This window comes from Streptomyces sp. 147326, from assembly GCF_045000215.1.
GTDB lineage: Bacteria > Actinomycetota > Actinomycetes > Streptomycetales > Streptomycetaceae > Streptomyces.
This window is the reverse complement of record NZ_CP134201.1, coordinates 6827064-6883331: the sequence shown is the minus strand read 5'-3', so window position 1 is coordinate 6883331 and position 56268 is coordinate 6827064. Positions and strand designations below refer to the sequence as shown.

Below are 56268 nucleotides of genomic sequence, written 5' to 3'. Positions count from 1 at the left end.
TCCTCGGGGTCCCCCCGGACGGAGTCCCGGGGATCGGTGTTTCCAGTGTGGTCCGCAGTGCGTAAGCGGGCGGTGATGCTCCGATCATGCAGTGCGAGGGGGTCCGGCGTCGATGGTATGCGCGTGCTGTCGGCGGCGGGTCGTAGGGTTTTGTCCATGACGACGAGCCCCGGTGCTGCGCCAGGCGCAGCCGATGCCGCGACGCCGAGCGCCGTGGCGCCCGCTTCGCTCTCCCCTTCGCGGGCGAGCGATTTCATGCAGTGCCCCCTGTTGTACCGGTTCCGGGTGATCGACAAGCTGCCGGAGAAGCCCAGTGCTGCGGCTACCCGCGGAACGCTGGTGCATGCGGTGCTGGAGCGGCTCTTCGATCATCCGGCGCCGGAGCGGACGGCTCCGCGGGCGAAGGCGTTGGTTCCGGGGCAGTGGGACCGGTTGCTGGAGGCGAAGCCGGAGCTGACGGAGCTGTTCCCGGAGGGTGACGAGGGGGCGGGGCTGGCACGGTGGCTGACGGAGGCGGAGGCGCTGGTCGAGCGGTGGTTCACGCTGGAGGACCCGACGCGGCTGGAGCCGGTGGAGCGGGAGTTCTTCGTGGAGACGGAGCTGGAGTCGGGGCTCCGGTTGCGGGGGATCATCGACCGGGTGGACGTGGCGCCGACGGGTGAGGTGCGGATCGTCGACTACAAGACGGGCAAGGCGCCGCGGCCGGAGTATGCCGAGGGTGCGTTGTTCCAGATGAAGTTCTACGCGCTGGTGGTGTGGCGGCTGAAGCAGGTGGTGCCGCGGCGGCTGCAGCTGGTGTATCTGGGCAGTGGGGACGTGTTGACGTACGACCCGGTGGTGGCGGACCTGGAGCGGGTGGAGCGGAAGCTGCTCGCTTTGTGGGAGGCGATCCGGGAGGCGACGGAGTCGGGTGAGTGGCGGCCGCGGCCGACGAAGCTGTGCGGCTGGTGTGACCATCAGGCGGTGTGTCCGGAGTTCGGGGGGACTCCCCCGCCGTATCCGCTGGTGATCGGCCCGCGGCCGGGGTCGGAGCGCCCGGCGGAATCATGATCGTCGGATCAGGGCAGAATGGACGGGCTCGCCGTAGCCGTCCGACGAATACGAGGTAGACCCCGTGGCCATCCGCGTCCTGCTGGTCGACGACCAGCCACTTCTGCGCACCGGCTTCCGGATGATCCTGGAGGCCGAGGAGGACCTGGCGGTGGTCGGTGAGGCCGGGGACGGTCTGCAGGCGCTGGACCAGGTGCGGGCGTTGCAGCCCGATGTGGTGCTGATGGACATCCGGATGCCGCGGATGGACGGGGTGGAGGCGACCCGGCAGATCACCGGGCCGGGACGGGACGGGCCGGCGAAGGTGCTGGTGCTGACGACGTTCGATCTGGACGAGTACGTGGTGGAGGCGCTGCGGGCGGGGGCGAGCGGGTTCCTGCTGAAGGATGCGCCGGCCGCGGAGCTGGTGCAGGCGATCCGGGTGGTGGCGGGTGGTGAGGCGATGCTCGCGCCGAGCATCACGCGGCGGCTGCTGGACAAGTACGCGGGGCATCTGCCGTCGGGTGAGGAGAGCGTCCCGGACACGCTGGGGACGCTGACCGAGCGTGAGGTCGAGGTGTTGAAGCTGGTGGCCCGGGGGCTGTCGAACGCGGAGATCGCGGCGGACCTGTTCGTGAGCGAGACGACGGTCAAGACGCATGTGGGGCACGTGCTGACGAAGCTGGGGCTGCGCGACCGGGTCCAGGCGGCCGTGTACGCGTACGAGAGCGGTCTGGTGCGTCCCGGCGCCCAGTAGCGGCGGTCGGGGACGCGAACGGGCCGGCAGCCGCGTGGTGCGGCTGCCGGCCCGTTGTGCGTGGCCCGGTCGGGGGTCAGCCCTTGCTGATCTCCCAGAAGCGGAAGACGGTCGAGGCGTCGAGGGACCACTGGAGGCCGCTCACGTTCTGGCGGGTGACGGCGTACTGCTTGCCCTGCCAGAGGGGGAGGATCGGGAGCTCGTCGGCGACGATGTCCTGGAGCCGGTTGTAGTCCGTGTTGGCCGCGGTGCGGTCGGACTTGGCGGAGGTCGACGGGATGATCGTCCCGGTGATCTCCTTGTTCTCGTAGTTGTTGTGCAGGACGTTGTCCGGGCCGAAGAACGGCTGCGTGAAGTTGTCGGCGTCCGGGTAGTCGGGGACCCAGCCCTTCACGTAGATGCCGTACTTGCCGTCCTGGATGTCCTTCTCGTACTGCTCGAACTCGACGGACTTGACGTCGGCGTCGAAGAGGCCGCTCTCGTTGAGCTGCTTGGCGATGACCTCGAACTGCTGGTCGGTGGAGGGGCCGTAGCGGGACGGGGTGGAGTACAGGGTCAGCTTGACCTTGCCGTTGATGCCGGCGGCCTTGAGGGCGGCCTTGGCCTTCTCGGGCTGGGGGGAGCCGCCGTAGCGGTCGAAGAACGGGGTGGTGTGGCCGGCGATGCCGGTCGGCACGATGGAGTAGAGCGCGGTGGCGGTGCCCGCGTACACGTCACGGACGAGCGCCTCGCGGTCCACGAGGTAGGCGATGGCCTTGCGGACGGGCAGCTTGCCGACGACGGGGTCGTTGACGTTGAAGACCATGTGCTCGACCTCGGCGCCGGTGCCCTGGACGACGTCGACCTTGTTGTCGCCGGTCTTGGTCGAGGCGAGGGCGGCGATGTCCTTGGCGGCGAGGCCGCGGAACGCGAAGTCCACGTCGCCGCTCTCCAGGACCTTCTTGAGGCCGCTCTGGTCGCCGTTGAAGAACTTCAGCGTGACGCCGGTGTTCTTGGCCTTGGCCTTGCCGGTGTAGGAGTCGTTGACCGAGAAGGTGGCGCTCTTGTCGCTGAACGAGTCGAGCTTGTAGACGCCGGAGCCGATCGTCTTGTTGTCCGTACGCAGCTTGTCCGCCGGGTACTCGCTGTGGTCGACGATGGAGCCCGCACCGGATGCGATCTTGCTGGGGAAGGTCGCGTCGGAGGTCTTGAGGCGGAAGATGACGGTCTTGTCGTCGGGGGCGTCGATGCCGGCGATCGACGAGAGCATCACGGCCGGGCCGTTCTCGTCGTTGATCTTCAGCGTGCGCTCGAAGGAGAACTTGACGTCCTTCGAGGTGAGGCTGTGGCCGTTGCTGAACTTCAGGCCGGCGCGCAGGGTGCACTTGTAGAGCTTGCTGTCCGCGCCCTCGAAGCCGCAGGACTGCGCGGCGTCGGGCTCGGGGGTGGTACCGCCCTTGGGGAAGCTCAGCAGCGACTGGAAGACGTTGTTGAAGAGCAGCCAGGAGCCCGGGTCGTAGCCCGAGGCCGGGTCGGTGGACTTCACCTTGTCGGATATGCCCATGACCACGCCCTTGCCGCTGCCGGCATTGGAGCCATCGGTCGAACCGCAACCGCTGAGCAGCGCGGCGGCGGTGGCTGCGCCGAGCGGAGCCGCCAGCCACTGGTTACGTCGATTCACGCGAACGTCCTTCACAGTCGAACTGTTTCGTTGCCCGGCTCGCGACACCCGCTGCCGGTCGTTGCCTTGCTCAGCCGCTTACGCCGCGGCCGAGCTCCCACAGCTGGAGGTCGGAGATGGCGTTGACCGACCACTCCACTCCGGTGATCCCGTCGCGTGCGGCGACGTACTGCTTGCCCTGCCACAGGGGCAGGACGGGTACGTCCTCGGCGACGATGTCCTGTATCTCCGTGATCGCGGGGACGGCGACGCCTCGGTCGGCGGCGCGCCGCGATTCGGGGATGAGCCTGGTGCGCACCGTGTTGTTGGCGTACGGCGTGCCCAGGAAGTTGTCCTGCTCCAGGAACGGAGCGAGGAAGTTGTCGGCGTCCGCGTAGTCGGGGAACCAGCCGAGCCCGTAGGCGGCGTGGTCGCCCTTCTTCTGCGCGGGACGGAATTCGGCCCACTCGCTGCCCTGGACGGTGATGTCGAAGAGCTGGGTGGAGTTGAGCTGGGCCTTGAGGGCCTCGAACTCGGCGGCCGTGCCGTCGCCGTAGTGGTCGTTGGTGTAGTGCAGGGTCAGCTTGACCGGGGTCTTGATCCCGGCTTCCTTCAGCAGCGCGGCGGCCTTGGCCGTGTTGGCCTCGCCGTACTTGTTGTAGAAGGAGTTGACGTGGCCGGTCACGGTGGTGGGGACCAGCGAGTAGAGCGGCTGCGCGGACTTGCCGTAGACCTTGGAGATCAGTGCGCCGCGGTCGACGGCGGCGGCGAGGGCCTGGCGCACGGCCTTGTCCTTGACGACCGGGGCCTCGGTGTTGAAGCCGAGGTAGCGGATCTCCAGGCCGGGCATCGGGACGAGCTTGACGCCCTTGGGCGGCTGGGCGGAGTACTCGGTGATCTGGGCGGGCGACAGGGTGCGGGAGACCATGTGGATCTTCCCGTCGGTGAGCGCCTTGCCCATGGCCGGGGAGTCGGGGAAGGTGCGCAGTTCGACCTTGTCGTTCTGCAGCTTGATGTCGCCCTTGTAGTTCGGGTTCTTGCTGAAGACGGCGCGGACGAGCCGGTTGTCCTTGACTTCGGCCTTCATCGTGTACGGGCCGGAGCCGTCCACGGAGAAGCCCTCGCGGAGCTTCTTGGCGTCGTAGTTCTTCTCGCTGACGATGCCGGCGGCGGGGGTGGAGAGCTTGTACGGGAAGGTCGCGTCCGGGGTCTTCAGGTGGAAGACGACGGTGTCGGCGCCCTTGACCTCGACGTTGTCGAGGGTGGAGAGCAGCGAAGAGGGGCCGTTCTCGTCCTTGATGGCGAGGACGCGGTCGATGGAGAACTTGACGTCCTTGGCGGTGAGCGGGTCACCGCCGGCGAACTTGAGGCCGGGGCGCAGGGTGCAGCGGTAGCTCTCGTTGCCGGCGTCGGTGAAGCGGCAGGCGGAGGCGGCTTCGGGGACGGGCTGGCCGCCGCCGCGCGGGGTGTGCATCAGCGTCTGGACGGTCTGGCGCAGGACGTTCCAGGCGCCGGCGTCGTAGGCGTAGGCCGGGTCGAAGGGGGCGGGAGCGAAGTCTGCGGCTTCGAACCGGTCGGTGGTCCCGACGACGATCGCTCCGGATCCTGCTCCTCCGCCGCTCGCGCTGCCGCATGCGGCGAGCACGGGGGTGAGCAGTCCGGCCGCGGCCGTCAGCACCATGGTCTTGCGGTTCATGCTGGAAGTACTCCCTGTAACCGGCACTTGCTCAAAGCGGCGTAAAGGGCACTTCGCGGCGGTCGCCCGTTCAGGGCGGAACGATCGGGCCGGTGAGTGACGATCGGTCCACGCGGTCCCGGCACAGGGGTGTGCGTCCGGGACGGCAGAGGTTGCGGCTTGGTGCCCGCGTTGACACTAGTGGCCCGGGACGGGATGGCTGGAACTGGCCGGACTTGGGGTGTAATCGCACCGTGATGGGAGCGAACTGGCTGTTCATGCGCAGGGGTGCGCAGATTCGGTCAGCAACTGATCAATCCGGACACAAGGGAAGGCGTAGGAGCCCCTGGACAGGCCCATGGGGGGTTTGGCGCGTGACCAAGGTCACTCTGAGCAACCGCCCCGGAGGGGGATGGAATTTCAGCCTCCGGGGCCCGTGACGGAAGATCCTTCCGCTGGACCTCCATCCAGCAGGCGTTCCGTTCGGTACGGAGCGTGCTCAGGGTGTGTCGTTCCGTGTCGGCGCCTGCGCATGCGTGCCGAGGTTGCCGTGGGTAACCGGGGGGGGTGCCGCGGCGGGGCGGGGGCCCGCTCAGTTCATCGGGGCGATGAGGGAGCGCAGGAACGCCAGGTCCACGTCCTCCAGCGAGCGCACGACCGTACGTCCCGGAGCCGGTTCGATCACGCCCACCGAGGGGATCGCCACGACCCGGCAGCCGGCGGCCTCGGCGGCCGCCACCCCGGTGCTGGTGTCCTCGATGACCGCGCAGCGCGAGGGGTGGGCGCCCAGCGTCCGCGCCGCGAGCAGGTACGGGTCCGGGTGCGGCTTGGTCCGGGCGACCTCGTCACCGGCGACCGTCATCGTGAAGCGGTCCCGGCCGAGGGTGAGCAGGACCTGGTCGATGACCCGGCGGTGCGATGCGGAGACGAGGGCGGTGGGCACGTTGTGCCGGGCCAGCTCGGCCAGCAGCCGCTCGGCGCCCGGCATCAGCGGCACCTGGTCGGCGATGCGGGCCTCGAAGCGCTCGTTGAGCAGGACGCTCAGCTCGGCGAGGCCGATGGCCGCGCCGGTGGCCTCGATCAGGAAGGTCGCGCTGCGGCTCATCGGGCCGCCGACGACCACGTCGCGCCAGGCCTCGTCGAGCCGGTGGCCCAGCTCCTGGAAGATCTCCGCCTCGATCTCCCACCAGAAGCCCTCGGTGTCGACCAGGGTGCCGTCCATGTCGAGGAGCACCGCCTGCAGGGCCGAGCCGTCGGCCGTACGGGCGACGGGGGCGGGAATGGTGCTCGTCATGCGCGGACCTCTCAGAAGGGACGAGAAGGCCGGTCACCTCTTCCCGCGGGGCATACCCCTGGGAACAGGCGACCGGCCTGTATGGGACCGACAAGTGTACGTCGGTTGACCTCAGCGTGCGTTGAAATACTTCGCTTCGGGGTGGTGGATCACGATCGCGTCGGTGGACTGCTCCGGGTGGAGCTGGAACTCCTCCGACAGGTGGACGCCGATCCGCTCCGGCTGGAGGAGGTCGGCGATCTTCGCGCGGTCCTCCAGGTCGGGGCAGGCCCCGTAGCCGAGGGAGAACCGGGCGCCGCGGTACTTGAGGTCGAACATGTCCTCGACCTGGGCCGGGTCCTCGCCGCCGAAGCCGAGCTCGGCGCGGACGCGGGCGTGCCAGTACTCGGCCATGGCCTCGGCGAGCTGGACGGAGAGGCCGTGCAGCTCCAGGTACTCGCGGTACGAGTCGGACTCGAAGAGCTTGGCCGTGGCCTCGCCGATCCTCGAACCGACGGTGACCACCTGAAGGCCGACCACGTCGGTCTCACCGGACTCCTCCGGGCGGAAGAAGTCCGCCAGGCACAGGCGCCGGCCGCGGCGCTGGCGCGGGAACGTGAAGCGGGTGCGCTCGTTGCCCGCCTCGTCCAGGATGATCAGGTCCTCGCCCTTGGACACGCAGGGGAAGTACCCGTAGACGACCGCGGCCTCGAGCAGGTTCTCGGTGTGCAGCTTGTCCAGGAGGCCGCGCAGGCGCGGACGGCCCTCGCTCTCGACGAGCTCCTCGTACGTGGCCCCGCCCGCGCGGGCCTGCTTGAGGCCCCACTGGCCCTTGAAGAGGGCGCCTTCGTCGAGCCAGGAGGCGTAGTCCTTGAGGGGGATGCCCTTGACGACGCGGGTGCCCCAGAACGGCGGGGTGGGGACCGGGTTGTCGGCGGACACGTCGGAGCGGCCGCCCTGCTCCTCGGGCTCCTCCACCTGCGGGAGCGGGGTGTCGCGCTTGGCGACACGGCGCTGCTTGAGCTCGGGGAGGGAGGCGCCGGGAACACCGCGCTTGACGGCGATCAGGGCGTCCATGAGGCGCAGGCCTTCGAAGGCGTCGCGGGCGTAGCGGACTTCGCCTTCGTAGATTTCGTGGAGGTCTTGTTCGACGTAGGCGCGGGTGAGGGCGGCGCCGCCGAGGATGACGGGGTAGTCGGCGGCCAGCTTGCGCTGGTTGAGCTCCTGAAGGTTCTCCTTCATGATCACGGTCGACTTGACGAGGAGGCCCGACATGCCGATCACGTCGGCCTTGTGTTCCTGCGCGGCTTCCAGGATCGCCGAGACCGGCTGCTTGATACCGATGTTGACGACGTTGTAGCCGTTGTTGGTGAGGATGATGTCGACGAGGTTCTTCCCGATGTCATGGACGTCACCGCGGACGGTGGCCAGCACGATGGTGCCCTTGCCCTCGTCGTCGGTCTTCTCCATGTGCGGCTCCAGGAACGCCACCGCCGTCTTCATGACCTCCGCGGACTGCAGGACGAAGGGGAGCTGCATCTGCCCGGAGCCGAACAGCTCACCGACGACCTTCATGCCCTCCAGCAGCGTGTCGTTGACGATGCCGAGGGCGGGGCGGGTCTGCAGGGCCTCCTCGAGGTCCGCTTCCAGGCCGTTCTTCTCCCCGTCGATGATCCGCCGCTGCAGCCGCTCGTCCAGCGGCAGCGCGAGGAGCTCCTCGGCGCGGCCGGCCTTCAGCGACTTGGTGTTGACGCCCTCGAAGAGGGCCATCAGCTTCTGCAGCGGATCGTAGTCACCCGCCCGCCGGTCGTAGATCAGATCCAGGGCGGTGGTGACCTGCTCCTCGTCGAACCGGGCGATCGGCAGGATCTTCGAGGCGTGGACGATCGCCGAGTCCAGGCCGGCCTTCACACACTCGTCGAGGAAGACGGAGTTCAGCAGGACACGCGCGGCCGGGTTGAGGCCGAAGGAGATGTTCGACAGGCCCAGGGTGGTCTGGACGTCCGGGTGGCGGCGCTTGAGCTCACGGATCGCCTCGATCGTGGCGATGCCGTCCTTGCGGGACTCCTCCTGCCCGGTGCAGATCGTGAAGGTGAGGGTGTCGATGAGGATGTCCGACTCCCGGATCCCCCAGTTCCCCGTCAGATCACCGATGAGGCGTTCGGCGATGGCGACCTTGTGCCCGACGGTGCGGGCCTGCCCCTCCTCGTCGATGGTCAGCGCGATCAAAGCCGCACCGTGCTCCTGCGCCAACCGGGTCACCAGCGCGAAACGGGACTCGGGGCCGTCACCGTCCTCGTAGTTGACCGAGTTGATGACCGCACGCCCGCCGAGCTTCTCCAGACCCGCCCGGATGACGGGAACCTCGGTCGAGTCCAGCACGATCGGCAGCGTGGACGCGGTCGCGAAACGGCCCGCCAGCTCCTCCATGTCGGCGACACCGTCACGGCCCACGTAGTCCACGCACAGGTCGAGCATGTGCGCGCCCTCACGGATCTGATCGCGGGCCATCTCCACACAGTCGTCCCAGCGGGCCTCCAGCATCGCCTCACGGAACTTCTTCGACCCGTTCGCGTTGGTGCGCTCACCGATCGCCATGTACGAGGTGTCCTGACGGAAGGGAACCGTCTGGTAGAGCGAGGCCGCACCCGGCTCGGGCTGCGGGGCGCGCTCGGTGACCGCCGCACCGCGGACCCGCTCCACCACCTGCCGCAGATGCTCCGGCGTGGTACCGCAGCAGCCGCCCACCAGGGACAGCCCGTACTCGCGGACGAAGGTCTCCTGGGCGTCCGCCAGCTCGGCGGCGCTCAGCGGATAGTGCGCACCCTCCTTCGTCAACACCGGAAGACCCGCGTTGGGCATGCAGGACAGCGGGATACGGGCATTGCGCGCCAGATACCGCAGGTGCTCGCTCATCTCCGCAGGACCCGTCGCACAGTTCAGACCGATCATGTCGATCCCCAGCGGCTCCAGCGCCGTCAGAGCCGCGCCGATCTCCGAGCCCAGCAGCATGGTGCCGGTGGTCTCGACGGTGACGGAGCAGATCAGCGGGACGGTGACGCCCAGCGCCTCCATCGCCCGCCGGGCACCGATGATCGAGGACTTCGTCTGCAGCAGGTCCTGCGTCGTCTCCACCAGCAGCGCATCCGCGCCGCCGGTGATCAGGCCCTCGGCGTTGATCTGGTAGGCGTCACGGATCTGCCCGTAGGTGATGTGCCCCAGCGTCGGCAGCTTCGTACCCGGCCCCATCGAGCCCAGCACCCAGCGCTGCTGTCCGGTGTTCGCGGTGAACTCGTCGGCGACCTCCCGGGCGATCCGCGCACCCGACTCCGACAGCTCGAAGTTGCGCTCCGCGATGTCGTACTCCGCCAGCGCCGCGTAGTTCGTACCGAAGGTGTTCGTCTCGACGCAGTCCACACCCACCGCGAAATACGCCTCATGCACCGTCCGCACGATGTCCGGACGGGTGACGTTCAGAACCTCGTTGCAGCCCTCCAGCTGCTGGAAGTCCTCCATCGAGGGATCCTGCGCTTGGAGCATCGTTCCCATGGCTCCGTCGGCGACGACCACGCGGGTCGCGAGCGCCTCTCGGAGGGCATCGGCCCGGGTCTGGGTGTCAGCGGGCGGGTTGGGCAACGAAGCCATGGTTGTGCTCCCTGGAATGCGACGGCTGTCGGCTTTGCACCCCCTTCTGTGTCAAGGGTGCACGTCGCCAGCGTAACCGCGAGGCACCGGCCCCGGTGCGGGTGTCCCACGTGGCGGACTGCATTCTGTGGCAGGGGTTGCCGAGGGTGTCCCGGCGACGGTACGTCGAACGGTTCCCCCTCGCTGCGCGAGGTCGGCATCGGCCGATACTGTTCAGCATTGTCGAACCGCATCAAGATGGTCAGTAATGACAGCAAGGTCAGCAGGAGGCTGCGCGATGGCACGGAACATCCAGTCGCTCGAACGAGCCGCTGCGATGCTGCGGCTCCTGGCGGGCGGCGAGCGCCGGCTGGGGCTCTCCGACGTGGCCTCCTCGCTGGGTCTGGCCAAGGGGACGGCCCACGGCATCCTGCGCACCCTGCAGGCCGAGGGCTTCGTGGAGCAGGACCCCGCCTCCGGCCGCTACCAGCTGGGCGCGGAGCTGCTGCGCCTGGGCAACAGCTATCTCGACGTGCACGAGCTGCGCGCCCGCGCCTTGGTGTGGACGGACGACCTGGCCCGGGCGAGCGGCGAGAGCACGTACGTGGGCGTGCTGCACAAGAGCGGGGTGCTGATCATGCACCACGTGTTCCGGCCCGACGACAGCCGTCAGGTACTGGAGGTCGGGGCCATGCAGCCGCTGCACTCGACCGCGCTGGGCAAGGTGCTGTCCGCGTACGACCCGGTCGCGCACACCCAGGCGCTGGAGGTGGAGCGCGAGGCGTTCACCCCCCGTACGGTCACGGACGCCGCGGGTTTCGAGGAGGTCCTGGACCTGACCCGGGCACGCGGCTGGGCCGCCGACGTCGAGGAGACCTGGGAGGGCATCGCCTCGGTGGCGGCGCCGATCCACGACCGGCGCCGGATGCCGGTCGGCGCGGTGGCGGTGGCGGGTGCCGTGGAGCGGGTCTGCGGGGCGTCCGGGGAGCCCCATGCGGCCCTCGTGGCATCCGTACGGGACTGTGCACGATCGGTTTCACGCGACCTCGGCGCGGGCCGGTTCTGACCTTGCTTTAGCACCCCGGAGCGGCCATGTGGCTGCTTTCTGCCCACTTTTCGCCACATCCCGACCGCAGGATGGCTAGATTTGGGCGATCGTACCTAGTGGTAACGATCCGACACCTTGGCCTGGCGGGCTCTTGACGCATTCTTCACTTGGGCGGAAAACTGCCGTTCACCGGTCGGCATTGCCGAACACCTGACGGCAATACGCGCTAGGATGCGACAAGGCCAAGGACCGGTGCAGCACTCACCGAGTGCGCGGAACCACCGGAGGGACCCGGTGTCCGCCCACCCCTGGACGTACGTAAGGAGTCGCGGGTGTCCAGCTCCGACATCTTCATCGGCGAGACCATCGGTACCGCCCTGCTCACACTGCTCGGCGGTGGCGTCTGCGCCGCAGTGACACTCAAGAGCTCCAAGGCCCGCAACGCGGGCTGGCTCGCCATCACGTTCGGCTGGGGATTCGCCGTACTGATCGCCGCCTACGTCTCCGCGCCGCTCTCGGGTGCGCACCTCAACCCGGCGGTCACCGTCGGCCTCGCCGTCAAGACCGGCGAGTGGGGCGACACCCCGGTCTACTTCGCCGGCCAGCTGCTGGGCGCGATGCTCGGCGCGGTCCTGATGTGGATCACCTACTACGGCCAGTTCCGCGTACACCTGGCGGACCCGGAGCACATCCGCGACGCCAAGCTCGGTCCCGAGGACCCGCACCCGCACGATGTGGCCGGTCCCGTGCTCGGCATCTTCTCCACGGGCCCCGAGATCCGTAATGTCGTCCAGAACCTCGCGACCGAGATCATCGGCACCGCCGTACTGATCCTGGCGATCCTGACCCAGGGCCTCCAGGACGACGGCAAGGGCCTCGGTGTCATAGGCGTCCTGATCACCTCGTTCGTGGTCGTCGGCATCGGCCTCTCGCTGGGTGGCCCGACCGGCTACGCCATCAACCCGGTGCGCGACCTCGGTCCGCGCATCGTGCACGCCCTGCTCCCGCTGCCCAACAAGGGCGGCTCCGACTGGGGATACTCCTGGATCCCGGTGGTCGGCCCGCTCGTCGGTGCCGTCCTCGCCGGTGGTCTGTACAACATCGCGTTCGCCTGATCAGCACGGCCGCGTTCGTAAGATCCGCACCGCCCTCCTGATTCCGCCTACTCACCAGACCTGCCAGGAGCAGCCACATGACCAGCAGCACCGGCCCCTTCATCGCCGCGATCGACCAGGGCACCACCTCCTCCCGCTGCATCGTCTTCGACCGTGACGGCCGCATCGTCGCCGTCGACCAGAAGGAGCACGAGCAGATCTTCCCGAAGCCGGGCTGGGTCGAGCACGACGCCTCCGAGATCTGGACCAACGTCCAGGAGGTCGTCGCCGGGGCCATCGCCAAGGCCGAGATCACCGCCGCCGACGTCAAGGCCGTCGGCATCACCAACCAGCGCGAGACCACCCTGCTGTGGGACCGCCACACCGGCGAGCCCGTGCACAACGCGCTGGTGTGGCAGGACACCCGTACCGACACCCTGTGCAAGGAGCTCGGCCGCAACGTCGGCCAGGACCGCTTCCGCCGCGAGACCGGCCTGCCGCTGGCGAGCTACTTCGCCGGCCCGAAGGTCCGCTGGCTGCTCGACAACGTCGAGGGCCTGCGCGAGCGCGCCGAGGCCGGCGACATCCTCTTCGGCACCATGGACTCGTGGGTCATCTGGAACCTCACGGGCGGCGCCCAGGGCGGCGTGCACGTCACCGACGTCACCAACGCCTCGCGCACCATGCTGATGAACCTGCACACGCTGGCCTGGGACGAGAAGATCGCGGAGTCGATGGGCGTCCCGCTCAACGTCCTCCCCGAGATCAAGTCCTCCGCCGAGGTCTACGGCCACGTCAAGGACGGCGTCCTCGCCGGTGTCCCCGTCGCCTCGGCGCTCGGTGACCAGCAGGCCGCCCTCTTCGGCCAGACCTGTTTCGCCGAGGGCGAGGCGAAGTCCACGTACGGCACCGGCACGTTCATGCTGATGAACACCGGCGACAAGATCATCAACTCCTACAGCGGCCTGCTGACCACGGTCGGCTACCAGATCGGCGACCAGAAGCCGGTCTACGCCCTGGAGGGCTCCATCGCCGTCACCGGCTCGCTCGTCCAGTGGATGCGCGACCAGATGGGCCTGATCAAGTCCGCGGCCGAGATCGAGACCCTGGCCTCGTCGGTCGAGGACAACGGCGGCGCCTACTTCGTGCCGGCCTTCTCCGGTCTGTTCGCCCCGTACTGGCGCTCCGACGCCCGCGGTGTGATCGCCGGCCTCACCCGGTACGTCACCAAGGCGCACATCGCCCGTGCCGTCCTGGAGGCCACCGCCTGGCAGACCCGCGAGATCACCGACGCCATGACCAAGGACTCGGGCGTCGAGCTCGCCGCCCTCAAGGTCGACGGCGGCATGACCTCCAACAACCTGCTGATGCAGACGCTCTCGGACTTCCTGGACGCCCCCGTGGTGCGCCCGATGGTCGCCGAGACCACCTGCCTCGGCGCCGCCTACGCCGCCGGCCTGGCCGTCGGCTTCTGGCCCGACACCGACGCCCTGCGCGCCAACTGGCGCCGCGCGGCGGAGTGGACCCCGCGGATGCCCGCCGAGCAGCGGGACCGCGAGTACAAGAGCTGGCTCAAGGCCGTGGAGCGGTCCATGGGCTGGGTCGACGACGAAGACGCCAGCTGACCGCACTCAGCTGAGTCAATCGACGAGGAGCTAAGAGAGATATGAGCAGCCTGCAGAGCGTTCCCGCACTGGGCACGCACCCGACCGCCGGTGCCAACGTCAGCCGCGCCCAGACCCGTGAGCAGCTGTCGAAGGCCACGTACGACCTGCTGGTCATCGGCGGTGGAATCCTGGGTACCTCCGTGGCGTGGCACGCCGCGCAGTCGGGCCTGCGGGTTGCCATGGTGGACGCCGGCGACTTCGCCGGCGCCACCTCCTCGGCCTCCTCCAAGCTCGTCCACGGCGGTCTGCGCTACCTGCAGACCGGCGCGGTCAAGCTGGTCGCGGAGAACCACCACGAGCGGCGGGTGCTGGCCAAGGACGTGGCCCCGCACCTGGTCAACCCGCTCACCTTCTACCTGCCGGTCTACAAGGGCGGACCGGTCGGTGCGGCCAAGCTGGGCGCGGGCGTCTTCGCCTACTCCGCCCTCTCGGCCTTCGGCGACGGCATCGGCAAGGTCATATCCCCGGCCCGTGCCGTCGCCGACAACCCCGGCCTGAAGACGGACAACCTCAAGGCCGTCGCGGTCTACTACGACCACCAGATGAACGACTCCCGCGTCGCCGTCATGACGGTCCGCGCGGCCGTCGAGTCGGGCGCGGTCGTCCTCAACCACGCCGAGGTCACCGGACTGCGCAAGACGCGCGGCCGGGTCACCGGCGCCGAGCTCAAGGACCGTCTCGACGGCACCGAGTTCGGGGTCGACGCGCGCGTCGTGCTCAACGCCACCGGCCCGTGGGTGGACCACCTGCGGCGCATGGAAGACAAGCACTCCATGCCGTCGATCCGCCTCTCCAAGGGCGCGCACATCGTCATGAAGCGCAAGTCGCCGTGGAAGGCCGCCATGGCCACCCCGATCGACAAGTACCGCATCACCTTCGCCCTCCCGTGGGAGGACCAGCTGCTGCTCGGCACCACCGACGAGGTGTACGAGGGCGACCCGGCGGACGTGCGCGCCACCGAGTCCGACATCGCGCAGATCCTGGACGAGGCGGCCTTCTCGGTGAAGGACGCGGACCTCGACCGCTCGCTGATGACGTATGCCTTCGCGGGCCTGCGGGTGCTGCCCGGCGGCCCCGGCGGTGTGGAGAAGGCCAAGCGCGAGACGGTCGTCTCCGAGGGCGCCGGCGGCATGCTGTCGGTGGCCGGCGGCAAGTGGACGACGTACCGTCACATCGGCCGTGTGGTCATGGACAAGCTGGCGAAGCTCCCGGGCAGCCCGCTGACCGAGGACATGGAGCCGGTGAAGTCCCTCGTGCGCCGGATCGCGCTGCCCGGTGTCGCCAACCCGAACGCGGTCGCGCACCGGCTGCTGGTGGACCGTGAGCCGGGCACCCGGATGGACCCGCTCACCGCCCGCCACCTCGCCTCGCACTACGGCTCGCTGGCCTTCGACATCGCGCGCCTCGCGAACGAGGACCCGGCGCTGGCCGAGCGCATCCACCCGGACGGTCCGGAGATCTGGGCGCAGGTCGCCTACGCCCGTGACAACGAGTGGGCCGAGACGGTCGACGACGTGCTGCGCCGCCGTACGACGGTGACGATCCGCGGCCTGGACGACGAGGCCGTACGGGCCCGCGTCGAGGAGATGCTGGGCCACAAGGCATAGCTCTCACGCAGGTGGGGAAGAGGGGCGGTTCCGAGGGGAACCGCCCCTCTGTCGTGGGCTGTGGCTGGCGTCGTATCAAGGCTTAGGCTGACCCACGTACGCAAGGGAACTTCGGAAGGAGACCTGGGTGATCGAGCTTGAGGGCGTGCCCGAGCTGATCGACCCGGTCATGGTGGCCGCGTTCGAGGGCTGGAACGACGCGGGTGACGCGGCCTCCGGTGCGGTCGCACACCTGGACCGGGAGTGGAAGGGCGAGGTCTTCGCGGCGCTCGACGCAGAGGACTACTACGACTTCCAGGTCAACCGGCCGACGGTGTGGCTGGACAACGGGGTACGGAAGATCACCTGGCCGACGACACGGCTGTCGGTGGTCCGGATCGGCGGCGCCAAGCCGCGCGACCTGGTGCTGGTCCGGGGGATCGAACCGTCCATGCGGTGGCGGTCGTTCTGCAACGAGATCCTCGGCTTCGCCCACGAACTGGGCGTGGAGATGGTGGTCATCCTGGGGGCGCTGCTCGGGGACACTCCGCACACGCGGCCGGTGCCGGTGAGCGGGGTCACCTCGGACGCGGACCTGGCGCGGACGATGGACCTGGAGGAGACCAAGTACGAGGGTCCGACGGGCATCGTGGGCATCCTCCAGGAGGCGTGTACGCACGCGGGCGTGCCGGCGGTGTCGCTGTGGGCGGCGGTGCCGCACTACGTGTCGCAGCCGCCGAACCCGAAGGCGACGCTGGCGCTGCTGAACCGGCTGGAGGATCTGATCGACATCCGGATCCCGCTGGGCGAACTGCCGGAGGACGCGCGGGCGTGGCAGCTGGGCGTGGACCAACTGGCCGCGGAGGACAGCGAGGTGGCGGAGTACGTCCAGACACTGGAGGAGGCGCGGGACACGGCCGACCTGCCGGAGGCGTCGGGCGACGCCATCGCCCGGGAGTTCGAGCGGTACCTGCGCCGGCGTGACCCGGCGGCGCCGTCGGCCGAGGCGGGCGACGGCTCGTACCTGCGCGACACCTCGGGCGGCCTCCCCCGCCCCCCGAAGCGCAAGCCGGACCCCTCCGGGGAGGAACCGGAGCCACCGACCGCCCCGTCCCCCGACGGGGACGACACCCCGGACGCGTAACCCGCAGGTGGGCGGGTGCCGGGGGGTACCGCTGCGCGGAGCCGTCAAAAATCCAGCCCCGCGCAGCGGAGGACCCGTCCGGTCCGGCCGCGGAAAGGGCGATGCCCCCGGGCCGGGTGGCCAGGGGGCATCGGCAGGGCTGCGGGGGTGGCTACAGGGCCACGCCCAGGAGGGCGTCCACGGTGCGGGAGACCAGGCCGGGGGCCGACTCGTCGTCGCCGTCGGTGGCGTTCTGGAGCTCCACCCAGCGGTCCACCGCGGCGAGGGCCGCAGGGGCGTCCAGGTCGTTGGCCAGGGCCTCGCGGACCTCCTCCACCACCGCGTCGGCCGCGATGCCGTCCGGCCGGGACACCGCCGCGCGCCAGCGCTCGAGCCGGGCCACGGCCTCGGCGAGGACGTCGTCGGTCCACTCCCAGTCGGCCCGGTAGTGGTGCGACAGCAGGGCGAGGCGGATGGCCGCGGGGTCGACCCCGGCGCGCCGCAGCGCGGAGACGAAGACGAGGTTGCCCTTGGACTTCGACATCTTCTCGCCGTGCAGGGCGACCATGCCCGCGTGCACGTACGCCTTGGCCATCGGGAACTCGCCCGTCAGCACCTGCGCGTGCGACGCGCCCATCTCGTGGTGCGGGAAGGCGAGGTCGGAGCCGCCGCCCTGGATGTCGAAGCCCATGCCCAGGTGGTCCAGGGCGATGGCGACGCACTCGATGTGCCAGCCCGGCCGGCCGCGGCCCAGCGAGCCGCCGTCCCAGCTCGGCTCGCCCGGACGCGCGGCCATCCACAGCATCGGGTCCAGGGGGTTCTTCTTCCCCGGCCGGTCGGGGTCGCCGCCCCGCTCCGCCGAGAGCAGCCGCATCGCCTCGGCGTCGAGGTTCGAGACCCCGCCGAAGTGCGCGTCGGACTCGACCGAGAAGTAGACGTCGCCGTCGAGCTCGTACGCCGCGCCCGCGTCCCGCAGCCGTTCGACCAGCGGCACGATGCCGGGTATGGCCTCGACGGCTCCGATGTAGTGCTGCGGCGGCAGCATCCGCAGGGCGGTCATGTCCTCGCGGAAGAGTGCGGTCTCGCGCTCGGCCAGCTCGGTCCAGTCGTGGCCGTCGCGCAGCGCCCGCTCCAGGAGCGGGTCGTCCACGTCAGTGACGTTCTGGACGTAGTGGACCTGCCGCTTGGTGTCGAGCCACACGCGCTGCACGAGGTCGAACGCGTTGTAGGTCGCCGCGTGACCGATGTGGGTCGCGTCGTACGGGGTGATGCCGCAGACGTAGATACGGGCGACGGGACCGGGGGCGAGGGTGATCGTCCCCTGGGTCGCGGTGTCGTGGATCTGGAGGTCGCGGCCCTTGCCAGGAAGGGCGGGGACCTCAGAAGCGGGCCAGGCATGCATGTCTCGAGCCTAACCGGACGGATGTTCCGGAAACGAACCGGACCTGCACTGTTGTCTTGATCGGCACTCTTGCGGTCTGGCCGGATCTGTGCGTGTGGCGGATGGCCGGTTCAGACCGGTGGCCAGGGGATCGACGGCCACTGCCCGGACGGCTGCGGGTGGGTTCCGGTGCGCAGCAGGTGCGCCACCCGGTCCCGTACGGCGGCCAGCTCGACGGCGGTGATCAGTTCGGCCAGCCGGGTGGCGAGCGGGGCTCCCTCGGCGAGCTCGGCGGCCAGCCCGGCGAGCACCTCGCGTGCCTCGCCGGTCAGCGGTTCCCCCGCCCAGCCCCACAGCAGGGTGCGCAGCTTGTCCTCGGCGTGGAAGGTCACGCCGTGGTCGATGCCGTAGAGGCGGCCGTCGGATGCGGGCAGCAGGTGACCGCCCTTGCGGTCGCCGTTGTTGATCACGGCGTCGAGTACGGACAGCCGGCGCAGCCGCGGGTCGTCGGCGTGGACGAGCAGCGCGGTGCGGCCCTCCCCCACCTCGGCGAAGGCGACGGGCTTCCAGCCCTCCCCCGCCTCCTCGCCGTCGACGAGCGCGAGGAGCCCGTCGGCCGGGGATTCCCCTTCCGGTCCCGCGGATTCGATCCACCGCTGGACCATGCCCTCGCCGTACGGTCCGTCGCGCAGGACGGTGGCGGGCACCAGGCCCCATCCGGTGGCCTCGGAGACGAGGTAGGCGGCGACCTCGCGCTGGGCGAGGTTCCCGTCGGGGAAGTCCCACAGCGGCCGCTCGCCCTTGACCGGCTTGTAGACGCAGTCGGCGCTCACGCCCTCGTGCGTGACGGTGCACAGCAGGACGGCGTTGGACGCCTCGCGGATCCGGCCGATGACGGTCAGTTCGCCCTTGGCGAGCAGTTCCTCGATCTCCCCCGTGTCGGTCACGCCTGGCGCCGGTAGCCGTTCTGGCGCGGGCACACGTGCCCCTCCGGGTCCAGCGGCAGACTGCACAGCGGGCAGGGCGGGCGGCCGGCGTTGACCACGTCCAAGGCCCGCTTGGCGAACGCACGGGCCTGGGCGCCGCTGAGGCGGACCCGCAGCATCGGCGGGCCGTTCTCCTCGTCCTGGAGCAGCCGCTCCTCCGCCTCGGCGAGGTCCTCGTCGGAGTCGGCGTCGAGCTCCACCAGGGCCTGGGCCTCGACGATCATCCGCTGCTCCTCGCCGTCCCAGGCCAGGGCCATGGTGCCGACGCGGAACTCCTCCTCGACGGGGACGTCCAGGGGTGCGGTGTCGGCGGCCTCGGCGGGGGCGACGGCCGGCACCGGGGCGTTGCCGCCGGTGCGCCGCACGACCTCGTCCAGCAGCTCGTCCATCCGCTCGGCGAGCGCCGCGACCTGGGTCTTCTCCAGGGAGACGCTGGTGACGCGGGGGCCGGAAGAGGCCTGCAGGAAGAACGTACGGCGTCCCGGCAGACCGACCGTGCCGGCCACGAAGCGGTCCGGGGGGTCGTAGAGGAACACCTGACGGGGCACGTCCAGTCTCCAAGTCTCGGCGGCAGGGCAGGTCTGCGCCCTTGTGTGGGCCCGTCCACCCTACTGCGCCGTCCGATCACGCCGCGCCCGCGCCGCCTCCCACGACGGCGTTCCCGGCGTCTTCGGTGTCTTTGTCCGACGCGACGGGCTCCGGTGCGGCCGGGCGCCGTACGAGCGGGCCGAAGTCGCCGGTGTCGCCCAGCCGGAACACGAACGGCCGGGTCGGCGTGTACCGGATCGCGGTCACCGAGCAGGGATCGACGTGGATGCGCTGGAAGAGGTCCAGGTGCATCCCGAGGGCGTCCGCGACAAGGGACTTGATGATGTCGCCGTGGGAGCACATCAGGAAGACGGCGTCGCTCCCGTGCTCCTCCTCGACCCGCGCGTTCCACTCCCGTACGGCGTCCACGGCGCGGGCCTGCATGGCGCGCATGGACTCGCCGCCGGGGAAGGCGGCCGCCGAGGGGTGCTGCTGGACGATCTTCATCAGCGGTTCGTCGGCGAGTTCGGCGAGTTTGCGGCCGGACCAGTCGCCGTAGTGGCACTCGCCGATCCGCTCGTCGGTGTGCACTTCCAGCTCCGGCCTGGCGGCCAGCAGGGGTGCGAGGGTCTCCCGGCAGCGTTGCAGCGGGCTGGTGACGGCGGCGGCGAGGGGCACGCCCGCCAGCCTGCCGGGCAGGGCGGCGGCCTGCTCGGCGCCGCGCTCGTCGAGGCCGACTCCCGGCGTCCATCCGGCGAGCAGCCCTGCGGTGTTGGCGGTGGACCGCCCGTGTCGTACGAGGATCAGCGTGGCCATGGGGCCAGCCTAGGTGGTGCGGCCGGAGTGCGGGCGGGCCGTGGTCGGGGGACAATGCCCGCGTGATTGTGGACTGCGCGATTTACCGGAGCGGTCGCCGGACCGAGAGGCCCGAGGATTTCTCGGACGCCCTCGACGAGGCGCGGGCGAGCGGGGACGCGTTCCTCTGGATCGGCATGTACGAGCCGACGGAGGACGAATTCGAGCATGTCCGGCACGAGTTCGGCCTGCACCCGCTGGCGGTCGAGGACGCGCTGAGCGCACACCAGCGCCCCAAGCTGGAGGTCTACGACGATTCGCTGTTCGTCGTCCTCAAGCCGGTGATGTACGACGAGGCCACCGACACGGTGACCACGGGCGAGTTGATGCTGTTCATCGGCGACTCCTTCGTGGTCACGGTCCGGCACGGCGAGGGCGCCGCGCTGGCCGCCGTGCGGCGCCGGCTGGAGCACGATCCGGAGGTCCTCGGGCACGGTCCGACGGCGGTGCTGTACGCGGTGTCCGACGCGGTGGTGGACCACTACATCGAGGTGGCGGCCGAGCTCCAGTCGGATCTGGAGGAGCTGGAGGCCGAGGTCTTCTCCCCGAACCCCTCGGACTCCAAGAACACCGCCGCCCGGATCTACGGCTTCAAGCGGCAGGTGCTGGAGTTCCGGCGGGCGACCAACCCGCTGCTCCAGCCGATGGACCGGCTCGCCTTCGGAGAGGTCCCCTTCGTCCACGAGCACGCCCAGCCCTTCTTCCGCGACGTCGCCGACCACCTGACCAAGGCGAACGAGTACATCGAGGGGCTGGACCGGCTGCTGTCGGACGCGCTCGCGGCTCATCTCGCGCAGATGGGCGTCCGGCAGAACGACGACGTGCGCAAGATCTCGGCCTGGGCGGCGATGGCCGCCGTCCCCACGATGGTGGCGGGGATCTACGGGATGAACTTCGACCACATGCCGGAGCTCAGGCAGTGGTGGGGGTATCCGCTGGTGCTGCTGGTGATGGCCTCGGCGTGCCTGGGCCTGTACCGGATGTTCAAGCACCGGGGCTGGCTCTAGTGCCGCGCCCGGCTACGCGAACTCGGGCGTGCCGGCCGGTGCGCCGCCCAGCGCGTTGCGGCGCTGGGGCGTCCGCAGGCTGACCATCCGGTGCCAGCCGCTGAACCGCTCGTACGCGTACATGCCGCGGATGCCGGCGGCGAGCGCGGCCGCCTTCGGGGCGGGCCAGCGCAGCACCCGTCCCATGTGGTCCATGACGGCGAGGCTGACGTCCCGGTAGACGCCGATCTCGACGAGCGCGCTCTCGCGGAGCACGCGCTGGATGGTCCGGCCGTGGCCCGCGCGGGCCAGGCGCAGCAGTTCCTCGTGGCAGTAGGCGAGGTGGTTGGCCTCGTCGTTGCTGATCATGTGGATGGCCTTGCCGACCTCGTGGTGGTCGCCGAAGTACCTGACGAGCATGCCCATCTGGTCGGCGGCGCGCTGTTCGGTGACGCGGCTGTGCGCGAGGTAGACGACGATGTCCTCCTCGGTCAGCGCCTCCTCGCGGCGCAGCTTGTCGTGCGCGAGGCCGATGCCGCGGCGCTCCAGCAGCATCGTGTAGTCGGTCTCGGGCGGGACGGGGACCGGCGGCAGGCCGCGCTTGCGGAGCAGCGCGTGGAAGATCCGGCCGTGCTTGTCCTCGTCCGCGCCGTGCCGGGTGATCTTGGGAGCGAGGTCGCGCATGGAGTCCGGCACCAGGGCCGCGATCCGGGCGTTCTCCCAACCGCCCTGGGACTCCCCGCTGGCGGCGATGGAGCAGAACAGCTGGAAGGACTCGTCGTTGTCGACGATCTCCTGGAACAGGCTGCGGGCAGAGAGCATGAACCGAGTCAAACGCCGGTCGCGGGGACCGGCAACCGATGGGTCCCCCTACTCGCCCGAATGAACGAAACGAGGGGATGGACCGTCGCGCGTAACCCTGCGGGCACCCCGGGCGTTGTTGGCTGTGTCGGCCGTGGCGGGGAAGACCCCCGAGCCCCCACCACGGCCGCAGACCTCTCCCTTCCGACGCCGCCCTGCGTCCCGGCGGGCCTGGACCCGGATGTCAGGCCAGTCCTGCGAGCTCCATGGCCTCGGTGCCGGCCCGCAGGGCGGCGATCCGCTCGTCCAGGGTGAATCCGGCCGGGGCCAGCGTGAGGGTGGTGACCCCGGCCTCCGCGTAGGCCCGCATCCCGTCCGCGATGCGGCCGACCGGACCGAGCAGCGCGGTCGAGTCGATCAGCGAGTGCGGGACGGCCTCGGCCGCGCCGGTCTTGTCGCCGGCCAGGTACTTGTCCTGGATCTCGGCGGCCTCCTTCTCGTAGCCCATGCGCTGGGCCAGCTGGTTGTAGAAGTTCTGCTTCCGGCTGCCCATGCCGCCGACGTACAGGGCGGTGTAGGGACGGAACATGTCCGCGAGCGCGTTCACGTCCTCGCCGAGGGCCAGCGGCACGGTCGGGCAGACGTCGAAGCCGTCCATGGTCAGCCCGGCCTTCTCGCGGCCCGCCCGGATGTGGGTGAGGGCGGTGGCCTCCAGGTGCTCGGCGGCCGGGAAGATCAGCAGGGCGCCGTCGGCGATCTCGCCGGTCTGCTCCAGGTTCTTGGGACCGATGGCGGCGATGTAGAGCGGGATGTGCTCGCGCTCGGGGTGCACGGTCAGCTTCAGGGGCTTGCCCGGACCGCCCGGCAGCGGCAGGGTCCAGTGCTCGCCCTCGTAGGAGAGGCGCTCGCGGCTCATGGCCTTGCGGACGATCTCCACGTACTCGCGGGTCCGCGCGAGCGGCTTGTCGAACTTGACGCCGTACCAGCCCTCGGACACCTGCGGGCCGGAGACGCCGAGGCCGAGCCGGAAGCGGCCCTTGGTGAGCGAATCGAGGGTGGCCGCCGTCATGGCGGTCATCGCGGGCTGCCGGGCCGGGATCTGCAGGATCGCCGAGCCGACGTCGATGCGCTCGGTCTGGGCGGCGACCCAGGCGAGCACGGTCGGGGCGTCGGAGCCGTAGGCCTCGGCGGCCCAGCAGACGTCGTAGCCCAGGCGGTCGGCCTCCTGGGCGACGGCGAGGTTGTCGGCGTCCATGCCCGCGCCCCAGTAACCGAGATTGATGCCGAGCCGCATGTGTCGTCCCCTTACCGGTTTACCGATCAGTAACGTTGGTGTGCGGGGACTGTAGCGCGCCAGGGTGCTCCGCGTCAGCGCCCCAGTAGTCTCAGCGCTCATGGAGCAGAGGCATCTCGGCCGCACCGGACTGCGCGTTTCCCGGATCGGCCTCGGCACCCTCACGTGGGGCCGCGACACCGGTGAGGAAGCCGCCGCCGAGCAGGTGAAGACCTTCTGGGAGGCGGGCGGCACCCTCGTCGACACGGCCGACGTGTACGGGGGCGGGGAGGCGGAGTACCTCCTCGGGCGGCTGGTGGGCGGGCTCGTCCCGCGCCGGGACCTGGTGATCGCGACCAAGGCGGGCAGCGTGCCGGACCCGGACCGGCGGTTCGACGGCTCGCGCGGACACCTGCTCGACGCGCTGGACGCCTCGCTGGACCGGCTGGGCACCGACCACGTCGACCTCTGGCAGGTGCACGCCTTCGATCCGGCGACCCCGCTCGAGGAGACCCTGCAGGCGCTGGACCTGGCGGTGAGCAGCGGCCGGGCCCGGTACGCCGGGGTCTCCAACTACTGCGGCTGGCAGCTGGCGAAGGCGGCGACCTGGCAGCTCGCGGCGCCCGGCGTGCGGACCCGCATCGCCTCGACGCAGATGGAGTACTCGCTGCTGCAGCGGGGCGTGGAGCGGGAGGTCCTGCCGGCCGCACTGGACCTCGGGATCGGCCTGCTGCCCTCCTCCCCTCTGGGGCGCGGCGTGCTGACGGGCAAGTACCGGGACGGCGTGCCGGCGGATTCCCGGGGCGCCTCGGAGTCCCTGGCCGCCTTCGTGGACCCGTACCTCGACGAGGCGGCGGGCCGGATCGTGGACGCGGTGGTGACGGCGGCCCGGGGGCTGGCCGTGACCCCGCTCGAGGTGGCCCTCGCGTGGATCCGGGACCGGCCGGGGGTGGTCGCGCCGATCGTCGGTGCCCGGACGTCGGCGCAGCTCGCGGCGGCGCTGTCGGTGGAGGCCCTTAGTCTTCCGGAGGAGATCTGCCGGGCGTTGGACGATGTGTCGGCGCCCGTGCACCGCTATCCCGATCAGGACTGGAGCACGCTGTGAGTACGGACCGCCAAGCCGAAACCGAAGCCACTGCCGCGGAGGAACCGGCCGGGGCACAGGCCGACTCGGGCGGGCCCGAGGCCGGGCCTGCCGCACCGCACGGCGAAGCCGTTGAAGGCGGACCGGGGGCGGAGCCCCCGGTTTCAGGAAGGGGCGGGGTGGGAGAAAGCCCCGCAGGGCCCGCCTCCGAGGCCGGCGGCGACGCCGGGCCCGAGGCGGGAGCCGAGGCCGACGCCGAGATCGGATCCGAGGCCGAGGTTGAGGCCGGGGCCGAGGTTGAGGCCGACGCCGAGGCCGAGGCCGAGGTTCAGGCCGACGCCGAGGTTCAGGCGGACGCCGAGGTTCAGGCGGACGCCGAGGTTCAGGCCGACGCCGAGGTTCAGGCCGAGGCCGAGGTTCAGGCGGACGCCGAGGTTCAGGCCGACGCCGAGGCCGAGGTTCAGGCCGGAGCCGAGGCCGAGGTTGAGGCCGGAGCCGAGGCCGACGCCGGGGGGCAGGCGGCGCCCGCACTCACCGAGGCCCAGGCCGAGCTCGCCGCGCAGAAGGTCGAGCGGGAGCGGATCGCCCGGCGCAAGGCCGAGCGGGAGGCGCCCGTCGAGGCCGGGGCGAAGCTCAGCGGCAAGGCCGCCGACCTGCTGGCCGCCGTACGGGCCGTGGAGAGCGGGGAGCAGCCCCCCGCCGTGTACTTCGACGAGGCCCCGGCCGCGCCCCGCAGGCCGGCCCCCGCTCCCGCCGCGCCGCGCCCCGCGGCCCCGGCGCCGGTGGCCGCGGCGGCGCCCTCCGCCGACGCCGTCGAGGGCGTACGGTCCGTCCTGGCCCGCGGTGGCGCCCCCGAGTCCCTGGCCGGCCCGGCCGCGGCGGCGCTCGGCGACGGCGCCGCCGAGCAGCTCGCCGAGAACCCCTGGCGGCTGCTGTCGGTCCCGGCCGTGCGCCCGACCCAGGCGGACGGCTTCGCACGGTCCCTGCTGGGCTCCGAGGCCGGTCCCGGGGACGAGCGCCGCACCACCGTGCTGGTCGGCTGGCTGCTGGCCCAGGCCGGGCTCAAGGGGCACACCGCACTGGAGGCTCCGGTGCTGGAGAAGGCCCTGGCCCAGTACGGCGTACCGGACCCGGCCGGAGCACTGGAACAGGCCATCGCGGACGGCTCGGTGCTGGTCTTCCACGAGCCCCTCGGCCCGCCGGTCGAGGAGGGCGAGGAGCAGCCCGTACGTCTCCTCGTGGGCCTGGAGGGTTCTGCCATGGCCGAGGAGAGCCTGGCCGACGGACTGGCGCGGCTCGCGTCCGGCGCCTTCGACGCGCCCGCGGACTGGGAGCGGGCCGCCGGGGCCGCGCCCGGGCCGTCCGCCGCCGAACTGATCCGCACGGTCGCGGGCCACGGCCTGGTCGCCCACACCGGCGGGGAGGCCGCGCGTACCGAGGCGTTCGCCCTGGTCGCGGCGGCCCGGGAGCTGGGGCTGCGGGCCTGCCCGGCCGCGCACGCGCCCGGCGGCCCCGACTCGGTGACCGTGGCGGGGCTGCTGTCCGGGGCGGAGGGGCCCGGGCGGGACGCGGACGGGCAGTTCGCGCTGGACCTCCTCGTGGTGCTGGACGCGCCGCAGCTGGACGTGGAGACCGCGGCCGCGCTGGTGGAGTCCGTGCCGGACGGGGCCAGGCTGGTGCTTTCCGGGGACCCCGGAGTGCTCGCGTCCGCCGGGGCCGGACGGGTGTTCGCCGATGTGCTGGCGGCCCGTACGTGCCCCCAGGTGGTCTCCCGCACCCCGGATCCGGGCCCTCTCGGAGAACTCGTCTCCGGGGTCGGGGTCGGCGAGCTGAACCAGGTGGACGCCCCCGGCAACGAGGTCGTCATCGTCCCGGTGCAGGACGCCGGGGAGGCCGTGCACCGGGCCGTGCAGCTGGTGGCCGAGTCGGTCCCGCGGGCCTTCGGGATCCCGGCGGACAGCGTGCAGGTGATCACCCCGGGCCACGGCGGCTCTGCGGGGACGCGGGCGCTGAACAACGCCCTCAAGGAGCGGCTGAACCCCGGTCCCGGCCGGTTCGGCGGCTTCGACCCCGGCGACCGGGTGGTCCACGTGCCGTCCGCCGGGCGGGCGCTGGCTGCCAGGGTGGTGTCGGCCGACGCCCAGGGGCTGCACCTGGACCGTGCGGGCGTACGGATCGTCGTACCGAAGGAGCTCGTGGAGTCCCAGGTGCGGCACGGCTGGGCGGTGACGGCGCATCAGGCCGTCGGCACGCGCTGGCCGGCGGTGGTCGTCGTCCTGCCGGGTGACGCGGCGCAGGCGCTGTCGCGGGACTGGGTCTACACGGCGTTCGGGCGGGCCGAGCGGCACCTGTCGGTGGTGCACGGCGTCGACCAGGCGCTGCCGCGCGCGGTGGCCGAGGTGCTGCCGAAGCCGCGTACGACACGGCTGACGGGCCTGCTGAAGGCGCTCGCGACGGCGGGCGCACAGGCGGAGTGACTCCGGCCGTGGCCCCCGCCCCGCGGGGCGGGGGCCACCGGTGCCGGGCGGGGGTCGGGCCGGGGTTCAGGCCAGGACTCAGGCCGGGGTCAGCCCCGGCTTCGCGGTCTCGTCCTCATCCTCGCCCTCATCCTCGCCCTCGTCGAACTCGTCGGACTCCTCGTCGAAGACGGAGCTGACGTCGAAGCGGTGCAGGACGTCCTGCGGATCGATGTTCCCGAAGGGCGAGTTCAGCCACTCCCCCGGTTCCGCCATCTCCTCCGAGGCGGCGATCCAGAGCGTGGAGTCGCCCTCCTCCAGCCCGAAGTCCTTGAAGCGGGATGCGATCTCGTCGGGCTCGTACTCCCCGAAGAGGACACCCAGCGCCTCGGCGGTGCCGCCGTCCTGGACGAACTCGGCGTCCCGGTCGTGCGCGGCGATCCGCTCCGCCTGGGCGATCAGCCGCGGCGGTTCGACGACGGAGTAGTCGCGGCGGATGAGCACGCTGAAGGCGGCGGGCTCGGCGGGACCGGTGTAGGGCACACCGTCCTCGGGCGTGGGGATCTCGAAGGGAGTGACCTCGTCGTAGCGGTCGTAGAGGAGTTCGTCGTACTCCTCGGCCGCGGCGGCGAGTTCGTTGAAAGCGGCGTAGACGTCCGGGTCCTCGTCCCCGGTCCTGCGCTCGACCGCGGCGAGGTGACGGTCGAGCGCGGCCTTGACCGCCTCGGCGGCGGCGCGTACCTCGGCAACAGTGGGCAGAGCGGCATCAGACATAGAGGAGACGCTATCCGTACGAGGGCTCTGCCCGCACAATAGATGCGATGCCGGAATACGAATTTGTCGACGTGTACGTGCCCCGCGGTGTTCCTCGCAAGGAGGCGACCCGCCTGCTGACCGATCATGCCGAATACGGGAACTGGGAACTCGACCGGCTGAGGCTGTACCGGGACGGCAGTCGCCGTGTGCGACTGCGCCGCCGGATCATCCGCCAGATCCGCGCGACCTGGTGACGCGGGCCCCGGGGGCGGGGCCCGCGTCGTGAGCAGCCGTCAGGCGGCGTTGCGGGCGCGCCGGTAGAGCACGCTGCCCGCCAGCAGCAGGCCGCCCGCGAGCGGGAGGCCTGCGGTGAGGACGTCACCGGAGCCGGTGGCGGCGAGACCGGCCGACTGCCCGGGGCTGCCGCCGGTCTGCGTGCCGGTTCCCGGGCCGGGGTGCGTGACCGGGGTCACGGGAGTGACGGGACCGGTGCCGGGGTTGGCCGGCGTACCGGGAGTGCCCGGAGTGCCCGTGCCGGGCGTACCGGGAGTGCCCGGGTTTCCGGGGTTCTCACCGCCCGGGGTGCCGGGGTTGCCCGGGGTGCCGGGGTTCTCACCGCCGGGCGTACCGGGATTCCCGGGGTTGCCGGGGTTCTCGCCACCCGGCGTGCCGGGGTTGCCGGGGTTGCCGGGGTTCTCGCCGCCCGGCGTGCCCGGGTTACCGGGGTTGCCGGGGTTCTCGCCGCCCGGCGTGCCCGGGTTACCGGGGTTGCCGGGGTGGTCGTCGCACGGCTCGTCGCCGTCGCCCGGGTGTCCCGGGTTGCCGGGGTGTCCGGGGCTGCCGGGGTGTCCCGGATTGCCCGGGTGGCCGGGGTTGCCCGGCTTGCCGGGCTTGCCGTGCTTGCCGGGCTTGCCGTGGAACCCGTTCGAGCAGTGGTTCCCGAAGGCCGGATTGAGGCCTCCCACCACCGTGACCGTGTTCCCGCAGGCGTTCACCGGCGCGTCCACGGGTGCCTGCACGTTGTTCCCGGACAGCAGTCCCGGAGAGTTCGCGGCGTGCCCCGAGGCGCCGGAGTCCGCGTGTGCGTAGCCCCCGCCCAGGGCGAGGACACCCCCTGCGGCAGCCATGGTGATCAGGGTCTTCCTGGTGACCTGTGCCGGTCGTCGCATCTGTACTCGTCCCCTGGTGTGTGCGTTTCGGCCGTCTCTCGGCGGCCCGGCCGTCCAGGCTCCCCCGCCCAGTACGCCGAAGATGAGAATCCGGGCCGGAAAGCCCGGTGGCCCCGGAGCGCTGGGATGCGCTCCGGGGCCCAAGACTTCAGACGCGTCAGGCGTTGACGCAGGTGTTGCCGAAGGCCGGGTTCAGCAGGCCGATGACGGAAACGGAGTTCCCGCACACGTTCACCGGGATGTGGACCGGAACCTGGACGACGTTGCCGGACAGGACACCGGGGGAGCCGATGGCCGCACCCTGGGCACCCGCGTCGGCGACAGCCAGACCCGCACCCGCGAGAACCAGGCCACCAGTGGCAGCCGCAGCGGCGACAACCTTCTTGATCATTGTTCCTCCTAGTAGGCAATGCGGTCCCAGCCGCGGACCGCACCACCTGTAACGAGGAGGGATCACCAGGGCTACGAGCGTATGAGTGCATTCACTCTTCTCAGTGGAATGCGCACACCTAGCCGAATTTCAGGCGTTGTCGATGAACCGGTCGAGCACGCGCACGCCGAACTTCAGTCCGTCCACGGGCACGCGCTCGTCCACGCCGTGGAACATCCCGGCGAAGTCCAGCTCCGGCGGCAGCTGCAGCGGCGCGAAGCCGAAGCAGCGGATGCCGAGGTCGTCGAAGGACTTGGCGTCCGTACCGCCCGAGAGCATGTACGGGACCGCCCGCGCGATCGGGTCCTCGGCCTTCAGGGCGCCCTGCATGGCGTCCACCAACCGCCCGTCGAAGTCGGTTTCCAGCGCCTTGTCGCCGTGCACGTCCTCCCGCTTCACGCGCGGCCCGAGGATGCGGTCCAGGTCGGCGAAGAACTCGTCCTCGTAGCCCGGCAGGAAGCGGCCGTCGACGTGGGCCGTCGCCTGGCCGGGGATGACGTTGACCTTGTAGCCGGCGCCGAGCATCGTCGGGGCGGCCGAGTTGCGCAGCGTCGCGCCGACCATCTTGGCGATGCCGCCGAGCTTGGCGAGGGTCTCGTCCATGTTGTCCGGGTCCAGCGGGGTCCCCAGCGCGTCCGAGAGCTCGTCCAGGAAGCTCCGTACGGTCTTGGTCACCCGCACCGGCCACTGGTGGCGGCCGAGCCGCCCCACGGCCTCGCACAGCTCCGTGATGGCGTTGTCGTTGTTGGTCATGGAGCCGTGGCCCGCGGTGCCCTCCACCGTGAGCCGCATCCAGTGCATGCCCTTCTGGGCGGTCTCCACGAGGTAGAGCCGCAGGTTCTCGTTCACGGTGAAGGAGAAGCCGCCGACCTCGCCGATCGCCTCGGTGACGCCCTCGAACAGGCCGGGGTGCTTGTCGACGAGGTGCCGGGCGCCGTAGATGCCGCCCGCCTCCTCGTCCGCGAGGAAGGCCAGCACGATGTCGCGCGGGGGCTTGCGCCCGCTGCGCATCCGGTCGCGCACGACGGCCAGCGTCATCGCGTCCATGTCCTTCATGTCGACGGCGCCGCGGCCCCACACGCAGCCGTCGGCGATCTCGCCCGCGAACGGGTCGTACGTCCAGTCCGCGGCATTGGCCGGAACCACGTCGGTGTGCCCGTGGATCAGCAGCGCCGGCCGGGAGGGGTCCTCCCCCTCGATCCGCGCCACGGTCGAGGCGCGCCCCTTGTGCGATTCGAAGATCTGCGGCTCCAGCCCGACCTCGGCGAGCTTCTCGGCGACCCACTCCGCCGCCTTGCGCTCCCCGGGGCCCGAGTGGTCTCCGTAGTTGCTGGTGTCGATCCGGATGAGGTCCCGGCAGAGGTCGACTACCTCGTCCTCGCCGGAGACGGTCCTGCCCGCGCTCGACTCGCTCACGCTGCTTCCTCCCACTGATCAGTACCGAACACCTCCATCCTCCCGCCCCGGGCCGCTCTCCCCAAGGGCGATCCCCGGCCGTCAGGGGGTGTGATCGAGGCCCCCGGAATGTTTGGTAATGTTTTCCACGTCGGAACGGCCCGCGAGGGACGCGAGACAGACACCTTGTCCGGGTGGCGGAATGGCAGACGCGCTAGCTTGAGGTGCTAGTGCCCTTTATCGGGCGTGGGGGTTCAAGTCCCCCCTCGGACACCACGGCGAAAGGCCGGTCGGGAGAAATCCCGGCCGGCCTTTCGTGCGTCCGGAGACGGCTGCCTCGCGCGCGCCCGGCTCCCGTCCGGCAGGTTGCGCGGCTCCGGGACGCGGGCGGGATGCCCGTCCAGCAGCGCCGTCCCCAGTTCGCCGGCCAGCAGCCGGTGCGTGCCGTTCCAGGTCGGCGCCTGAGGGTGGCGTGGTAGGTGGACGGCCGCAGGGAGGGCCCCAGGTAGCCCCTGGGCGTGCGTGGTGCGCTCCAGGAGGGTGCGCCGCTCGGCCGAGGCGGGCTTCGCCGTCGGCGCGGGTACGGAAGCGGCGCACGTACGTCTCCGCCAGCACACGGATCTCGCGCAGCCGGGCGGCGGATGCGACGGCTTGCACGGCGGAGAGGAACGCCGTGTTTTCCACGTAGTCCTGGTGGCCGGTCAGCAGGCTGACGTAGGGCCGAGAGCGCCGAAGGTCGCGGGGCGCCGGTTGAGCTCATCGGGGGGCCTGCAGGGAGCCGAGTTCGGGGCGGACGGGCAGCTCCGCGCGGTAGATGATCCGCTGGGCGGTGTCGGCGGACGGCACGTCGGCCGGTGTGGGCGAGGCCCGGAAGACGATCTGGTGCCGTTCGGGCAGCAGTGCGGGGCAGCTGGTCGGCGTGCCGGTCGTAGGCAGCGAGCCGGCCCAGGTTCAGCAGGGCTCCCGGGCCCAGCGAGGCGAACTCGTCGTCGCCGTCGTTCGCGGGGTCCGGCAGGCTGCATGGTTTCCCTTCCGTGGTGACTCCATGCGGCTCAGCTTGATCAGGTGGCATGGGGTGTCAAGCGCGGCCGGGGGTCCCAGCGCGGGGCGGGGAACGCCGAAGCCCCCCGCGCGGGAAGGGGAGCTCCGGCGCGGGGGGCCTCGTGGACCGGGAGGCGGGTCAGTCGCGGGAGGCGGCGAGCTCGGCTACTCGGCCGCGGACCAGGAACCAGCCGCCGACCAGGGCGGCGCCGATGAGGGGGACGAACATGACCGTGGTGCGGCCGACTCCGCCGTCGCACCACATCAGGACCAGGACCGTCAGGAGGAAGGCCAGGGTCACGAGCTGGGTGTACGGGGCCCAGGGCAGGCGGTACGAGGGCCGCTCCAGGCTGCCCTGCTGGGCGCGGCGCCAGAAGAAGAGCGAGCAGAGCATGACCATGCCCCAGGTGCCGAGGATGCCGAGCGAGGCGAAGTTGAGGACGATCTCGAAGGCGTCCTTGGGCATGAAGTAGTTCAGGCCGACGCCCGCGACGCCGAAGGCGGCGGTGAAGAGGACGCCGCCGTAGGGGACCTTGCCCTTGTTCATGAGGCCGGTGAACCTCGGCGCGGAGCCGGACATGGCCATCGAGCGCAGGATGCGGCCGGTGGAGTAGAGGCCGGAGTTCAGGCTGGAGAGGGCCGCGGTGAGCACGACCAGGTTCATGACGCCGGCGGCGCCGGGGACGCCGAGCTTGTCGAAGACGGTGACGAAGGGGCTCTGGTCGGAGCTGTACGCCGTGTAGGGCAGCAGGAGAGCGAGGAGGACGACCGAGCCGACGTAGAAGAGGCCCACGCGCCACATGATCGAGTTGATCGCCTTCGGCATGATCTTCTCGGGGTTCTCGGTCTCGCCGGCGGCGACGCCGCAGAGCTCGACGGAGGCGTACGCGAAGACCACGCCCTGGACCACCAGGAGCATCGGGAGCATCCCGGAGGGGAAGATCCCGCCGTTGTCGGTGATGGTGGAGAGGCCCGGGGTGTGGCCGCCGATCTCGTGGCTGGTGGCGACGAGCCAGATGCCGACGATCAGAAAGATCACCAGGGCGGCGACCTTGACCAGCGAGAACCAGAACTCCATCTCGCCGAAGTACTTCACCGAGATCAGGTTGGCGGTGAGGACGACGGCGAGGGCGATGAACGCGAGGACCCACTGGGGGACGTCGGTGAACATCGACCAGAAGTGGGCGTAGGTCGCGGCGGCCGTGATGTCGGCCACGGTGGTGGTGGACCAGTTCAGGAAGTACAGCCAACCGGCCGTGTACGCGCCCTTCTCCCCCATGAACTCGCGCGCGTAGGAGACGAAGGCGCCGGAGGAGGGGCGGTACAGGACGAGCTCGCCGAGCGCCCGGACGACGAAGAAGGCGAAGACTCCGCAGACCGCGTAGGCGATCGCGAGGGAGGGGCCCGCACCGGCGAGGCGGCCGCCGGCGCCGAGGAACAGCCCGGTGCCTATCGCTCCGCCGATCGCGATCATGTTGATGTGGCGGGACTTGAGGTCCTTGCTGTAGCCCTCGTCACCGGCGTCGACATGGCGGGAAGACGCCGGGGCGGGGGCCTCGGTCAAGGTGCGGTCACTCAGGTCACTCATGTATGACTTCGCCTTCGTGGGGGTCGGACGGCAGGTCCGTTCCGCGGCGCAGGGGAGCTGGGTGGTGTCCCCTGTGTCGCGGTCCGGTGAATTTGTCGCCCCAGGAGACCATGAGGGTCCGCCACCCGCCAAAATCGGCCCCCCGCACGCCGAAGCCCCCGACGACCTTGGAAAGGGGTGCCGGGGGCTTCGTAGGCGCTCGAAAGCGAGGTCAGTCGGTGGTACCGGCCGCTGCCGCCTGATCGAGGCGGAAGGCCTCGTTGCCCAGGCCGATGCGGGCGTGCACCTCGGGGCGGCTGCGGCGCAGCACGGCTCCGTAGAGCAGGCCGCCCACGACGGCGGCGCCGATGATGCCGGGCAGGGCCCAGCTGAGCGCGGAGCCCTTCTCGGCGCCGACCAGGACGCCGAAGTCCTTGACGGTGTAGACGGCGATGGCGAGGAGCGCGAGACCGGCGGCGCCGGCCGCGGCGAGGCGCCAGACCTGGGCGCCGGCGGTGCCGCGGCGGACGAAGAAGGCGATGACGGCGAAGGAGGCGGCGGCCATGAGGAGGGTCACACCGAGGGCTCCGACGCTGCCCATCCAGGTGAACAGGTGCAGGACGGGGGCGGTGGGGTCGCCGGCGGGCATGTCGTCGGTGACGGCGAAGGCGATCACGACGAGCGCGGCGATGCCGGTCTGCAGGAGGGAGCCGGTTCCGGGGGCGCCGGTGCCGGCGTTGGTCCGGCCGAAGGCGGCGGGGAGCAGGCCCTCGCGGCCCATGGCGAAGGCGTAGCGGGCGACCACGTTGTGGAAGCTGAGCATGGCCGCGAACATGCCGGTCACGAAGAGGACGTGCAGGACGTCGGTGAAGGTGGTGCCGAGACGGCTCTCGGTGAGCTGGAAGAGCAGGCCGGGGCCGGCTTCGGCGGAGGTCTTCACGACCTCGGCGGGGCCGGTGGCGACGGTGAGGGCCCAGGCGCTGAGGGCGAAGAAGAGGGCGACGAAGGCGACGGCCAGGAACATCACCCGGGAGACGACGATGTGCGGCTTGCTGGTCTCCTCGGCGTAGACCGGGGACTGCTCGAAGCCGACGAAGGCGGCGATGCAGAAGCAGAGCGCGGTGCCGAAGCCGGCTCCGCTGAGGGTCTCGGGGTTGAAGGCGTGCAGCGAGAGGCCTTCGGCGCCGGGCTCGGCGAGGGCGGCGATGTCGAAGACGACGACGAGGGCGCACTCGACGAGGAGGAGGACCCCGAGGACCTTGGCGTTGAGGTCGATCTTGAGCCAGCCGAGCGCGCCGGTGACGGCGACGGCGAGCAGGGCCGGTATCCACCAGGAGAGTTCGATCTCCAGGTAGGTGGCGAAGAGGCCGGAGATCTCGAAGCCGAGGATGCCGTAGACGCCGCACTGCATGGCGCTGTACGCGACGAGGGCGACGAGGGAGGCACCGGCGCCGGCGGTGGGGCCGAGGCCGCGGGCGATGTACGCGTAGAAGGCGCCGGCGTTGTGGACGTGCCGGCTCATCTCGGCGTAGCCGATGCTGAAGAGCGCGAGGACGGCGCCGAGGATGACGAAGAGCAGGGGCTGGCCGACGATGCCCATGACCCCGAAGGTCGTGGGCATGACACCGGCGACGACCATCAGGGGCGCGCTGGCGGCGAGTACGGACAGGAGCAGGCCGGCGGTGCCGAGGCGGTCGGCGCGCAGGGCGCGGTCCTGGCCCTTGTACGTACGGATCTCGGCCGGGTCCTGGAGCGTGGTGGATCTGCCCGTCGGCATGGCGGCGTCCTTTCGGGGGCGCGGTTCTCTCGGGGGCGGTTCTCTGGGAGTGCGGTTCTCTGGTGGCGCGGTTCTCTGGTGGCGCGGTTCTCTCGGGGGCGGCGGCTTCGGTGTCAGGCGGTGCCGAGCGCGACGCTGCGCGCGGCGAGGAAGGCCTTCTGCGGGTCCCGGTCCGGATAGGACCACGGGGCGCGGGTGGCGTGGCTGCCGATCCGGTGGAAGAGGGCGGCGGCCTCGGCGGGGCGGCCCTCGCAGAGTTTGGCGTGGGCGAGGAAGTTGAGGTCGACCCGGTTGCGGGGGTGGTCGTCGCGCTCCCACTCCAGCCACCAGTCGAAGGCGGAGCGCAGGACCTGGCGGGCGCGGCGGCCGGCCCAGTGGGCGGCCGCTGCCTCGGGGGTGTGGCCGTGGGTGGCGGCGAGGACCCGGTAGCGCTCGGCGTGCGCGACGACGGGGAGCACGGCGAGCGGGGAGTCGGCCGGGGACTCCTCGGCGGCCCAGGCCGCGAAGTCGTATACCTCGTGGAGCGGGTCCTGGCCGGCAGCGAGGGCGCGTTCGGCCAGCCGGGCGACCATCAGGTGGTGGGCGTGGTGGTGCTCGCGGTGGCGGGCCCGGACCTGGTCGAAGTGGCGGCTGAACTCCTCCTCGCTGCCGAAGGCCCGGGAGAGGAGGAGCAGTCCGAGCCAGGGGGTGGGGTCGGCGGGGTGCAGGGCGGCGGCCCGGCGGCAGGCTTCCTCGGCGGCGGCCGGGGTGCCCTTGTGGCGCAGGGCGGTGAAGACGGCGGCGCAGGCGAGGAGGGTGGCGGCGTCGGCGCTCTCCGGCTCGGCGAGCAGCCATTCGCGGGCCCAGGCGGTGGCCGCCGGGGTCTGGGCGAGGACGACGACGCGGTGGGCCCGGCGGTCCCAGTCGTCGCCGGTCCCGACGAGGAGGGAGCGGGCCCTGGCCCACCGGCCCTGGGTGAACTGGGTGCGGACGTCGACGAGTTCGGCGTCGCAGAGGGCCGGGTCGAAGAGCTGGGCTTCCCGCTTGCGGGCGCGGCCGAGGGGCGGCGGAGGCGGGGACATCCGCGGGTTTCCCTCCAGGACGCGGGCGGACGAAGGTCGGCGGCGGCCGGAAACGCGCGCAGGGCGCACGCGAGCGGTTCGGCCTGGTGGTCGGGAGATCGTGCCGGTGAGCGCACCGGTGATCACGCACAGCAAAGCGGTACGCACGCCTCCGAGTCAAGGTCCAGTCCACTGCGTGGCGGGTTTCAACTGCAGTGATGGCGATGCGAGTTGGGGCGGTTGTACGGGTTCGGGAGAGCGCGGGGGCATCGTCGTAGGGTGACCCCGTGACCACTTACGACGATCTCCCTCCCTACCTGCTGGGGTTTCCCGGTCCGCTGCGCGACCAGTTGGTCGCGGCCGTGCTGAGCGGGGCGAAGACCAGCACCACCGGCCTGCTCGCGGAGTACGAGGCCGAGGGCGAACCGCTGCCGGAGCCGGGGGTCCGTTCCCTGCTCGTCGATTCCGGGGAGCAGGGGGTTGCGGTGGTGGAGGTGACGGCCGTGGAGGTGCTGCGGCTCGGGGACGTCGGGCTGGCGCACGCGCTCGACGAGGGCGAGGGATTCACGTCCGTGGCCGAATGGCGTACGGCACACGAGGACTTCTGGCACAGCGAGCCGGTGCGCGCGGCCGTCGGTGACCCGGGGTTCACGGTCGACGACGACACCCTCGTCGTCGCGGAGCGGTTCCGGATCACCGAGCGGCTGGTCTGACGGAACGGTTCGGCCGGGCCCGCCCGCGCGGCGACAGCCGCCGGGCGGACGCCGGCCCGGTGGGACCGGCCGACGGGCGGACACCGGCCCGGTGGGACCGGCCGACGGGCGGACGCCGGCCCGGTGGGACCAGCCGACGGGCGCCGGGTCCGTCAGCCGGTCGCCAGGGCCGCGGCGCGGCCCGCCGCGCGCCCCGAGAAGATGCAGCCGCCGAGGAAGGTGCCCTCCAGGGCCCGGTAGCCGTGGACGCCGCCGCCGCCGAACCCGGCCGCCTCGCCCGCCGCGTAGAGGCCGGGCAGCGGCTCACCCGCGCCGGTCAGGACGCGGGAGGAGAGGTCGGTCTCCAGGCCGCCCAGGGACTTGCGGGTCAGGATCGAGAGCCGTACCGCGATCAGCGGCCCGGCGGCGGGATCCAGGATCCGGTGCGGGGCGGCCGTTCGGATCAGCTTGTCGCCGAGGTATCTGCGCGCCCCGTGGATGGCCGTGACCTGCAGGTCCTTGGTGAAGGGGTTGGCGATCTCGCGGTCGCGGGCCACGATCTCGCCCCGGACGGTGGCCTCGTCGAGGAGGTCTTCCTTGGTCACCGCGTTCATCCCGCGGACCAGGGCGGACAGGTCGCGCTCGACGACGAAGTCGGCGCCGTTGGCCATGAAGGCCTTGACCGGGCCGGGTACGGCCTGGCGGGCGCGGGTGATCACGTCACGGACCGACTTCCCGGTCAGGTCCGGGTTCTGCTCGGAGCCGGAGAGCGCGAACTCCTTGCCGATGATCCGCTGGTTGAGCACGAACCAGGTGTGGTCGTGCCCGGTCTTCATGATGTGGTCGAGGGTGCCGAGGGTGTCGAAGCCGGGGAACAGCGGCACCGGCAGCCGCTTGCCCGTCGCGTCCAGCCACAGCGGGGACGGGCCGGGCAGGATGCGTATGCCGTGCCTGGCCCAGATCGGGTTCCAGTTCTCGATGCCCTCGGTGTAGTGCCACATCCGGTCCTTGTTGATGTGGCTGGCGCCGGCCGCCTCCGCGATGCCGAGCATCAGGCCGTCCACGTGCGCCGGAACCCCGGAGAGCATCCGTTGCGGCGGGGTGCCGAGCCGGGCCGGCCACTGGGCGCGCACGAGGTCGTGGTTGCCGCCGATGCCGCCGCTGGTGACGATCACGGCCTGGGCCCGCAGGGTGAACTCCCCGGTGACCTCGCGGCTGCTCGCGGTGCCCCGTTCGGCGCCGGAGGGCGCCAGGACCTCGCCCGTCACGGTGTCCAGCGCGCCGGCGGTGGCGGAGAGCCCGGTGACCCGGTGGCGGAACCCCAGCCGGACCAGGCCGCGGGCCACCCCGGCCCGCACGCGCCGCTCGAAGGGGGCGACCAGGCCGGGGCCGGTGCCCCAGGTGATGTGGAAGCGGGGGACGGAGTTCCCGTGGCCGTTGGCGTCGTAGCCGCCGCGCTCCGCCCAGCCGACGACGGGGAAGAAGCGGACGCCCTGGCCGTGCAGCCAGGAGCGCTTCTCGCCGGCCGCGAAGTCGACGTAGGCCTCGGCCCAGCGGCGCGGCCAGGCGTCCTCCTCGCGGTCGAAGCCGGCGGTGCCCAGCCAGTCCTGGAGGGCGAGTGCGTGATCGTCCTTGATCCGCATCCGGCGCTGCTCGGGCGAGTCCACGAAGAACAGGCCGCCGAACGACCAGTGCGCCTGACCGCCGATGGACTGCTCCGGCTCCTGGTCGAGCAGGATGACCTTGCGGCCCGCGTCGACGAGCTCGGCGGTGGCCACGAGGCCCGCGAGCCCGGCTCCGATCACGATCACGTCTGCGTCGTACGTCATGCGGCTACCCGTCCTCCGTCGGTGGTGGGGCAGATCCTTGGCTACGGAGCGGTAACCAGTCAACAGGGGTGGTTGGATGGACCGTGTGAGTGCCGCTGATGAAGTACTGGACGTGGTGGACCGGGACGACCGGGTGACCGGACGGGCCCCGCGCGGCGAGGTGTACGCCCGGGGGCTGATCCACCGCTGCGTGTTCGTGCAGGCGAGGGACGCGCAGGGGCGGATCTTCGTCCACCGGCGCACCGCCTCGAAGCTGGTCTTCCCCTCGCACTACGACATGTTCGTGGGCGGGGTGGTGGGCGCCGGCGAGACGTACGCGCAGGCCGCGCTGCGGGAGGCCGAGGAGGAGCTGGGGGTACGGGGGCTGCCGCAGCCGACGCCGCTGTTCAAGTTCCTGTACGAGGGTCCGGGCGGGGCCTGGTGGTCGTACGTGCACGAGGTGCGCTGCGAGCTGCCGGTGGCCCCTCAGGTGTCGGAGGTCGACTGGCACACGTACCTCACGCAGGAGGAACTGGACCGGCGGGTCGGGGGCGGGGACTGGGCCTGGGTGCCGGACGGGCTGGAGGCCCACCGGCGGCTGCGCGAGTTCCGGGTGGCCGGCCAGTAGATTGGCCGGGTGATCGACTTCGTCAAGGACGTGCGCCTCTGGTTCGCACCCGCGAGGCTGAAGGACGAGGGCGAGACCCCCGACTACCGCTTCTCGCTGGCCAACGAACGGACCTTCCTGGCCTGGATCCGGACCGCGCTGGCCCTGGTGGGCGGCGGCTTCGCCGTCGACCAGTTCCTGCCGGACCTGCGCTGGGGGGTGCGGGTCGGGATGGCCTTCGCGCTGCTCGCGGTGGGTGCGGCCTGTGCGCTGCGGGCGGTGAACCACTGGGTGCGGTGCGAGCGGGCGATGCGGCGGGGCGAGGACCTGCCGCTGTCGCGCTTCCCCGTGGTGCTGAGCCTGGGCGTGGGGCTGGTCGCGCTGATGATGGTGGTGGTCGTGCTGATGGGCTGGACGACGGGACAGTGAGCGGGTCGGGCACCGACCGCGACGCCGGGCTGCAGCCCGAGCGCACCCGGCTCGCGTGGCGGCGTACGACGCTGGCCTCCTCGGTGGTGGCGGTGCTGGCGCTGCGGCAGGCCCTGCGCGGGTCCGGCGCGCCGGTGGAGGTGGCCGGGGCGGCGGTGATCGCGCTGGTGTGGCTGCTGTTCCTGTGGGTGGCGCACCGCCGGATCCGGGCGCTGGCGGCGGACCGGCCGCCGGGGCTCTCGCCGCGGGCGGCGCTGGCGGCGGCGGGGTGCACGATGGCGCTGGCCCTGGTCGCCGTGGCGGTGATCCTCTGAGTCCCGGCCACGGCCCCCCGGTCCCCGGTCCTGGCTCCCGGTCGCCCCGGTCGCCCCGGTCGCCCCGGTCGCCCCGGTCGGATGATCGCGGTTTTACGCGTCGCACGGACACAACGGGCGATACCCGGCGATCCACACTAATCTCGGCGCCATGACGACCCTGCACCACGAACACCCCACACACCAGCACACGCACGGCGCGGACTGCGGGCACCAGGCGGTTCGGCACGGCGACCACGTCGACTACGCGCATGACGGCCATCTGCACCGGGAGCACTCGGGGCACTGGGACGAGTGCGAGCCCACCGGGCACACCGCTCACGACGGCCACGACCACGCGCACGGCTCGGGCTGCGGGCACGAGACGGTCCAGCACGGCGACCACGTCGACTACGTGCACGACGGACACCGGCACGCCGCGCACGACGGGCACTACGACGACCACTGACCGGGCCTCTGACCGGCGCCACCGACTCTCCCGCTGAGCGGCGCCCCCGTACGGGAGGGGCCGGCCGGCGTGCGGCACCCGCTCTCCCCCGGCGCGGCGACGGCTGGCAGGATGCTGACCGCCCGTCAAAGCGACCCGGGGAGAGTCCAGATGCCCGTCGAAGAGCCGTACCTCGTCCAGCCCGCGCCGGGGGTGTACGCCTACGTCCAGCCGGACGGCGGCTGGTGCCTGAACAACGCCGGCTTCGTGAGCGACGGCGGCCGGACCCTGCTCATAGACACCGCCGCCACCGAGCGGCGGGCGCTGGCGCTGCGCGAGGCGGTCGTGGCGGCCGGGGTGCCGCTCCCCCGCACGGTGGTGAACACCCACCACCACGGCGACCACACCTACGGCAACGGCGTCTTCGCCCCCGAGGCGCTGATCCTCGGGCACGACAGCGCGCGCACCGAGCAGCTCGCCGCCGGCCACCAGCTGGAGCTGATCTGGCCCGCCACCGACTTCGGCGCGATCGACATCACCGCGCCCGATCTCACCTACAGCGACCGGGCGACGGTGCACGTGGGCGGGACGGAGGTGCAGGTCATCCACCCGGGCGTGGCGCATACGACCGGGGACTCGATCGTGTGGCTGCCCCGGCAGCGGGTGGTCTTCACCGGGGACCTGGTCTTCGCAGAGGGGACCCCGTTCCTGGCGATGGGCTCCCTCGCCGGCTCCCTGCGGGCGCTGGAGCTGCTGCGCTCGCTGGGCGCGGAGACGGTCGTACCGGGCCACGGACCCCTGACCGACGCCTCGGCCTACGAGGCCACCGAACGATACCTGCGGTACGTGGCCGAGCTCGCCCGGGAGGGGCGGGCGAAGGGGCTGACCCCGCTGGAGGTGGCCCGGCAGGCCGATCTCGGGGAGTTCGCCGCATGGCGGGAGAGCGAGCGGCTGGTGGCGAACGTTCACCGGGCGTACGCGGAACTGGCCGGGGAGCCGGAGGGCGTGCCGCTGGACATCCTGGCGGTCCTGAAGGACATGACGGTGATGAACGGCGGAACGCCGATCCTCTGTCACGCGTGACATGACATTGCCGGGCGGAAGGTCTTCTTTCGGCCCGCGCTCTGGACGGCATACCGACTGGTCGGCATGATGGCATTCCGCTGTTCTCACTCCGCACGGAGGTGCGCACCCATGACCTCAGCCCCGGCCGACCCGCGCGGCCTGGATCTGGAGCGGCTGCGCGGTCATCTCGACCGCGCGCGGCCGGGCCTCGTGACCGGGCCCCTGCGCGGCCGGCTGATCGAAGGCGGCCGGTCGAACCTCACCTACGAGATCACCGACGGGACCGCCCGCTGGGTGGTGCGCCGGCCGCCGCTGGGCCACGTACTGGCCACCGCGCACGACATGCGGCGCGAGCACCGGGTCATCGAGGCGCTGCACGGCACGGCCGTGCCGGTGCCCGAGCCGGTGCTGCTGTGCGAGGACGAGGCCGTGCTCGGGGCTCCGTTCTACGTCATGGAGTACGTGGACGGGGTGCCGTACCGGACGGCCGGCGAGCTCGCCGCGCTCGGCCCGGAGCGCACCCGGCGGGCGGTGCTGGGCCTGGTGGACACGCTGGTCGAGCTGCACGCGGTGGATCCGGAGGCGGTGGGCCTGGGCGACTTCGGCCGACCGGAGGGGTTCCTCGACCGGCAGCTGCGCCGCTGGGGCAAGCAGCTCGCGGCCTCCCGGGGGCGGGAGCTCGCCGGGATCGACGAGCTGCACGCCACGCTCGGCCGGACGCTGCCCGTCTCCCCCGCCCCGACGGTGGTGCACGGGGACTTCCGGCTCGACAACGTCCTGATCGGCGGCCCGGACGACACGATCCGGGCGGTGCTGGACTGGGAGATGTCCACCCTCGGGGATCCGCTGACCGACCTCGGGCTGCTCGTGATGTACAGCTCCGACCTCGGCCTGACCGCGTCTGCGGTCAGTACGACGAGCGGCGCGCCGGGCCATCCGGCCCCCGCCGAGCTGGTCGAACGGTACGCCGCCCGCTCCGGCCGGGACACCGGGGGCATCGCCTGGTACACGGCCTTCGCCTGGTTCAAGCTCGCGGTGATCCTCGAAGGCATCCACTACCGCTACACGCTCGGGCAGACCGTCGGTGCGGGCTTCGACCGGATCGGCGAGCTGGTGCCGGTCTTCATCGAGCACGGACTGACCACCCTGCAGGAACTCCAGGAAGGCTGAGGCACGCACCCATGGACTTCGCATTCGACGCCCGGACCGAGGAACTCCGCGAGCAGCTGCTCGCGTTCATGGAGGAGTACGTCTACCCGGCGGAGCCCGTCGCCGCCGAGCAGCGCGCGCGGCTGGCCTCGCCCTGGGACACCCCGGCCGTCTTCGGTGAACTGAAGGCCGAGGCACGCCGCCAGGGCCTGTGGAACCTCTTCTTCGTGGACCAGCACGGCGGTCCGGATGCCGAGCACGGCGCCGGGCTGACCAACCTCCAGTACGCGCCGCTCGCCGAGATCACCGGCCGCAGCCCGCACCTGGCGCCGATGGCGACGAACTGCGCGGCCCCCGACACCGGGAACATGGAGCTGCTCGCGCAGTTCGGCGACGAGGCGCAGAAGAAGCAGTGGCTGGAGCCGCTGCTGGCCGGCGAGATCCGCTCCGCCTTCGCGATGACCGAGCCCGACGTGGCCTCCTCGGACGCGACGAACATCGAGACGCGGATCGAGCGCGACGGCGACGAGTACGTGGTCACCGGGCGCAAGTGGTTCATCTCCGGGGCGATGAACCCGGACTGCAGGATCTTCATCGTGATGGGCAAGACCGACCCGGAGGGCGCCGATCCGCGCCGCCAGCAGTCGATGATCTTGGTCCCGCGCGACACCCCCGGCGTCGAGGTGCGCCGGGCCATGACGGTCTACGGGTACGAGGACCACGACCACGGCGGCCACGCCGAGGTGGTCTTCGACGGGGCGCGGGTCCCGGCGGCGAACCTGATCGGCGAGGAGGGCAGCGGCTTCGCGATCGCCCAGGCCCGGCTCGGCCCCGGCCGCATCCACCACTGCATGCGGCTGATCGGCATGGCGGAGCGGGCCATCGACCTGATGTGCCGGCGCGCGGTGGACCGTACCGCCTTCGGCAAGCCGCTGGCCGCCCAGGGCGTCGTGCAGAACTGGATCGCCGATGCGCGGGTCACGGTGGAGCAGCTGCGGCTGCTGGTGCTGAAGACGGCCTGGCTGATGGACACGGTCGGGAACCGGGGGGCTCACACCGAGATCCAGGCCATCAAGATCGCGACCCCGCGGGCGGTGGTGCGGATCCTCGACGACGCGGTGCAGCTGCACGGCGCGGGCGGGGTGAGCCAGGACTTCCCGCTGGCCGAACTGTGGGCGGCGGCACGGACGCTGCGGCTGGCCGACGGACCGGACGAGGTCCACCAGCGGTCGCTGGCGCGGCGGGAGCTGAAGCGCCACATGTGAGGACTCCGGCGGTCCGCGCTTCCGCCCGGCCCGGCCCGGCCCGCCCGGCCGGGGTCAGGCGGTGGCGGCGCCCGCCGCCGCGTCGATGACCTCGTCCAGGACCTCGCGGGAGCGGAGGAGGTCGCCGATCAGCCGGTCGATCCGCTCCCGCTCGGCGGTCAGCTCGGCCACCAGCCGCGGGGTGGCGCGCACGGACGGGCCGCCGTCCTCGTCCCGCATGCAGGGCAGGATCCGCGCGATCTTCGCACTGTTGAGGCCGGCCGCGTAGAGCTCCTGGATGCGGATGACCCGGTCCACGGCCCGCTCGGAGAACTCCCGGTGGCCGCCGGGCGTCCGGTCGGACACGAGCAGGCCCTGGGTCTCGTAGTAGCGCAGCGAACGCTCGCCGACACCGGTGCGCGCCGCCAGTTCCCCGATCCGCATGGCCCACCTCAGTCTTGAATCTGACATCAATGTCAGGTTCTACGGTACCGGCATGACGCAGACACAGCAGGCTCCCACCACGTCCCGTCTCTTCGAATCCGCCCGCCTCGGCGGCCTGGAGCTCCCCAGCCGCCTGGTGATGGCGCCGCTGACGCGCAACCGCGCCGGGGCCGACGGGGTCCCGGGCGAGCTCATGGCCACGTACTACGCCCAGCGCGCGTCGGCCGGTCTGATCATCGCCGAGGGCACCACCCCGAACGCCGTCGGCCAGACCTATCCGCACATCCCCGGCATCCACAGCCCCGCGCAGATCGCCGGATGGCGCCGGGTCACCGAGGCCGTGCGCGCGGCCGGCGGGCGGATGTTCCTCCAGCTTCAGCACGGCGGCCGGGTCGGCCACCCCGACACCAGCGGGCACGTCCCGCTCGCCCCGTCGGCCGTGCGCTTCCCCGAGCCGCTGCACACGCCCGGCGGGCTGCGGGAGGCCGTCCCTCCCCGGGAGATGACGGCGCAGGACATCGGGGCGACCATCGCCGACTTCGCGGACGCCGCCCGCAACGCCGTCGAGGCGGGCTTCGCCGGAGTGGAGGTGCACTCCGCCAACGGCCACCTCCTCCACCAGTTCCTCTCGCGGAACACCAACCGGCGCACCGACGAGTGGGGCGGGTCCGTCGAGGGGCGGATCCGCTTCACCGCCGAGGTGGTCCGGGCCGTCGCCGGGGCGATCGGAGCCGAGCGGGTCGGCGTACGGATCTCGCCCGGGCTGACCGTCAACGGCATCGAGGAGGGCGACACCGAGGAGATCTATCCGGCGCTGCTCAAGGCCCTGGCGGACCTCGGACCCGCCTATCTGCACCAGGTGTACGCCGACCCGGACCAGCCCCGCTTCACGGAGATCCGCCGGGCCTGGCCCGGCACGCTGATCGCCAACCCCGCGCTCTCCCGCGAGGAGGTCGCGGCCGACGGCGGCCGGCGGCGCGGCGAGCAGCTGCTGGCTGCGGGCGCCGATCTGGTCGCCCTGGGCCGGGGCTTCCTCGCCAACCCCGATTTCGTCGAGCGGCTGCGCGCGGGCGCGCCCCTCAACGAGGTCCGCCCGGAGTTCCTGATGTACGTACAGGGGGCGGAGGGCTACACCGACTACCCCGTCCTGGAGCGGTGACCCGTCAGGGGCGCAGCGCGCGCAGCAGCAGGTCGGCGAGGTGATCGGCGACCTGCTGCGGCGTGAGCGGGCCGTCAGCCCGGTACCAGGTGGACAGGTGGTGCACGGAGCCGAAGTGGTAGTCGACGACCAGGTCGGCGGGGGTCGCGCTGGAGAACACGCCCGTGCGCTGGCCCTCCTCGATCAGTGCCCGGAAGCGCTCGTGGTAGCGCCGGCGCTCCGCCCGGACCTGCTTGAACTTCTCGGGGCTGAGCTGGTGCATCGACCGGAAGAAGATCATCGCGTCGTCGAGGTTCTCGATGGTGGTGACGACCACGTCGGCGGCAGCCGCCCGCAGCCGCTCCTCGACGGGAGCGTCGGAATCGGCCACCGCGTCGAGCCGCTGCTGCTGCAGGCGCAGCATCCGCGCGTACACCTCGTGCAGCAGGTCGTCCTTGGACCCGAAGTAGTGGTAGAGCGCACCCTTGGTGACCCCGGCCGCCTCGACGATCTCCTGGACCGAGGTGCGGTCGTAGCCGCGCTCGGCGAACAGCCGGGTGGCGACGGCCAGCAGCCGCTGCGGTACCGGGGCTTCGTGCGTGCCTGCGGGTTCCGTGGTCCTGGCCGCCATGGCGCTGACCTTCCCTTCCTGTTTCCTGCCTGGTCACTGCGACCAGCTGTACGACCGTCCGACTGTTTTCAGCCGCGATCGCGCAGTTCCCGTCGCAGGATCTTGCCACTGGTCGTCTTCGGAAGGACAGGCAGGATCTCCACCTGGCGCGGGTATTTGTACGCGGCGATGCGCGCGGCGCAGTAGGCGGACAGTTCCTCCGGTCCGGCCGAGGCCCCGGGGCGCAGGCTCACGTAGGCCTTGACGCTCTCCCCACGGTAGGGGTCGGGGACGCCGACCACGGCGGCCTCGCGGACGGCGGGGTGGGTGTAGAGCACGTCCTCGACCTCCCGCGGCCAGACCTTGAAGCCGGAGGCGTTGATCATGTCCTTCTTGCGGTCGACGACGTAGAGCCAGCCGTCGGGGTCCATGAATCCGACGTCCCCGGTGCGCAGTTCGCCGCCCGGGAAGGTCCGGGCGGATTCCTCGGGCAGGCCCCAGTAGCCGGGCACCACCTGGGGGCCGCGGACGGCTATCTCGCCGGTCTCGCCGAAGGGGACCTCGGCGCCCTGCTCGTCGAGGATGCGGACGACGGTGTCGGCGCCGGGCAGGCCCACGGAGAGGGTGCCGGAGGCGGGGTCGACGGGGGCTTCGAGGTGCACGGGCACGCTGGCGCAGGGGGCGGTGCACTCGGTCAGGCCGTAGCCGTTGCGGAGGTAGAAGCCGAAGGCGCCGCGCAGGCGTTCGACGAGCGCGGGCGGGAGCGGGGCGCCGCCGGAGGAGATCACCTGGAACGAGGCGAAGTGGTCGGGGGTGACGGCGGGGTGGGCGGCGAGGGCCATGAAGGCGGTGGCCGGGCCGACGGTGTAGGCCGGGCGGTGTTCGAGGAAGGCGTCGAGGACGGCCCCGGCGTCGAAGCGGTGGGCGAGGACCAGGGTGCCGGCGTTGGCGAAGCAGGCGGCGAGCTCGCAGACCATGCCGGTGATGTGGAAGAGGGGCGCGAGGGCGAAGTAGGTGGCCCCCTCGGGCAGGGGGTGGGAGGTGACCTGCCGTTCGGCGTTGTACGTGAGCGCGCCGTGCGGGTTCATGGCGCCCTTGGGGGTGCCGCTGGTGCCGGAGGTGTAGCTGATGAGGGCGGTGTCGGCGGCGGTGAGGGGCGGGCCGTCCGGCGCGGGTCGCCTGCCGCGGGCCACGGTGAGGAGGTCGGCGGCGTGCCCTCCGGGCAGGGGGGCGGGTGCGGGGGCGGGCCGGCCCGGAGCGGCCGGGCCGCGCTGGGCCGGCAGGCCGGGCTCGGCCAGCAGGCCGGCCCGGGCCGGCAGGGCGGGCTCGGCCAGCAGGCCGGGCCGGGCCGGCAGGGCGGGCTCGGCCAGCAGGCCGGGCCGGGCCGGCAGGGCGGGCTCGGCCAGCAGGCCGGGCCGGGCCGGCAGGGCGGGCTCGGCCAGCAGGCCGGGCCGGGCCGGCAGGGCGGGCTCGGCCAGCAGGCCGGGCCGGGCCGGCAGGGCGGACGGGTCCGGTTCGGGCTGCGGGCCGGGCCGGGCGGACGGGTCCGGTTCGGGCTGCGGGCCGGGCCGGGCGGACGGGTCCGGTTCGGGCTGCGGGCCGGGCCGGGCGGACGGGTCCGGTTCGGGCTGCGGGCCGGGCCGGGCGGACGGGTCCGGTTCGGGCTGCGGGCCGAAGAGGCGGGGGTCGTTGCGCGTCTGGAAGTCCAGGTCCGAGGCGGTCAGGACGGTCCGCACGGCGCTCTCCCGCACCGCCTCGGCCAGGTACGCGGTCCACGCGCGGCCCTCGCAGACCAGCGCGGCGGCCCCGGAGTCGCGCAGGACGTGCCGGACCTCGCCCGACTTGTACATCGGGTTGAGCGGGACGACGACGGCCCCGGCCTTCCAGGCGGCGAGGACGGCCAGCACGAAGTGCGGCGTGTTCTGCAGCATCACCGCGACCCGGTCCCCGCGCCGGATGCCCCGCGCGGCGAGGTGACCGGCCACGGAGTCGGAGAGGGCGTCGGCCTCGGCGTAGCCGATCCGGCCGTCGAAGTAGGCCAGCGCGGTGCGCTCGGGCGCCCGGGCGGCGGCCTCGCGGAAGGCGTGAAGCACGGTGGGCGGCGGTGCGACCGGCTCCCGCTGGACCGGCGCGAGCAGCCCGACCCAGGGCCTGGCGGCGTACGAGGAGGTCACCGGGTCTCCCATTTCTGCTGGAGGTGGTTCATGCCGCTCAGCCAGCGGTCCGGCTCGGTGGCGCGGGCGGCGTAGAAGTCGGCGACCTCGGGGTGCGGGAGGATCAAGAACCGGCCCTTCTCCATGCCGTCGAACAGTGCGTCCGCGACCGCTTCCGGCTCGATCGCGGTCGGCGCCAGGACGAGCTCGCCCGCCGAGCCCGCGGCGGTCAGCATGTCGGTGCGCACCCCTTGCGGGCAGATGGCGTGGACCTGGACACCGCGGTGGCGGTAGGTCAGCGAGAGCCATTCGGCGAAGGCGAGCGCACCGTGCTTGGTGACACTGTACGGGGCCGCTCCGATCATGGTCAGCAGTCCGGCGGCGGAGACGGTAGACACGAAGCGGCCGGTCCCCCGCTCCAGCCAGTCCGGCAGCAGCAGTCTGGCGGCACGGACGTGGGCCATGACGTTGGTGTCCCAGGCCGCTTCCCAGACGCCCTCGTCGGCGAACACGTCGCCGCCCGAGGCGAGTCCGGCGTTGGCGCAGTAGACGTCGACCGTCCCGCCGAGGGCCTCGCGGGCCTCGGCCACGATCGCCGAGGCGTCCCCCGGCACGGCGATCGCCCGGGCCCCGATCCCGCCCGCCACCGCGGCGGCCTTGGCCGGGTCGAGGTCGTTGACCACCACCGTGGCGCCCTCGGCCGCGAAGCGGTGCGCGAGGGCGGCGCCGATGCCGCCGCCCGCTCCGGTGACGACGACTCGCTGGTCCTGGTACGCGTTCACGGGGATCACCTTTCGTGCGGCCGGAGGCCGGGTGTCGAATGCCGGATGGCAGCAGACTAACCAGTCGGTATGTGCGGGTGGAAGGGGTCAGACTCGTAGCGTGGCCGGATGACGCTGTCGCGACGCGGGGTGCTGGGACTGGCGGGGGCCTTGGGATCAGTGGGAGCCGTGGGGGCGGCGGGCGCCCCGGGGCAGGTGGGCGCCGCCGCGTCGGCACCGGGGGCGGCCCCGGCCTCCGCACCGCGGACGGCGGAGCGGGTGCGTACCGGCTTCGAGCGGCTCGCCGCGGACGGGTACGGCGTACTGGCCGGGCAGAAGGTCGGGGTGGTCACCAATCCCACCGGGATCACCGCCGACGCCCGGCACCTGGTCGACGTCCTGCACGCGGACGAACGGGTGGACCTGGTCGCGGTGTTCGGGCCCGAGCACGGGTTCCGCGGGACGGCGCAGGCGGGGGACTCCGAGGGGGCCTCGCGGGATCCGGCGACCGGGCTGCCGGTGTACGACACGTACGACAAGAGCGGGCAGCGGCTCGCGGACGTGTTCACGGCGGCCGGGGTCGACACCGTCGTCTTCGACATCCAGGACGTCGGGGCGCGCTTCTACACGTACATCTGGACCCTCTACGACTGCATGCGCGCGGCCGCGCTCTCCGGCAAGGCGGTGGTGGTGCTGGACCGGCCGAATCCGGTGGGCGGCCGCCGGGCGGCGGGGCCCGTGCTGGAGCGGCCGTACGCGAGCTTCGTGGGCCGGGAGCCGATCGCGCTCGCGCACGGGATGACGGCGGCCGAACTGGCCCTGCTCTTCAACGGCGAGTTCCTGGCCGACCGTCCCGTCCGGCTGCGGACGGTGGCGATGTCCGGGTGGCGGCGGGAGTCGTTCTTCGGGGAGACCGGGCTGCCCTGGGTGCCGCCGAGCCCGAACATGCCCACCCCGGACACGGCCCTCGCGTACGCCGGCACCTGCCTGTTCGAGGGGACGAACCTCTCCGAAGGGCGCGGGACGACCACGCCCTTCGAGGTGGTGGGCGCGGAGGGGATCGACCGGCGGTGGGCGGAGGCGGCGAACGCGCTGGGGCTGGCCGGGGTGTGGTTCCGGGAGGCGTACTTCACGCCGACCTTCTCCAAGCACGTGGGGAAGGTGTGCGGCGGGGTCCGGCTGATCGTCCACGACCGGGAGGCCTTCGATCCGGTACGGGCCGGGATCGGGCTGCTGGTCACCGCGCGGCGGACGTGGAGCGGCTTCGCCTGGCGGACGGACCACTGGATCGACCGGCTGACCGGCTCCGACCGGGTACGGACCATGGTGGACGCGGGGGCCGGGGTGGAGGAGATCGTGGGCGACTGGGCGGCGGCGCTGGCGCGGTTCGGGGCGACGCGCGAGGGATACCTGCTCTACGAGTGAGCCGACAGCGCCGGGGGGCTGGCCGGGCGGGCGCGTCAGCAGGATGCTGACAGCTCCGGAGGCACGGCGTGGAGGGGGACGTCATGACGGACATCGGTGGCGGGTTCGGGATCGGGGCCGGGACGGCGGCCGGGATCGTGGCGGGGAACGGGCTCGGGGTCTCGGCGGGGAACCGCCCCGCGGCCGGGATCGGGATCGGCGTCGGTCCGTACGCCGAGCTGACCTTCGACTCCGAAGGGGACGTGGACCGGGTCACGCAGGGTGCGGTGGCCCGGATGGAGGCCACGGACGTGCTGGTCTTCGCGCACGGCTGGAACAGCGACCGGTCCACCGCGACCCGGCTCTACGACCGGTTCTTCGCCCCCTTCCCGGGACTGGTGGGCTCGGGGGTGCGCCTCGGCTACGTGGGCGTCGTCTGGCCCTCGATGCGGTTCTCGGACGAGCCGATACCCGACTTCGACGCCCCGGGCGCCCTCGCGGAACCCGGCTTCGGCACGGCCCTGGACCCCGTCACGCGCCGGGCGCTCGGGGAGTTCTGGCCGGGGCGGCAGACGGAGCTGGACCGGGTTGCGGAACTGCTGGAGGAACGGCCGGAGTCGGCGGCCGCCTTCATCGAGTTCGGCGCGCTCGTACGGGAGCTGGCGGGCGTGGACGCGGTGCCCTCGGCGGTGGCTCCGGCGGTTCCCGCCATCTTCACCGACGACGTGCTGGAGGTGTGCCGGGTGCTCACCCGCGCCCTGGCCACGGCGGGTGCGCCGGCCGGCGACGCAGAAGGGCCGGGCCTGGCGGCCGGCGGGCCGGGTCTCACGGCCGGCGGGCCGGGTCTCACGGCCGGCGGCGCCCTGCGCGGTCTGTGGGGCGGCGCCAAGGAGCTGCTGCGGCAGGCGGCGTACTACAAGATGAAGAAGCGGGCGGGCGTGGTCGGTGAGCGCGGTCTCGGCCCGGTGCTGGCACAGCTGGCGGCCGACCGCCCGGCCCTGCGCTTCCACCTGATCGGACACAGCTTCGGGGCGCGGGTGGTGTCCTTCGCGCTGCGCGCGGTGCCGGACGGCGCGCGGTACGTGAAGTCCGTGACCCTGCTCCAGGGGGCCTTCTCCCACTACGCGTTCGCCGACAGGATGCCGCACGACAGGAGCAACGGCGGCGCCCTGCGCGGCCTGCAGCGGAGGGTCGACGGGCCGGTGGTGGCCTGCCACTCCCCGCACGACTCGGCCCTCAGGCTCTTCTATCCGCTGGCCTCCCGGATGGCAGGGGATTCGGCCGGACTGCTGGGCTTCGACGAACGGTGGGGCGCCATCGGTCACGACGGGGTGCAGGCGGTGCCGGGCGCGCCGCGGCTGAGCCTCGACACCGCCCTGCGCCAGGGGGTGCCCGCGGCCGGTTGCGTCAGTGTGGACGCGGGCTCGGTGGTCCGCCGCGGCGGTGCCCCCTCGGGGGCGCACAGCGACATCTGCCACGAGGAACTGGCCCGGGTGGTGGTGGCCGCGGGGCGCATGGGGCGCTGACTTCTGGCCATGTGCCACCCGCACGCCTCGACCGCCCCCGCATGCGCCCGGCCCGGGCAGGGCATGTTGGGCACATCGGCGGAGGTGATGGTGTGATGGCAGGTTTCCGGAGTCTGGCCTACCAGGTGCGCGACGCGCGCAATGACCGGGCCTTGCGGCGCCATTCGCTGCGCCGTTGCCTGGAGCGGTTCGCTCCGTACGGGCACCGGGCCACGTGGTGGCACCTGTGCGACCGGCACGGGATCGCACCCGAGGACCGGGGGGCGGATCCGCTGCGGCTGGTCGCCGCGCTGGAGGAGCTGGAGGACGCGCGGGCGGTCTGGCTGGAGTACGAGCGCCACTTCGCGGAGCGGCGCCGCCGGGAGAAGCACGACGGGCTGCGCCGGCCGGAGTGGGCGTGGGGCGGGAGCGGGGACGCCGTGGTGCGGTGCGCGGATCCCGGAGTGCGGCCGGAGGGGGCGCTGGGCGAGGTGCTGCGGCGGCTGGTGCGGGCGCTGGAGTCGGAGCCGGGGACGGCGTGCCCGGTCTGCGGGGACACCGAACTGCGGTGGCCGCCGGTGGCTGCGGTCGGGCCGTGGGAGGGGGCCTGGGCCTGGGACGGGCCGGTGTGCGCGGGCTGCGGGATCGTGGTGCCGAGACCGGCGCTGGCGGAGACGCCCCAGGCGGGGGCGGCCTGATGCCGTTGCTGCTGGCCTCGGTGAACGGTGCCCGGAACGCCGCGGACGGCCCGGCCGTGCCGATGTCTCCGGCGGATCTGGCGGAGTCGGCGCTGGCGGCGGTCGCCGCCGGGGCCGGGGAGGTGCTGGTGCACCCACGGACGCCGTGCGGGCGGGAGAGCCTCTCGCCGCGGGTGGTGGGGCCGGTGCTGGCGGCGATGCGGGGCGCGGGGGTCCGCGTACCGCTGTCGGTGCCGGCGGGCGTCGGGGCCGAGCCCGATCCGGCGGGGCGGCTGGAGCGGGTGCGCTCGTGGACGGTGCTGCCGGACCGGGCGGTGGTGCACTTCGGGGAGCCGGGGGCCGGGGAGCTGGCGCAGGCGCTGCTGGCGCGGGGGGTCGCGGTGGACGCGGTGGTGCCGCCGGGCGGACCGGCCGGGCCGGAGCCGATGGCACGCTTCCTGGCCTGGCCGGTGCGCGAGCCGGGGCGGGTCCGGCTCGTGGCCGAACTCGCCGCGGCCGATCCGGCGCTGGTGGCCGGGCTGCGCGGGCTGCCGCCGGTGGCGGTGCTGGTGTACGGGCGGGAGGCGGCGGCCTGGCCGGTGCTGCGGCTGGCCGCGCGGTGCGGAACGGGTGCGCGGACCGGGGTGGGCGACGTACTGCACCTGCCGGACGGGCGGCCGGCCCGCTCGAACGGCGAACTGGTGGCGGTGGCCCGGGAACTGGTGGCGGCCTCCCGGGGACCGGTACTGGCAGGCGCGGCCGCCCCGGGGGCTACAGCCGCGAACCGGTGAGGCGTTCGCCGAAGACGTCGTCCGGGTTGGACAGGGCGCAGGTCTTCATCGAGAGGCACCCGCAGCCGATGCAGTCCGTCAGGTGGTCGCGCAGCCGACTGAGCCGCATGATCCGCTGGTCGAGCTCGGTGCGCCAGGCCTCGGAGAGGCGGGCCCAGTCCTCGCGGGTGGGGGTGCGTTCCTCGGGGAGCTGGGCGAGAGCCTCGCGGATGCTGGCCAGCGGGATGCCCACGCGCTGGGCGGCGCGCACGAAGGCGACGCGGCGCAGTGCGTCACGGGTGTAGCGGCGCTGGTTGCCAGAGGTGCGGCGGCTGCTGATCAGGCCCTTGGCCTCGTAGAAGTGGAGTGCGGAGACGGCTGCGCCACTACGGGCGGACAGCTGGCCGACGGTGAGTTCGTGGACTTTCTCGGGAATCTGCGGCACCCGGCCGAGCGTAGTCGGAGGTCCGTTGACATACACATGCGGTCCCAGCATGCTGAGCAAGCGCTTATTCGTCCGCTGGCGGCCCGTCGTCGGTCCGTCAGTTGTCCGTCAGTCGTCCGTCAGTTGTCCGCGAGAGGCAGGAACAGGGCATGGCCGAGCCGAGGGTCTTCACGTCCGCCGAGGAACTGCGCGCCGGGGTCGGCGAGCCGCTCGGCCCCAGCGAGTGGCTGGAGGTGGACCAGAAGCGGATCGACCTCTTCGCGGACGCCACCGGCGATCACCAGTGGATCCACGTGGACCCGGAGCGGGCGGCGGGCGGACCCTTCGGTTCCACGATCGCGCACGGCTATCTGACGCTGTCGCTGCTGCCCAGCCTGGTGCCGCAGATCATGCGGGTCGAGGGCATGCGGATGGGTCTCAACTACGGGACGAACAAGGTCCGTTTCCCCGCGCCGGTGCCGGTCGGCTCGCGGCTGCGCGCCACGGCCGTGATCACGGAGGTCACGGAGGCGGGCGGAGGCGTGCAGGTCACGGCCACCGTCACGGTCGAGCGCGAGGGCGGCGACAAGCCGGTGTGCGTGGCCGAGTCGGTGTCCCGCTACTACTTCTGAGGGCGCGGCCGCGCGGCCACCATGCGGAGCACGAGGTCGGCGTAGAGCCCGCCGACCTCGTCGGGCGTGCGCTGTCCGGCCGCGCTGAACCAGCGGGCCACGTCGATGCACAGCGAGAGCACCGCGAGGGTGGTGCCCGGCACGTCCGGGACGTCGAACTCCCCTGCCGCTACCCCGTCCGCGAGGATCCGGCGGACGGCGGCGTCGCTCTGCCGGCGCAGTGCCACGATTTCGGAGCGGTGCTCCGGAGCGAGAGCATCGAGCTCGTACTGGACCACGCGGGCGGTCGTGTGATGCGCCGCGTGCCACCCTACGAAGGACCGTACGGCGGCATCGAGCCGCTCGGCGGCGCAGCCGGGGCCGTCGGACGCCGTGGTCAGGATCTCCAGCGCCTTGTCGTGGCCGATCCGGCTGATCCGGTGGAGCAGCTCTTCCTTGGTCTTGTAGTGGATGTAGAGGGCGGCCGGGCTCATGCCGGCCCGGCCCGCGATGTCACGTGTGGTGGTGGCGTGGTACCCGCGCTCGGCGAAGGCCTCGACGGCGGCGACGAGCAGCCGCCGCGCGGCGTCGGGGGTGACCTCGGACCACGGCCGGTAGCCGCCGACCGTCTCCTCCGCGCTGTCCATCGCTCACTCACCTCTTCACCGTGTGGAAGTGAACACCTTACCGGAGGGTGAGCAAGCGCTTAGTGCGCTCGGGCCGACTACTTCGGCGCGAACGGGTCGTACTCGGCCATGATCTTCTCCATCCTGGCCTGATCCACCCTGCTGACGATCTGGGTGACCTCCTGGCGGTCGCGGATCACCTTGGCGAGGGTGAAGGCGGAGGTGGTGAGGTACAGGACCGCGATGCCCAGGAAACCGCGCACCCAGCCGTCCACCTCCATGTTGTAGATCCCCACGGCCACGGCGCCGATGGCGATGCCGAAGGAGGCGACGGCCTGGCCGTAGTACGCCCCCGTGTTCTGCTGCTTGACCGGTGTCTCGTTCATGGGTCGAGCATCGGGCGGGACGGGATCGAGCACATCCGCACGCGTACTCATGCGGATACTCATCCGGTCGGCCGGTCGGCCAATCGGCCGGTCGGGGCTCAGAAGGCGGAAACCCCGGTGCGGGCGCGGCCGATGAGCAGTTTCTGGATCTGGCTGGTGCCCTCGTACAGGGTCATCACGCGGGCGTCGCGCAGCAGTTTGCCGGCCGGGTACTCGTCGATGTAGCCGTATCCGCCGTGCACCTGGAGGGCGTTGCTCGCGGCGCGCACGGCGGCCTCGGAGGCGAAGAGCTTGGCGGTGGAGGACTCGGTGGCGAAGGGCTGCCCGCGGTCGATGAGGTCCGCGACGCGCCAGGTCAGCAGCCGGGCCGCGTCCACGTCGACCGAGATGTCGGCAATCAGCTCCTGCACCAGCTGATGGTGGGCGATCGGCTTGCCGAACTGCTCGCGCTGGGCGGCGTAGGAGACGGCCGCGTCCAGCGCCGCCTGCGCGATGCCGACGCAGCCGGCGGCGACCGACATCCGGCCCTTGGCGAGGGTGGACATGGCGACCGAGAAGCCCTTGCCCTCGGGGCCGAGCATCGCGGAGGCCGGTACGCGGACGCCGTCGAGGGAGAGCTCGGCGGTGGCCTGGCCGCGCAGGCCGAGTTTGCCGTGGATCTCGCGGCGGGTCAGGCCCGGCGTGTCGGTGGGGACGAGGAAGGCGGAGACGCCGCGGTGGCCGGGCTCGTCGCCGGTGCGGGCGAAGAGCAGCACCACATCGGCCCAGGTGCCGTTGGTGATGAACATCTTGCTGCCGTCGAGGACGTACGTGTCCCCCGCGCGCACGGCGCGGGTGGTGAGGCTGCCGGCGTCGGAGCCGGTGCCGGGCTCGGTCAGCCCGAAGCAGCCGAGCGCGTCACCGGAGCAGAGGCGGGGCAGCCAGGCCCGCTTCTGCTCCTCGGTCCCCCAGGCGGCGATCGTCTTGGCGACCAGGCCGAGGGAG

Annotated in this window: 51 protein-coding genes and 1 tRNA gene (1 of these 52 cut by a window edge); 26 read left to right on the top strand and 26 right to left on the bottom strand. The window is 72.0% G+C overall.

Annotated features, from left to right (window positions below; all coding sequences use genetic code 11):
- The first annotated feature begins 156 nt into the window (after window positions 1-156).
- A complete protein-coding gene (locus RIU97_RS31580) occupies window positions 157-1050 on the top strand; it encodes a RecB family exonuclease (protein WP_404963020.1) in 894 nt (297 codons plus the stop codon).
- Between the two features lie 64 nt (window positions 1051-1114).
- Window positions 1115-1786 carry a response regulator transcription factor gene (locus RIU97_RS31575; protein ID WP_030722859.1) on the top strand — a complete coding sequence of 224 codons (672 nt, stop codon included), beginning with the start codon at window positions 1115-1117 and terminating at the stop codon, window positions 1784-1786.
- 76 nt (window positions 1787-1862) lie between these two features.
- Here RIU97_RS31575 and RIU97_RS31570 read toward each other — a convergent pair whose 3' ends face one another.
- The 4 genes from RIU97_RS31570 to metH form a co-directional block, all read right to left on the bottom strand.
- The gene (locus tag RIU97_RS31570) at window positions 1863-3446 is read right to left on the bottom strand and encodes an ABC transporter substrate-binding protein (RefSeq protein WP_404960966.1); all 1584 of its coding nucleotides are present in this window, start codon (window positions 3444-3446) and stop codon (window positions 1863-1865) included.
- Between the two features lie 70 nt (window positions 3447-3516).
- Window positions 3517-5121 carry an ABC transporter substrate-binding protein gene (locus tag RIU97_RS31565; protein ID WP_404960965.1) on the bottom strand — a complete coding sequence of 535 codons (1605 nt, stop codon included), beginning with the start codon at window positions 5119-5121 and terminating at the stop codon, window positions 3517-3519.
- A 571-nt stretch (window positions 5122-5692) separates the two neighbouring features.
- Window positions 5693-6394 carry an HAD family hydrolase gene (locus RIU97_RS31560; RefSeq protein ID WP_404960964.1) on the bottom strand — a complete coding sequence of 234 codons (702 nt, stop codon included), beginning with the start codon at window positions 6392-6394 and terminating at the stop codon, window positions 5693-5695.
- Between the two features lie 111 nt (window positions 6395-6505).
- Complete coding sequence (gene metH, locus RIU97_RS31555) at window positions 6506-10018, bottom strand: methionine synthase (RefSeq protein ID WP_404960963.1); 3513 nt, start codon at window positions 10016-10018, stop codon at window positions 6506-6508.
- A gap of 277 nt (window positions 10019-10295) precedes the next feature.
- Here metH and RIU97_RS31550 point away from each other — a divergent pair, with 277 nt between their 5' ends.
- The 5 genes from RIU97_RS31550 to RIU97_RS31530 all read left to right on the top strand — a co-directional run bounded on the left by RIU97_RS31550 (window position 10296) and on the right by RIU97_RS31530 (window position 16536).
- Complete coding sequence (locus RIU97_RS31550; RefSeq protein WP_404960962.1) at window positions 10296-11063, top strand: IclR family transcriptional regulator; 768 nt, start codon at window positions 10296-10298, stop codon at window positions 11061-11063.
- A gap of 314 nt (window positions 11064-11377) precedes the next feature.
- Complete coding sequence (locus tag RIU97_RS31545; RefSeq protein ID WP_404960961.1) at window positions 11378-12160, top strand: MIP/aquaporin family protein; 783 nt, start codon at window positions 11378-11380, stop codon at window positions 12158-12160.
- Window positions 12161-12237: 77 nt separating this feature from the next.
- Entirely contained in the window at window positions 12238-13764 is a 1527-nt protein-coding gene (gene glpK, locus RIU97_RS31540) for a glycerol kinase GlpK (RefSeq protein ID WP_404960960.1), read from the top strand.
- A gap of 41 nt (window positions 13765-13805) precedes the next feature.
- Entirely contained in the window at window positions 13806-15413 is a 1608-nt protein-coding gene (locus RIU97_RS31535) for an FAD-dependent oxidoreductase (RefSeq protein WP_404960959.1), read from the top strand.
- Between the two features lie 127 nt (window positions 15414-15540).
- The gene (locus RIU97_RS31530; protein ID WP_404960958.1) at window positions 15541-16536 is read left to right on the top strand and encodes a PAC2 family protein; all 996 of its coding nucleotides are present in this window, start codon (window positions 15541-15543) and stop codon (window positions 16534-16536) included.
- Window positions 16537-16687: 151 nt separating this feature from the next.
- Here RIU97_RS31530 and mshC read toward each other — a convergent pair whose 3' ends face one another.
- From mshC to RIU97_RS31510, 4 genes are all read right to left on the bottom strand, one after another.
- Entirely contained in the window at window positions 16688-17917 is a 1230-nt protein-coding gene (gene mshC / locus RIU97_RS31525; protein ID WP_404960957.1) for a cysteine--1-D-myo-inosityl 2-amino-2-deoxy-alpha-D-glucopyranoside ligase, read from the bottom strand.
- 110 nt (window positions 17918-18027) lie between these two features.
- Window positions 18028-18876, bottom strand: a complete 849-nt coding sequence (locus RIU97_RS31520) for an SCO1664 family protein (RefSeq protein ID WP_404960956.1) — start codon at window positions 18874-18876, stop codon at window positions 18028-18030.
- Window positions 18840-19430: a DUF3090 domain-containing protein gene (locus RIU97_RS31515; RefSeq protein ID WP_351301229.1), complete on the bottom strand. Its 591-nt coding sequence runs from the start codon at window positions 19428-19430 to the stop codon at window positions 18840-18842. The genes RIU97_RS31520 and RIU97_RS31515 overlap by 37 nt, the downstream gene beginning before the upstream one ends.
- Window positions 19431-19506: 76 nt before the next feature.
- A complete protein-coding gene (locus RIU97_RS31510) occupies window positions 19507-20226 on the bottom strand; it encodes a histidine phosphatase family protein (protein ID WP_404960955.1) in 720 nt (239 codons plus the stop codon).
- Between the two features lie 62 nt (window positions 20227-20288).
- On the opposite strand from RIU97_RS31510, the gene corA reads away from it, so the two are divergent.
- Entirely contained in the window at window positions 20289-21272 is a 984-nt protein-coding gene (corA, locus tag RIU97_RS31505; protein ID WP_404960954.1) for a magnesium/cobalt transporter CorA, read from the top strand.
- A gap of 12 nt (window positions 21273-21284) precedes the next feature.
- Here corA and RIU97_RS31500 read toward each other — a convergent pair whose 3' ends face one another.
- Window positions 21285-22073: a ferritin-like domain-containing protein gene (locus RIU97_RS31500; protein ID WP_404960953.1), complete on the bottom strand. Its 789-nt coding sequence runs from the start codon at window positions 22071-22073 to the stop codon at window positions 21285-21287.
- Window positions 22074-22296: 223 nt separating this feature from the next.
- A complete protein-coding gene (locus tag RIU97_RS31495; RefSeq protein WP_404960952.1) occupies window positions 22297-23346 on the bottom strand; it encodes an LLM class F420-dependent oxidoreductase in 1050 nt (349 codons plus the stop codon).
- A gap of 100 nt (window positions 23347-23446) precedes the next feature.
- Here RIU97_RS31495 and RIU97_RS31490 point away from each other — a divergent pair, with 100 nt between their 5' ends.
- Window positions 23447-24430 (top strand): aldo/keto reductase, encoded by a 984-nt coding sequence (locus tag RIU97_RS31490; protein ID WP_404960951.1) that lies wholly within the window; start codon window positions 23447-23449, stop codon window positions 24428-24430.
- 158 nt (window positions 24431-24588) lie between these two features.
- A complete protein-coding gene (locus RIU97_RS31485; RefSeq protein WP_404960950.1) occupies window positions 24589-26886 on the top strand; it encodes an ATP-binding domain-containing protein in 2298 nt (765 codons plus the stop codon).
- A 78-nt stretch (window positions 26887-26964) separates the two neighbouring features.
- Here the strand turns inward: RIU97_RS31485 and RIU97_RS31480 are convergent, their stop codons facing one another.
- A complete protein-coding gene (locus RIU97_RS31480) occupies window positions 26965-27639 on the bottom strand; it encodes a hypothetical protein (protein ID WP_404960949.1) in 675 nt (224 codons plus the stop codon).
- 47 nt (window positions 27640-27686) lie between these two features.
- Here RIU97_RS31480 and RIU97_RS31475 point away from each other — a divergent pair, with 47 nt between their 5' ends.
- Window positions 27687-27875 carry a DUF5703 family protein gene (locus tag RIU97_RS31475; RefSeq protein WP_404960948.1) on the top strand — a complete coding sequence of 63 codons (189 nt, stop codon included), beginning with the start codon at window positions 27687-27689 and terminating at the stop codon, window positions 27873-27875.
- A gap of 39 nt (window positions 27876-27914) precedes the next feature.
- Here the strand turns inward: RIU97_RS31475 and RIU97_RS31470 are convergent, their stop codons facing one another.
- The 3 genes from RIU97_RS31470 to RIU97_RS31460 all read right to left on the bottom strand — a co-directional run bounded on the left by RIU97_RS31470 (window position 27915) and on the right by RIU97_RS31460 (window position 30636).
- Window positions 27915-28748: a chaplin family protein gene (locus RIU97_RS31470; protein ID WP_404960947.1), complete on the bottom strand. Its 834-nt coding sequence runs from the start codon at window positions 28746-28748 to the stop codon at window positions 27915-27917.
- Between the two features lie 199 nt (window positions 28749-28947).
- Window positions 28948-29181 carry a chaplin ChpH gene (gene chpH / locus RIU97_RS31465; RefSeq protein WP_030720343.1) on the bottom strand — a complete coding sequence of 78 codons (234 nt, stop codon included), beginning with the start codon at window positions 29179-29181 and terminating at the stop codon, window positions 28948-28950.
- A gap of 129 nt (window positions 29182-29310) precedes the next feature.
- Window positions 29311-30636 carry a M20/M25/M40 family metallo-hydrolase gene (locus RIU97_RS31460; RefSeq protein ID WP_319723551.1) on the bottom strand — a complete coding sequence of 442 codons (1326 nt, stop codon included), beginning with the start codon at window positions 30634-30636 and terminating at the stop codon, window positions 29311-29313.
- Between the two features lie 167 nt (window positions 30637-30803).
- Between RIU97_RS31460 and RIU97_RS31455 the strand changes: the two genes are divergently transcribed.
- Window positions 30804-30891: transfer RNA gene (locus RIU97_RS31455), tRNA-Leu, on the top strand.
- Between the two features lie 904 nt (window positions 30892-31795).
- Here the strand turns inward: RIU97_RS31455 and RIU97_RS31450 are convergent.
- The 3 genes from RIU97_RS31450 to RIU97_RS31440 all read right to left on the bottom strand — a co-directional run bounded on the left by RIU97_RS31450 (window position 31796) and on the right by RIU97_RS31440 (window position 36061).
- On the bottom strand, window positions 31796-33235 hold the full coding sequence (locus RIU97_RS31450; protein WP_404963019.1) for an amino acid permease: 1440 nt from the start codon (window positions 33233-33235) through the stop codon (window positions 31796-31798).
- Window positions 33236-33455: 220 nt separating this feature from the next.
- Window positions 33456-35000, bottom strand: a complete 1545-nt coding sequence (locus RIU97_RS31445; protein WP_404960946.1) for an APC family permease — start codon at window positions 34998-35000, stop codon at window positions 33456-33458.
- Between the two features lie 113 nt (window positions 35001-35113).
- The gene (locus RIU97_RS31440; protein WP_404960945.1) at window positions 35114-36061 is read right to left on the bottom strand and encodes a hypothetical protein; all 948 of its coding nucleotides are present in this window, start codon (window positions 36059-36061) and stop codon (window positions 35114-35116) included.
- A gap of 266 nt (window positions 36062-36327) precedes the next feature.
- Here RIU97_RS31440 and RIU97_RS31435 point away from each other — a divergent pair, with 266 nt between their 5' ends.
- A complete protein-coding gene (locus tag RIU97_RS31435) occupies window positions 36328-36753 on the top strand; it encodes an ASCH domain-containing protein (protein WP_404960944.1) in 426 nt (141 codons plus the stop codon).
- Window positions 36754-36905: 152 nt separating this feature from the next.
- On the opposite strand, the gene RIU97_RS31430 is transcribed toward RIU97_RS31435, so the two are convergent.
- The gene (locus RIU97_RS31430) at window positions 36906-38561 is read right to left on the bottom strand and encodes an FAD-binding dehydrogenase (protein WP_404960943.1); all 1656 of its coding nucleotides are present in this window, start codon (window positions 38559-38561) and stop codon (window positions 36906-36908) included.
- 76 nt (window positions 38562-38637) lie between these two features.
- Here RIU97_RS31430 and RIU97_RS31425 point away from each other — a divergent pair, with 76 nt between their 5' ends.
- The 7 genes from RIU97_RS31425 (at window position 38638) to RIU97_RS31395 (ending at window position 43796) form a co-directional block, all read left to right on the top strand.
- Window positions 38638-39168: an NUDIX hydrolase gene (locus RIU97_RS31425; RefSeq protein WP_404960942.1), complete on the top strand. Its 531-nt coding sequence runs from the start codon at window positions 38638-38640 to the stop codon at window positions 39166-39168.
- A 9-nt stretch (window positions 39169-39177) separates the two neighbouring features.
- Window positions 39178-39576, top strand: a complete 399-nt coding sequence (locus tag RIU97_RS31420) for a YidH family protein (protein WP_404960941.1) — start codon at window positions 39178-39180, stop codon at window positions 39574-39576.
- Complete coding sequence (locus RIU97_RS31415) at window positions 39573-39890, top strand: DUF202 domain-containing protein (protein WP_404960940.1); 318 nt, start codon at window positions 39573-39575, stop codon at window positions 39888-39890. The genes RIU97_RS31420 and RIU97_RS31415 overlap by 4 nt, the downstream gene beginning before the upstream one ends.
- A gap of 151 nt (window positions 39891-40041) precedes the next feature.
- The gene (locus tag RIU97_RS31410) at window positions 40042-40338 is read left to right on the top strand and encodes a hypothetical protein (protein ID WP_361763948.1); all 297 of its coding nucleotides are present in this window, start codon (window positions 40042-40044) and stop codon (window positions 40336-40338) included.
- Between the two features lie 150 nt (window positions 40339-40488).
- Window positions 40489-41400 carry an MBL fold metallo-hydrolase gene (locus RIU97_RS31405; protein WP_404960939.1) on the top strand — a complete coding sequence of 304 codons (912 nt, stop codon included), beginning with the start codon at window positions 40489-40491 and terminating at the stop codon, window positions 41398-41400.
- 111 nt (window positions 41401-41511) lie between these two features.
- Window positions 41512-42552 (top strand): phosphotransferase family protein, encoded by a 1041-nt coding sequence (locus RIU97_RS31400; RefSeq protein ID WP_404960938.1) that lies wholly within the window; start codon window positions 41512-41514, stop codon window positions 42550-42552.
- Window positions 42553-42563: 11 nt separating this feature from the next.
- Window positions 42564-43796, top strand: coding sequence for an acyl-CoA dehydrogenase family protein (locus RIU97_RS31395; protein WP_404960937.1), 1233 nt, complete (start codon window positions 42564-42566; stop codon window positions 43794-43796).
- A gap of 54 nt (window positions 43797-43850) precedes the next feature.
- Here the strand turns inward: RIU97_RS31395 and RIU97_RS31390 are convergent, their stop codons facing one another.
- Entirely contained in the window at window positions 43851-44219 is a 369-nt protein-coding gene (locus RIU97_RS31390; RefSeq protein ID WP_404963018.1) for a MerR family transcriptional regulator, read from the bottom strand.
- Window positions 44220-44271: 52 nt separating this feature from the next.
- On the opposite strand from RIU97_RS31390, the gene RIU97_RS31385 reads away from it, so the two are divergent.
- A complete protein-coding gene (locus RIU97_RS31385) occupies window positions 44272-45378 on the top strand; it encodes an alkene reductase (RefSeq protein WP_404960936.1) in 1107 nt (368 codons plus the stop codon).
- Between the two features lie 4 nt (window positions 45379-45382).
- On the opposite strand, the gene RIU97_RS31380 is transcribed toward RIU97_RS31385, so the two are convergent.
- The 3 genes from RIU97_RS31380 to RIU97_RS31370 form a co-directional block, all read right to left on the bottom strand.
- Window positions 45383-45988 carry a TetR/AcrR family transcriptional regulator gene (locus RIU97_RS31380; protein WP_327413063.1) on the bottom strand — a complete coding sequence of 202 codons (606 nt, stop codon included), beginning with the start codon at window positions 45986-45988 and terminating at the stop codon, window positions 45383-45385.
- A 68-nt stretch (window positions 45989-46056) separates the two neighbouring features.
- Window positions 46057-48153, bottom strand: a complete 2097-nt coding sequence (locus RIU97_RS31375; RefSeq protein ID WP_404960935.1) for an AMP-binding protein — start codon at window positions 48151-48153, stop codon at window positions 46057-46059.
- On the bottom strand, window positions 48138-48911 hold the full coding sequence (locus RIU97_RS31370; RefSeq protein WP_404960934.1) for an SDR family oxidoreductase: 774 nt from the start codon (window positions 48909-48911) through the stop codon (window positions 48138-48140). Before RIU97_RS31370 ends, RIU97_RS31375 begins: the two co-directional genes overlap by 16 nt.
- A gap of 99 nt (window positions 48912-49010) precedes the next feature.
- Here RIU97_RS31370 and RIU97_RS31365 point away from each other — a divergent pair, with 99 nt between their 5' ends.
- The 4 genes from RIU97_RS31365 (at window position 49011) to RIU97_RS31350 (ending at window position 53258) form a co-directional block, all read left to right on the top strand.
- Window positions 49011-50306 (top strand): exo-beta-N-acetylmuramidase NamZ domain-containing protein, encoded by a 1296-nt coding sequence (locus tag RIU97_RS31365; RefSeq protein ID WP_404960933.1) that lies wholly within the window; start codon window positions 49011-49013, stop codon window positions 50304-50306.
- 83 nt (window positions 50307-50389) lie between these two features.
- Window positions 50390-51811 (top strand): serine-threonine protein kinase, encoded by a 1422-nt coding sequence (locus tag RIU97_RS31360; RefSeq protein ID WP_404960932.1) that lies wholly within the window; start codon window positions 50390-50392, stop codon window positions 51809-51811.
- A gap of 95 nt (window positions 51812-51906) precedes the next feature.
- Window positions 51907-52488 carry a hypothetical protein gene (locus RIU97_RS31355; protein ID WP_404960931.1) on the top strand — a complete coding sequence of 194 codons (582 nt, stop codon included), beginning with the start codon at window positions 51907-51909 and terminating at the stop codon, window positions 52486-52488.
- A complete protein-coding gene (locus RIU97_RS31350; protein WP_404960930.1) occupies window positions 52488-53258 on the top strand; it encodes a 3-keto-5-aminohexanoate cleavage protein in 771 nt (256 codons plus the stop codon). The genes RIU97_RS31355 and RIU97_RS31350 overlap by 1 nt, the downstream gene beginning before the upstream one ends.
- Here RIU97_RS31350 and soxR read toward each other — a convergent pair.
- Window positions 53239-53682 (bottom strand): redox-sensitive transcriptional activator SoxR, encoded by a 444-nt coding sequence (gene soxR, locus RIU97_RS31345; protein ID WP_404960929.1) that lies wholly within the window; start codon window positions 53680-53682, stop codon window positions 53239-53241. The genes RIU97_RS31350 and soxR overlap by 20 nt on opposite strands.
- A gap of 149 nt (window positions 53683-53831) precedes the next feature.
- On the opposite strand from soxR, the gene RIU97_RS31340 reads away from it, so the two are divergent.
- A complete protein-coding gene (locus tag RIU97_RS31340) occupies window positions 53832-54293 on the top strand; it encodes a MaoC family dehydratase (protein ID WP_404960928.1) in 462 nt (153 codons plus the stop codon).
- Here the strand turns inward: RIU97_RS31340 and RIU97_RS31335 are convergent.
- The 3 genes from RIU97_RS31335 to RIU97_RS31325 form a co-directional block, all read right to left on the bottom strand.
- Window positions 54284-54919: a TetR/AcrR family transcriptional regulator gene (locus tag RIU97_RS31335; protein WP_404960927.1), complete on the bottom strand. Its 636-nt coding sequence runs from the start codon at window positions 54917-54919 to the stop codon at window positions 54284-54286. The two genes, RIU97_RS31340 and RIU97_RS31335, sit on opposite strands and share 10 nt — an antisense overlap.
- Before the next feature lie 77 nt (window positions 54920-54996).
- Window positions 54997-55284 (bottom strand): YiaA/YiaB family inner membrane protein, encoded by a 288-nt coding sequence (locus RIU97_RS31330; RefSeq protein ID WP_319730553.1) that lies wholly within the window; start codon window positions 55282-55284, stop codon window positions 54997-54999.
- Between the two features lie 98 nt (window positions 55285-55382).
- On the bottom strand, window positions 55383-56268 hold the 3' portion of the coding sequence (locus RIU97_RS31325; RefSeq protein ID WP_404960926.1) for an acyl-CoA dehydrogenase family protein. 266 nt of this gene lie beyond the right edge of the window; only the last 886 of its 1152 coding nucleotides appear in the window; the start codon falls outside the window, past its right edge; its stop codon occupies window positions 55383-55385.

Bases quoted from the DNA above. Each gene is read 5' to 3' on its own strand.
- RIU97_RS31550 (WP_404960962.1), top strand. From the start codon at position 10,296: ATGGCACGGAACATCCAGTCGCTCGAACGAGCCGCTGCGATGCTGCGG.
- RIU97_RS31425 (WP_404960942.1), top strand. From the start codon at position 38,638: ATGGACCGTGTGAGTGCCGCTGATGAAGTACTGGACGTGGTGGACCGG.
- RIU97_RS31350 (WP_404960930.1), top strand. From the start codon at position 52,488: ATGCCGTTGCTGCTGGCCTCGGTGAACGGTGCCCGGAACGCCGCGGAC.
- RIU97_RS31560 (WP_404960964.1), bottom strand. From the start codon at position 6,394: ATGACGAGCACCATTCCCGCCCCCGTCGCCCGTACGGCCGACGGCTCG.
- RIU97_RS31335 (WP_404960927.1), bottom strand. From the start codon at position 54,919: ATGGACAGCGCGGAGGAGACGGTCGGCGGCTACCGGCCGTGGTCCGAG.
- RIU97_RS31355 (WP_404960931.1), top strand. From the start codon at position 51,907: ATGGCAGGTTTCCGGAGTCTGGCCTACCAGGTGCGCGACGCGCGCAAT.
- RIU97_RS31430 (WP_404960943.1), bottom strand. From the start codon at position 38,561: ATGACGTACGACGCAGACGTGATCGTGATCGGAGCCGGGCTCGCGGGC.
- RIU97_RS31580 (WP_404963020.1), top strand. From the start codon at position 157: ATGACGACGAGCCCCGGTGCTGCGCCAGGCGCAGCCGATGCCGCGACG.
- RIU97_RS31475 (WP_404960948.1), top strand. From the start codon at position 27,687: ATGCCGGAATACGAATTTGTCGACGTGTACGTGCCCCGCGGTGTTCCT.
- chpH (WP_030720343.1), bottom strand. From the start codon at position 29,181: ATGATCAAGAAGGTTGTCGCCGCTGCGGCTGCCACTGGTGGCCTGGTT.
- RIU97_RS31400 (WP_404960938.1), top strand. From the start codon at position 41,512: ATGACCTCAGCCCCGGCCGACCCGCGCGGCCTGGATCTGGAGCGGCTG.
- RIU97_RS31390 (WP_404963018.1), bottom strand. From the start codon at position 44,219: ATGCGGATCGGGGAACTGGCGGCGCGCACCGGTGTCGGCGAGCGTTCG.
- mshC (WP_404960957.1), bottom strand. From the start codon at position 17,917: ATGCATGCCTGGCCCGCTTCTGAGGTCCCCGCCCTTCCTGGCAAGGGC.
- RIU97_RS31495 (WP_404960952.1), bottom strand. From the start codon at position 23,346: ATGCGGCTCGGCATCAATCTCGGTTACTGGGGCGCGGGCATGGACGCC.
- RIU97_RS31405 (WP_404960939.1), top strand. From the start codon at position 40,489: ATGCCCGTCGAAGAGCCGTACCTCGTCCAGCCCGCGCCGGGGGTGTAC.
- RIU97_RS31500 (WP_404960953.1), bottom strand. From the start codon at position 22,073: ATGCTCTCTGCCCGCAGCCTGTTCCAGGAGATCGTCGACAACGACGAG.
- RIU97_RS31470 (WP_404960947.1), bottom strand. From the start codon at position 28,748: ATGGCTGCCGCAGGGGGTGTCCTCGCCCTGGGCGGGGGCTACGCACAC.
- RIU97_RS31410 (WP_361763948.1), top strand. From the start codon at position 40,042: ATGACGACCCTGCACCACGAACACCCCACACACCAGCACACGCACGGC.
- RIU97_RS31535 (WP_404960959.1), top strand. From the start codon at position 13,806: ATGAGCAGCCTGCAGAGCGTTCCCGCACTGGGCACGCACCCGACCGCC.
- RIU97_RS31340 (WP_404960928.1), top strand. From the start codon at position 53,832: ATGGCCGAGCCGAGGGTCTTCACGTCCGCCGAGGAACTGCGCGCCGGG.
- RIU97_RS31395 (WP_404960937.1), top strand. From the start codon at position 42,564: ATGGACTTCGCATTCGACGCCCGGACCGAGGAACTCCGCGAGCAGCTG.
- glpK (WP_404960960.1), top strand. From the start codon at position 12,238: ATGACCAGCAGCACCGGCCCCTTCATCGCCGCGATCGACCAGGGCACC.
- RIU97_RS31360 (WP_404960932.1), top strand. From the start codon at position 50,390: ATGACGGACATCGGTGGCGGGTTCGGGATCGGGGCCGGGACGGCGGCC.
- RIU97_RS31490 (WP_404960951.1), top strand. From the start codon at position 23,447: ATGGAGCAGAGGCATCTCGGCCGCACCGGACTGCGCGTTTCCCGGATC.
- metH (WP_404960963.1), bottom strand. From the start codon at position 10,018: ATGGCTTCGTTGCCCAACCCGCCCGCTGACACCCAGACCCGGGCCGAT.
- RIU97_RS31330 (WP_319730553.1), bottom strand. From the start codon at position 55,284: ATGAACGAGACACCGGTCAAGCAGCAGAACACGGGGGCGTACTACGGC.
- RIU97_RS31385 (WP_404960936.1), top strand. From the start codon at position 44,272: ATGACGCAGACACAGCAGGCTCCCACCACGTCCCGTCTCTTCGAATCC.
- RIU97_RS31365 (WP_404960933.1), top strand. From the start codon at position 49,011: ATGACGCTGTCGCGACGCGGGGTGCTGGGACTGGCGGGGGCCTTGGGA.
- RIU97_RS31440 (WP_404960945.1), bottom strand. From the start codon at position 36,061: ATGTCCCCGCCTCCGCCGCCCCTCGGCCGCGCCCGCAAGCGGGAAGCC.
- RIU97_RS31380 (WP_327413063.1), bottom strand. From the start codon at position 45,988: ATGGCGGCCAGGACCACGGAACCCGCAGGCACGCACGAAGCCCCGGTA.
- RIU97_RS31565 (WP_404960965.1), bottom strand. From the start codon at position 5,121: ATGAACCGCAAGACCATGGTGCTGACGGCCGCGGCCGGACTGCTCACC.
- RIU97_RS31375 (WP_404960935.1), bottom strand. From the start codon at position 48,153: ATGGGAGACCCGGTGACCTCCTCGTACGCCGCCAGGCCCTGGGTCGGG.
- RIU97_RS31445 (WP_404960946.1), bottom strand. From the start codon at position 35,000: ATGCCGACGGGCAGATCCACCACGCTCCAGGACCCGGCCGAGATCCGT.
- RIU97_RS31480 (WP_404960949.1), bottom strand. From the start codon at position 27,639: ATGTCTGATGCCGCTCTGCCCACTGTTGCCGAGGTACGCGCCGCCGCC.
- RIU97_RS31510 (WP_404960955.1), bottom strand. From the start codon at position 20,226: ATGGCCACGCTGATCCTCGTACGACACGGGCGGTCCACCGCCAACACC.